The organism is Roseicyclus mahoneyensis, from assembly GCF_003148775.1.
Lineage (GTDB): Bacteria > Pseudomonadota > Alphaproteobacteria > Rhodobacterales > Rhodobacteraceae > Roseicyclus > Roseicyclus mahoneyensis.
In genome coordinates this window covers 1-55,659 of the sequence record NZ_QGGW01000001.1, presented here as the reverse complement: position 1 = coordinate 55,659, position 55,659 = coordinate 1, and the positions used below count along the sequence as shown (strand labels likewise).

Sequence of the window (55,659 nt, the reverse complement as noted above, 5' to 3'; positions counted from 1 at the left end):
CCCGCATCACCGTCTGACGCCTGCCGCCTCCATCGTCGTGACCACCCGCGATCAACCGGAGACCGACCGCATGTGGGATGCCCTGACGGCCGACGGGGGTGCGCCCGGCCGCTGCGGATGGCTGACGGACCGCTGGGGCGTATCCTGGCAAATCGTTCCCGAAGCGCTGCCGCGCCTGCTGGGCGCGCCGGAACGCGCCGCGGCCGGACGTGCGCAGGCGGCCATGATGGAGATGAACAAGATCGACATCGCAGCCCTCGTGGCAGCATTCGACACGCCATGACGAAGAAGGCCGCCATGACCCGTTCCTGTGTCCTCTCCATGGTCGTCAGTGTCGACGGCTTCATCAACGGCGCGGGCGGCGAGTTCATTGCGCCTGACTGGTCCGCGGATCTCGATGCCTGGACGGCCGGCCATGCGGCGCGGTTCGACACGATGCTGTTCGGTCGGGCCGCGTGGGAGAGCCTCGCCGCCTACTGGCCTGCCGCCGAGACGGACCCCGCAACACCGCCGGCCGCCCGAGACCTCGCCCGCTTTATGAACGGAACGCGCAAGATCGTGTTCAGCCGGACGCTGGAAAGCGCGGAGAGATGGGCGAACTCGGACATCGCGGATGCCGATGTCGCCACCGTCCTCGCGCGCGAGAAGGCGAAGCCCGGCAAGGACATGGTCATCTTCGCCGGCGCGCGTTTTGCCCAGACGGCGCTGGCGGCCGGCGTCGTCGACGAGTTGTCGCTTCTCGTGATCCCCGATCTTTTCGGCCACGGGACGCGCCTCTTCGAAGGCCACGCACTTCGACGCAAGCTCGAGCTTGTCGAATCCCGCCCGATGGATACGGGCGCGCTGCTGACCCGCTACAATGTGAGGGAGCCCAACGGACAATGACGGTCGCAGCCCGCATTGCCTTTCGCCGGGCCACACTCGCGGACCTCGAACTGCTGCGCTGCTGGCAAAGTGAGCCCCATGTGCGGGCCTGGTGGGATGACGAAGACCCGTATGATGATGCGCATGTCGCCGACCCGCGCCTGAACCGATGGATCGTCTCGTTCGACACTCGGCCCTTCGCCTACATGCAGGACTACGCCGTCCACGGTTGGGGCGATCATCCCTTCGACCATCTGCCCCCGGGATCCAAGGGTATCGATCAGTTCATCGGACCGCCAGACATGATCGGCAAGGGGCATGGGCGCACCTTCATTGGCCAACGCGTTCAGGCGATGTTCGATCAAGGCGTCCCCGTGGTCGCGACCGACCCACATCCCGACAACCTCAGAGCCATCGCCGCCTACGAACGGGGCGGGTTCCGGATTGCAGGTCCCGCGCGCGAGACGGACTGGGGGCGCATCCTGCCCATGGAGATAAGACCGTCAACCGGGGTCGGGCCGTCATCATGATGCGGCTCGCCAAGCCTGACGATATCCCCTTCGTGCAGAAGGTCCTCGATGCGCCGGAAAATCTGGACAAGCTGGCGGCCTACACGGATGCGCAACTTGCTGCGGCACTGGGGGATGCGACTCAACGCCTTTGGATCTGGGAGAGCTGGGGAACCCCGGCAGCGTTTCTCTGGGTCACAGGCGTCGGCCAGCTTGGACGCGGCCCGAAGATCGAGGAATTCGGGGCCGAGGTCCCGGGCCGAGGGATCGGCACTCGGCTCTTTTCGGCAGCACTGTCAGAGTTGCGGGCGCAGTGCCTGCACAAGGGCCTCTGGCTCACCGTCGCGTCCGACAACGCGCAGGCGATCCGGTTCTACGAACGGCTGGGCTTCCGGGCGACCGACCTGCGTCCCGCAGTCTGGCATCGGCGCGCAGGACCCGTTGCCGATGCGCTGATCATGGCGTTTGATGCCGATGCCGGACCGGCGGAGACTGAGGCAGACGGCGGCCTCGGGCATCCAGCACAAGACAACGGCGGTGGCTGATCCCACGCCCCGGAAAAGGAGCATCACGATGAAAGGCACCTGTCACTGTGGCGCGGTCGAGTGGCAGCTCGACGGCGATGCGGGCTCGATCACCGCCTGCAACTGCACGGTCTGCCGTCGTTACGGGGCACTCTGGGCCTATGACTGGGAGGGCGAGCGGATCAGGCTTTCCGGCACCACGTCCGTCTATACCCGCAAGGAACTGCCGAACCCGTTCCTCGAGTTTCACTTCTGCCCCGCCTGCGCCTGCGTGGTGGCCTGGCGCGCCCTGCGGCCCGACGAGAACGGGCGCAAGCGCATGGGGGTCAATGTCCGCCTTGCCTCGCCCGAGGAGGTCGCGGACCTCCTGATCGACCATTTCGACGGGCTCGATACCTTCGACGACCTGCCGCAGGATGGCCGCCGTGTGCGAGACCTGTGGTTCTGAAGCGATGCGGTTTGCTGCGAAACGGGAGATCCGATGCGCTACGTGATCGCCATCGATGCGGCCCTCCGGCTCTTTCGTGAACGGGCCATGGTTCCCGACGACACGAAGCTCGTCGCCCCCACCCTGCTCCGTTCCCAGGCTGTCGCGCATCTTTATGCGGCTGCGCGCCGGGGCGAGATCGACCGTGCCGAGGCCAGGGCGCAGCTTGATCACATGCGGGCGCTCAACATCCGCCTGCTCGGGGACAGGGTGCTGCAGAACTTCGCGTGGAACTTCGCTGAACGGCTAGGCTGGGACGACACGTTTACTGCTGAGTATGTGGCGCTGACGAAACTGCAAGCCGATGCTTTCGTGACGCTGGACCCGGATCTCGCGCGGGCCGCCGCCACGCTCGTCCCTGTCGCGTCGTACGATGAAATGACGGGCGGGCGGTCCTCTCAACCCTCGCCATAAGGCGTGCCGTCCTTGTGAACAAAGCGGCCATCGGAATTGGCGCTCATCATGTCGACGTCAGAGCAGGTGGTGAGGTCGTCGGGATGGCGTGATCCGATCTCGAGGTAGATGGCGTCGTGGTCCGAACGGTTGATCATGTGGTGGCCGTTGCCCGTTCCCTTCGGAAAGGCTGCGCAGTCGCCCGCCCGCAAAAGCGTCTCCCCGCCATCCTCGATCAGCACCACCTCGCCCTCGAGCAGGTAGACGAATTCATCCTCGTGTGAATGCCAGTGGCGCTGGCTCGACCAGTTGCCGGGCGGCAGTCGCGTGAGATTGACCCCGAAGGCCGTCAGTTCGCCGGCCTCGCCGAGACGCTGACGCAACCTGTCTGCGCTGATCGCCCGAAACTCGGCGGGATATCCCGTCCCCTTGTGCGTGGGAACGGCGGAAAGGTCGATCCGTGGCATGGCGGGTCCTGCGTCCGTTCCACGCCGAGCTTAACCCCGGGCGGACGTTCCGACAACTGCGCGGACGGGGAAAAGCACTGTAGAAGCGACCGGCACACATGCAAATGATCGCAGCCTGTATCAGATCTCCGGATTGTGTGGCCTGCGTCCGAAGCATTTCTCCGCTACCAGAGCAGCCACCGCGTCATCGGTGATCGGGCTCCCTGCGCGCTTCATGCCGTCGAAATGCTGCCGGGTGAAATGGTCGACGGCGTTACGGCACTTCTCGAAGCAGAAGCTGACGGGGCGATCATACTTCCCGCGCAGCCTCGATCGAGGCGCGGGCGGCGGCGAAGGCCTCGTCCTGGTCGATGAAGGCTTCGCGCGGCGTTTCCATGCGGGCACGGGTTTCCTGCGCGAGGGCCTGCAGGGCCACGTTGCGCTCGTCCTCGTCCTGGATCATCTTTTCCAGCGCGGCGGCGACGGCGGCACTCTGCGTCGCGAAGACGCCCTGCCCCACCATTTCCGAAAGAAATTTGTGATGGCGGTCGGTGAAGCTGAGGGTGGTCTTGACGTTCATCCGCGCCTCCGTGGCATGACCAGGTCATATACTGGATCAGGGCGATCCTCTCAATCGGCTGCGTCCGGCCCTCGCCGACTTTCACTTCTCGCCAAGGCCCCGCCTCAGCTCGGGCGGGGCGCAGCTCAGCCTGTTCTGACGAGGAATTTTGCGCCTGCCTCCTGGCGGGCGCAGCACCCTTCGGGTTTGCGTTAGCTCACGATTCTTCATCTTGAGTAAACAAATGGAGGTAAATATAAACTTGCAAATCGGTTTGATATTGTGTCATCATCTCTACCATGAGTGAAGAAAAAGGCTCCAAGCTAAACCATCTGCAGATGGCCTTGCCGCAAGGGTTGATCGTCGATTCCGTATGGATGGAGAAGAACGGTTTCCAACCATCGCTCAGAAATCGCTACGTCTCAAGCGGCTGGCTGGAGCAGCCAGCAAGGGGGGTCTACCGCCGCCCCAAGGGCAAGATGACGGACGCGCCGCTCAGGTGGCAGCAGGTGGTCCTCTCCCTCCAGCTCCTTCTTGAGTACCCCCTGATCGTCGGCGGCATGACAGCACTCGACCTTCACGGCTTCGCCCACTACCTCAGCCCGGACCTCAGGACGGTTCATCTCTATGGCCGCGTCAGGCCGCCTGGCTGGCTGAACAAGCTCGACCTCCCGCAACACTTCGTGGTGCACAACAGCGACACGCTGTTTGCCGAGGACCCGATCGCCTTCGGGCTCGGAAGCCTTGCCTACGATGTCCGGAAGGACACTGCACGGAACCACAGCAAGCTGAGCAGCGGCAGTCTCGAGGAATTGTCGTGGGGCCAGTGGGAATGGCCCCTGACCTTGTCATCGCCGGAGCGCGCCTATCTGGAGTTTCTGGACGAACTCCCCGGCAATGCCTCGTTCCACCACGCCGACATGATCATGCAGGGCGCGGTGAACTTCAGACCCGGTCGTCTGAAGAAGCTTCTCAGCGACTGCAAGAGCATCAAGGTGAAACGGCTCTTCTTCTTCTTTGCCGACCGCCATCGCCATGCATGGCGCAAGCAGCTCGATCCCGACACGTTCGACCTCGGCAGCGGCAAGCGGATGCTGGTCAGGGGCGGACGTCTGGACCCCGTCTATCAGATCACCGTTCCGGGGGACCTTGATGCCGAGCAGTGAACAATACCGGCAACAGGTTCGCCTCCTCATGCGGCTTCTGCCCTTGGTCGCAGAAGAGCCCTCCTTCGCCCTCAAGGGCGGCACCGCGATCAACCTGTTTGTGCGGAACCTGCCACGGCTGTCGGTCGACATCGACCTCGTCTATCTGCCGGTCAATGGCCGCAGCGAAGCGCTGGCCGATATCGATACAGCCATGAAGCGGATCGAGGCGCGGATCATGGCCGCTCTGCCCGCTGCGATCATCGGCCAGACTGTGCGGGAGGGGGCAGTCCTGCGACTTGCGGTGCGCACCGAGCGCACGCAGGTCAAGATCGAGGTCTCGCCTGTCCTGCGCGGCGTTGTGCAGGAGCCCGCCCTCCGCTCCGTAAGCCCTGCCGTCGAGGAACATTACGGTTTCGCTGAAATCCGCCTCGTGTCCTTCGCCGATCTCTATGCCGGGAAGCTGGTTGCGGCGCTGGACCGGCAACACCCGCGCGACCTGTTTGATGTCCGCGACCTCCTCGCAAACGAAGGTCTGACGCCTGCACTTCGCGAGGCCTTTCTCGTCTACCTCATCAGCCATGACCGACCGATGGCGGAAGTCCTGTCCTGCCGGTTCAAGGATATCAGGGCGACTTTCACTGACAACTTCGATGGCATGACCGAGACGCCCGTCACGCTCGCCGAGCTGGAAAGCACGCGGGAAGAACTGGTGCGCTCGCTGGTTCGGGACATGCCCCAGGAGCACAAGGACTTCCTGCTCGGGTTCGAGGCGGGCAGTCCGGACTGGAGCCTTCTCAGCGCTCCCCATGCTGCCGAGCTTCCTGCCGTCCGGTGGCGGCAGATCAACCTCGACAAGCTCGATGCAGCAGCACGCGACCGGCTCGTTGTGTCCCTGCGCGAGGCGATGTCCGGCTAGCCAGGGGCAGGCCCCGCCGGGGCGACGAGGCGGGCGAGGCATAGCGCAAGTCCAGCTCCGCCTCGATGGGGGCAAGGGCAGCCCGCAGGGCGCCGCGGTCGTGCGCGCGCAGGTTCTGCTGGCAGACCGGCCTGTGCAGAACCTTAGACAACTGTTCGAACAGAGCCTTTCTGAACGCCGGCCAGATCCTGCCCGCCCCCTGCCTGCCGCCGGTCTGCGCAGTGCGCTATTCTCTGTTACCCCCACCCCGCCGCGCCTTGGCGAACCCGCGATCCGTGGCGATGAACCGCTCGAGCATCGGCGCGATTAGCCGCGCGGGCGGGATCGGTGGCTGCCCCGCGTCGCGGCCGAGGATTTCGCCATAGGCGATCAGGTCACGGTGGATGGCCGCGGTGAGGTCCACCGTGAGTTTCACCGGCTTGTCGTCGGCGATTGGTCCGAGCTTCAGCTTGGCCATCTCAACCTCCCTGCGGGGCGATCACCAGATCGCGGGTGACGAGCACGCGCACCGGAAAACCGGGGCGAATGGTCAGGGTCGGCGGCACCTCGAGCTCGCGCTCGACGATACGTTGACCGGCCTCGGTGATGGTGCCCACGGCGCCGTCGCGGATAGCGCGGGCAAGGCGATCTTCCTCGTCCACCGCCAGTTCCGCGCCGATGGCGAGCAGCGTGGAGAGGCCCGCGGCGCGCAGGACATTGGCCCATTGATGATCGACGCGGTCCTCGAGCCCGGCATAACCGGCGGTATCGGCGCCCGGCTGGCGTTCGAGCACGAGCGAACGGCCATCGGGGAAGATGAGCCGCGTCCAGACCAGCAGCACGCGGCGCTGGCCGAAGGTGACGCCCGCGTCGTATTCGCCGATCAGCCGCGTGCCTTGCGGGATCAGAAGCAGGCTGCCGGTCGGGCTGTCATAGACATTCTGTGTCACCTGCGCGGTGATCTGGCCCGGCAGGTCCGAGCGGATGCCGGTGATCAGCGCGGCGGGGATCACCGATCCCGCCTGCAGGAGCCAGGGCGAGGCCGGGGTCTCGACGCGGTCGGGCGCCACGGCACGGCGGTCGGCGCCGGCGTTCAGGAAGGCGCGGCGCGGATCGGTTTCCGGCGTGGGTGCCGGGGCGATCAGGCCGGAGGGCATCATCCCCGACACGGCAGTAGCAGCGCGGCTCTGGAAGAAAAGCCCGCTCATCCGCGCGGCCTCCAGCTCGGCGAGGCGCGCCTGTTCCTCGGGGTCCATGGCGGGCGGGGTCAGTGGCGGGGGCGCGACCGGCAGGCCCCGGCGCTGCGCATCGAGCATCGCGCCGCCCAGATCGCCGGGCAGCGGCGGGCCGAGGCGCGGGATCGCGTCATAGCTCGTGGGCAGGCCGCGCAGCCCGTCAGCGGGCTGGCGGCGGTCGGTGGAGATCAGCTCGGCCGGTGCGCCGGTGCGGTCCGGGGCCTGCAGGGCGTAGATCAGCGCGCCGCCGATGCCGAGGCCTGCGACCACGCCCAGCCCGGCGATGACCTTGCGCGACAGGCGCGTGACCCGGGGCGGATCGGCGCGCAGGCGCATCGCAGTGGCGGTATCGCTGGGGGCATCGCTCTCGGTCATGACCGGTCCTCCGATGCGGTGGTGACCCGGGCAGCCGCGGCCTCGGGCGCGAGGCGCAGGATGCGCACGACGTCCTGCCGGGGTCCGCGCCCAAGGCGCAGCTCGGCCGCGCCGAAGAGCCGGTCGACGATCAGGACATTGCCATGGATGCGGCTGTTGACGATCTCGGGCGCGCCATCGGGGCCGAGGACGAAGAGCGGCGGCATCTCGCCTTGGGCGATGCCCGGTGGGAAGACGACATAAACCCGGCGGCCATCGTCGAAGACCGAGACGGGCCGCCAGGGCGGGCTGTCGCCCTGCAGCCCGTAGCGGTGGTTGCGCGCGGCGGGCGGCGGGATCACCGGGGCGGCGGGCGCGATGCGGGCGGTCTGGGGCGTGCGCGGATAGGCCCAGGCGACGGCGGGCATCCAGGTCTCTTCGCTGGCGATGAGCTCGATCAGATAGCTGCGCCGGTCGGTCGAGATCACCAGGTTCGTGCGGATGTCGGGCCGCGTGGGCTTGACCAGCACCTGCACGCGGGCCGCGCGGCCCGCGCCGCTTTCGGTGTCGCCGATGATCCAGCGCGCGGTGTCGCCTGCGGCGATGGGGCCGGTGCCCGCCAGCCGCTCGCCGGGTTCCAGCGAAATCGTCGTGATCTGCCCCGGCGCTGCATAGACCTGATAGAGCGCGCCCTCGGACCAGGGATAGATCTGGATCGCGTTGAAGTATCCCTCGCGCCGGGGCTCGACGCGGGCGGCGGCATTGGCGGCGATGACCTGGGCGGCGGGCGTGGGTGCGGCCTCGCCGCCCTGCGCGGGCGTCCAGGCGGGCGGGATGTGCAGCGGGCGTGGCGTATCGTCGGCGGTGGTGGCCGGGGACGATGGTAGTGGCGGCACCGCCTCGTCATAGGCGAAACCCGCCTGTCTGGGGCTGGTGCAGCCGGCAGCGAGGCCGAGGGCGAGACAGGCGGCAGGCAGGGCAAGGGCGATCCGGGTCATTGGCTCATCTCCCGCGACCAGTTGATGGCGTTGACGTAGATGCCGAGCGGATTGGCGCGCAGCCGCTCGGCGGTGCGGGGCGGCTGCAGGACCACGGTCAGGATCGCGGTCCAGCGCTCGGTGCGGGCGAGCTGGCCGTCGGTGTAATGGCGTTCGACCCAGGCCACGCGGAAACTGTCGGGCGAGGCGCGGATGACGCTCGAGACCTCGACCGCAACCTGATCGCGCCCGACGCGGGTGAAGGGGTCGTTGGCGCGGGCATGCTCGTTGAGCGCCTGCGCGCCGCGGTCGGTGGTGAAATCATAGGCGCGCAGCCAGTTCTGGCGCACGACGACCGGATCGGCGGGTAGGCCACGGACCCCTTCGACGAAACGGGCCAGATGCCAGGCGATCTGCGGATCGCTCGGCTGGAAGTTGGCGGCCGCGGCGTCAACCGCGCGCGCCTCGCCATGGCGGTCGATCTCGACGACCCAAGGGACAACAGTGCCGCGCGCGGATTGCCAGACCAGCGCCCCGGCGAAACCGCCCGCGAGGATCAGGCAGCCGAAGGCCATGAGGCGCCAGTTCCTGGCCTGCACGCGGGCGGTGCCCATGCGCTCGTCCCAGACCTGAGCCGCCTTCTGGTACGGGGTCTCGGGGTCGGGGGTCTTGCCGTAATGGGCGGTGGATCGTTTGAAGAGGCTCATCGGCGACGTCCTTCGGAAAGGGAAACGGAAGCCCCGCCACCGGGGCTGTCCCCGGCGCGCAGCGCATGGCCGGCGGCGGCGAGGCCCTGGCGCATCATCTGGTTGCGGCGGATGGCGCGGGCCCAGGCGGGCGGGCTGTCGGGGTTGGCAGCAGCAGATGGGGCGGCGGTGCCCCCGATGCTGCCCATGGAGGATGTGCCGCCGGTGGCAGCGAAGCTGGCCCGCGTCCCGGCGGCATGGCTTGCGCGCGCGCCGGAGGCGATGCGGGCGGCCGCGTTGCGCAGGGGCGAGACGATGGCCGAACCGGTGGCGCTGGCCACGCCCCCCAGACCCGAGGCGACACCGCCCGCGCCCGACTGGCCCATGGCGCCGAGGCGATAGGCGGTCGAGGCAGCACCTGCGGTGGCGATCCCGCCGCGACCCGCGGCAAGGCCACCTGCCCCCAGAGCGCCCGCGCCGCGCGCCGCCAGAAGCGCCCCGCCACCGGCGGCCACCGCGGCGCCGCCGACCGCGACACCGGTACCGACGGCCGCACCCGCGCCCAGTTGCGGGCCGCCCGAGACGAGGCCCGTGGCGATGCCGGGGCCGAAGATGCCGAGGCCGAGGAGCGAAAGTGCTGCCAGCACGATGGCCATCGCCTCGTCGATGGTCGGGGTCGCGCCGCCGAAACCTGCGGTGAACTGGCCGAAAAGGGTCGAGCCGATGCCGATGATCACGGCCAGCACCAACACCTTGATGCCGGAGGAGACGACGTTGCCCAGCACCCGCTCGGCCATGAAGGCGGTCTTGCCAAAAAGGCCGAAGGGGATCAGCACGAAGCCCGCGAGCGTCGTCAGCTTGAACTCGATCAGGGTGACGAAAAGCTGCACCGAGAGGAGGAAGAAGGCCAAGAGCACCAGCGCCCAGGCGAAGAAGAGGCAGGCGATCTGGATGAAGTTCTCGAAGAAGGCGACGAAGCCCATCAGGCTGGAGATCGACTCGAGCAGCGGGCGCCCGGCATCGAGGCCGATCTGGGCGACGCGCCCCGGGCGCAGGAGGTCCGCAGGCGAGAAACCGGTGCCCGACGCCAGCAGCCCCAGCCCCGCGAAACTGTCAAAGACGATCGCGGCGAGGCTGTTCCAGTTGGAGATCAGGAAGGCGAAGATGCCGACGAAGAGCGTCTTCTTCACCAGCCGGGCGATGACATCGTCATCCGCGCCCCAGGCCCAGAAGAGCGCGGCCAACGTCACGTCGATCACGATCAGCGTGGTGGCGATGAAGGCGACCTCGCTGCCCAGAAGGCCGAAGCCGCTGTCGATATAGGCGGTGAAGACCCCGAGGAAGTTGTCGATGACGCCGGTGCCGCCCATGGCCTAGTTGCCCATCGCGGTCGATGAGCGGCCGAGGAAGCGCTCGCGCGTCTCGGCCCAGACGGCGAGGCAACCGGGATCGCGCGCCGCTGCCTCGCCCATGGCCTGGCAACGGCGCTGCTCGGCGTGGAGCGGATCCTCGGTTTGCGCCTGCGCGGGTTCCATGCGCGCGGGTGCATCACGCACCCCGCGCGTCATCTGCACCGCCGCCGCGGTCAGCGCGGCGGCGGCAAGGATGATCGCCGCGATGCCGGCAATGCTGCGCCCGTCCATCGGCCCGGCCCCGTCAGTTGTTGAACATCCGGGCGCTGCCGGGCTGATAGCCCGCGCCCGGGGTCAGGAAGCGCTCGCGCTGGATGCGGCCCTGTTCGGCGGCGGCAGCGCGTTCGGCCTCCGCCAGCGCAGCAGCCAGGCCATTGGCGGCGGTCACCGCGACCAGATCGGCGATCTGCTGGGATTGCAGCGCGAGAAGCTGGTTGCCCGCCTGCGCCGCCTGCAGCGCGCCGACCGCGTTCTGGCTCGCACCCACCAGCGCCGCCATTTCCGCGCGCTGGCCGTCGAGATTGCCCACGACCCCGGCCTGCACGCGCATCGCGTCCTGCAGACCGCCCACCGTGTTCTCCCACCGCGCGCGGGCATCGGCCAGAAGCTGGGCCTCGGGGGCGGCCATGGCGGTGCCGCCGTATTGCTCCTGAAACATCCGGTCGATGGCCTGCACATCGAAGGCGATGTTCTGTGCCTCGGCCAGAAGCTGGCGGGTGCGTTCGACATTCTGCTGCAGGGCGGCGAGCGAGGAATGCGGCAGGCTCGCGAGGTTGCGTGCCTGGTTGATGAGCATCTGCGCCTCGTTCTGCAGCTGGGTGATCTGGTTGTTGATCTGCTCCATGGCGCGGGCGGCCGAGAGGATGTTCTCGGCATGGTTGCGCGGGTCGTAGACGATGCGGCCGAAGCCGCCGAAGAAGGCCTGCGCGGGGCTGGGAGCGAGGATCGTCACGCCCATGGGCGCGGCCAGGGCCAGCGTGAGGGTCGAGGCGCTGGCGAGATGGGTGATGCGGGTCATGCTTGGGTCTCCTCATCGGGTTGGGGGTTGGGATCGGGTGCCGGGTCCGGCGTCGCAGCGCACGCCTGCACGTCCGTCTCGAGGTTCGGCAGTTCCGGGATCAGATCGGCGGCCCAGCCCGCGCCCCGCGCGCGCAGCCATGCGGTGAGAAAGCCCGCGCGGCCATGCTCGGCCAGGATCGCGGCGATCTGGGCCTGATCGGTCTTGGAGGAGGCCGCGCAAAGCGCGAGGCCGACCTCGGACAGGCCCAACTCGAAGAGCCGGTTGCCGCGGCGCGACTGGCAGTAATAGTCGCGCTTCGGCATGGCGCGGGCGAGGATCTCGATCTGACGGTCGTTCAGCCCGAAGCGGCGGTAGATCGCGGCGATCTGCGGCTCGATGGCGCGTTCATTGGGCAGCAGCAGCCGCGTCGGGCAGCTTTCGATGATCGCTGGCGCGATGGCAGAGGCGTCGATGTCGCTGAGCGATTGGGTCGCGAAGATCACCGAGGCGTTCTTTTTGCGCAACGTCTTCAGCCATTCGCGCAGCTGGCCCGCGAAACCCTCGTCATCGAGCGCGAGCCAGCCCTCGTCGATGATGAGAAGCGTCGGGCGGCCATCGAGGCGGTCGCCGATGCGGTGGAAGAGATAGGAGAGGACAGCGGGGGCAGCGGCGGTGCCGACCAGCCCCTCGATCTCGAAGGCCTGAACCGGGGCCGTGCCCAGATCCTCGATCTCGGCATCCAGGAGCCGCCCATGTGGCCCGCCGAGGCAATAGGGCCGCAGCGCCTGCTTCAGGTCAGTGGATTGCAGCAGAACCGCAAGCCCGGTGATCGTGCGTTCGCCGATGGGGGCCGAGGCGAGCGACGTGAGCGCGGTCCAGAGATGCTCCTTGACCTCGGGCGTGACGGTGACGCCCTCGCGGGCAAGGATCGCGGCGATCCAGCCCGCGGCCCAGGCGCGTTCCGCCCCCTCGTCGATCCTTGCCAGGGGTTGCAGATAGACCTCGGCCTCGGCCCCCTCGGTCAGCGCGCCGCCCAGATCATGCCAGTCCCCGCCCATGGCGAGGATCGCGGCCCGGATCGAGCCCCCGAAATCGAAGGCGAAGACCTGGGCCCCCGGATAGCGGCGGAACTGCAGCGCCATGAGCGCGAGCAGCACGGATTTGCCCGCCCCGGTCGGCCCGATGACCATCGTATGGCCGACATCGCCGACATGCAGCGAGAGACGAAAGGGTGTGGAGCCCTCGGTCCGGCCATAGAGCAGCGGCGGGCCACCCAGATGCGCATCCCGCTCCTCCCCCGCCCAGACGGCTGACAGCGGGATCATATGGGCGAGGTTCAGGGTCGAGATCGGGGGCTGGCGGACATTGGCGTAAGGGTGCCCGGGCAGCGAGCCGAGCCAGGCATCGACGGCATTGACCGTCTCCACCATCGCCGTGAAATCGCGCCCCTGCACGACCTTCTCGATCAGCCGCAACTTCTCGTCTGCGCGGCGAGGGTCCTCGTCCCAGACGATCAGCGTGGCGGTGACATGGGCGAGCCCCGCGACATCGGCGCCGAGCTCCTGTAGCGCCATATCGGCATCACTGGCCTTGTTGGCGGCATCGCTGTCGACCAGCGCCGATTGCTCGTTGGTCATCACCTCCTTGAGGATCGCGGCGATGGATTTGCGCTTGGCGAACCACTGACGACGAATGCGCGCGACCATGCGGGTGGCCTGCACCTTGTCCATCAGGATCGCGCGCGTGGCCCAGCGATAGGGAAAGGCCAGACGGTTCAGTTCATCGAGGATCCCCGGCGTGGTGGCGGTGGGGAACCCCGAGAGCGTCAGGATGCGCAGATGCGCCGCGCCGAGCCGGGGTTCGAGCCCCGCGGTCAGGGGCTGATCGGCCAGCAGCGCGTCGAGATAGGCGGGGGTTTCCGGCACGCGGACGCGCTGCGCGCGGGTCGAGATGGTGGAATGCAGGTAGGTCAGCGTCTCGGAGTCATCCAGCCAGCGGCATTCGGGCATGAACCCGTCGAACAGCGCCAGCACCCGGTCGGTGCGGTCGATGAAGCCGCGCAGCACCTCGCCCGCGTCGATGCCCCGGGTCTCGCGGCCCTCGTAAAGCCAGGTCTCGGCCCGCGCGGCCTCCTCGGGAGGCGGCAAGTAGAGGAAGGTCAGGAAATAGGCCGACTGGAAATGCGCACCCTCATCCGCAAATCCGGCGCGGCGTTCGGCATCCAGCAGCGCCGAGGCCGGATCGGGAAAGCGGCTGTCGGGATAGTCGGCGGCGGGCAGGCGCTGCGCCTCGACGAAGATCGCCCAGCCTGAGCCCAGTCGGCGAAAGGCGCTGTTGATCCGGCCTGCCACGGCGACCAGCTCGGCGGCGACCGCGCTATCGAGGTCCGGGCCCCGGAAGCGCGCGGTGCGCTGCAGGCTGCCATCCTTGTTCAGCACCACCCCGGGCGCGACCAGCGCCGCCCAGGGCAGGTAATCAGCAAGGCGGGCGGCTTTGCGGCGATACTCGGCAAGGTGCATCATGGCGGTGCCCTCAGACGTCCAGATGGCCGGGTAGCCGCAGGTGCCGCCGTCCGACCTCGACAAAGAGCGGATCGCGCCTGGCGGCCCAGACGGCCAGCAGATGCCCGATCAGCCAGATCGCGAGGCCCGCAGCCCAGAGCTGCAGCCCGAGCCCGATGGCACCCGCAAGCGTGCCGTTCAGGATCGCGAAGGCGCGCGGGGCACCTGCGAGCAGGATCGGCTCGGTCAGCGCGCGGTGGACCGTGACGGTGAAGCCGGGGACGGCATCAAGCTGCTCGAAATCGCCGGCCATCAGAACACCGCCCCGCCGCCGAAGCTGAAGAAGCTCAGGAAGAAGGAACTCGCCGCGAAGGCGATGGAGATGCCGAAGACGATCTGGATCAGCCGCCGGAAGCCGCCTGACGTGTCGCCGAAGGCCAGCGTCAGCCCGGTCACGATGATGATGATCACCGCGATGATCTTGGCGACCGGACCCTCGATCGATTGCAGGATCGCCTCGAGCGGCGCCTCCCAGGGCATGGACGAGCCCGCCGCGCGAGCGGGCGTGGCGAGCATCAGGCTGACGCAGGCGAAAGTGGCAGCATGGGCGGCTTGCCTGCGCAGGTGATCGAGGGTTCGGGTCATGGGGTGTCTCCTGATGGTTCGGGGGCCGCAGGCGGGGCAGCGGCCGGGGTGAGGTGATAATCGCCCGCGGGGCCGAGGCCGGTGACGCGGGCCAGTTCGGTGAGGCGGCGCGCCGCCCCGCGCCCTGACAGGACGGCGATCAGATCGATGGTCTCGGCGATCAGGGCGCGCGGCACGGTGACCACGGCCTCCTGGATCAGCTGCTCCATCCGGCGCAGGGCACCGAGCGCAGAGCCTGCATGGATCGTCCCGATCCCGCCCGGATGGCCGGTACCCCAGGCCTTCAGCAGGTCCAGCGCCTCGGCCCCGCGCACCTCGCCGATGGGGATGCGGTCGGGGCGCAGGCGCAGCGAGGACCGGACGAGATCGGACAGAGTTGCCACCCCGTCCTTGGTACGCAGCGCGACGAGGTTCGGGGCGGCGCATTGCAGCTCGCGCGTGTCCTCGATGATCACGACGCGGTCGGCGGTCTGCGCGACCTCGGCCAGCAGCGCATTGGTCAGCGTGGTCTTTCCGGTCGAGGTGCCCCCCGCGACGAGGATATTGGCGCGCGCGGCGACCCCGTCGCGCAGGGCGCTGGCCTGCGCCTCGGTCATGATCCCGGCGGCGATGTATTCGGACAGCCGGAACACCGCGACGGCGGGCTTTCGGATCGCGAAGCAGGGTGCCGTGACAACGGGCGGCAGCAGCCCCTCGAAGCGCTCGCCCGTGCCGGGCAGTTCGGCTGAGACCCGGGGCCGCGCGGCATGGACCTCGGCCCCGACATGATGGGCCACCAGCCGCACGATCCGCTCGCCATCCTCGGGCGAGAGCGTGGCGCCGCTGTCGGACAGCCCCTCGGTGGCGCGGTCGATCCAGAGCCGCCCGTCGGGGTTGAGCATGACCTCAAGGGTCATGGGGTCTTCGAGAGCCCGCGCGATGACGGGGCCGAGCGCGGTGCGCAGCATCCGCGCCCCCCGCTCGCCCGCCTGCGGCCTCCGTTCAACCTCTGCCATGCTGTCCCCGCTCCTGTTCTGGCCTGCCGAGGGGCAGCCCTGGATCGGGGTCCATCAAGAAAGCCGGAAACGGGCGGCGCTCAACAGCGCTTCAAAGGGCGTAGGGCTCTGGCGTGCAAAGACAGGCGAAAGGGTTGGGGTGCTTCATGGCGCATGCAGGACCAGACCCGCGCGCGCACAGGGAATTGCCTTTTGGCAGAAAACGTCTATATTGATGCCAAAGGAGACGCCCATGCAGTTCGCCACCGTCCAGCCGATCACCGCCCGCCCCGACCATCCCGTGATCACGGATGCCGAGGCCGCAGCGCTGGCGCGGGCCACGGTCAACCTGTTCCGCGCCTGGGGTCTTAGCGATGCCGAGGCGCGCACGCTGCTGGGCGACATGGCGCCGCGCACATGGGCGCGGTGGAAGACCGGCGACATCGGGCGCATCGACCGTGATCTGCGGGCGCGCATGGCGATCCTGATGGGGATTCACAAGGCGCTGCGCACCATCTTCACCGACCCCGCCCGCGGCTATGCCTGGATCCGCAAGCCCAGCGAGGCTTTCGATGGGCGCAGCGCGCTGGACATCATGATGCGCGGCGAGATCACCGACCTGATCGACCTGCGCGCCTATCTCGATGCCGAGCGGGGGGCCTGGTGACGGTGCCCACTGTTCGCGTAACCTGGCCCCGCACCGTCCGCATCATCCGCTCGATCCACCCGCCCATCGACCTCTTCGAGGACATCGCCGATCCGGCGGATTGGGAAGCGCTGGCCTCGGCCGAGTCCAAGTTCAACCCGCGCATCCGCGACAGCATCGGTGACCTCTCCAAGGTGCCGATCGGGCGCCGTGTGACCGGGTCGGGTGCGAGCTGGGTCATGGCACCCTTCGTCCACTGCTCGCCCCTGCGGCCAGGGCGGTTCTCGGACGGCAGCTTCGGCCTCTACTACGCGGGCGACCGCACCGAGGTGGCCATCGCCGAAACCATCCACCACCACGCCCGTTTCATGCGCGCCACGAAGGAGGCCCCCGGCTGGACCTCGCTGTTCCGCGAGCTGATCGGCACCATCGATGCCGATCTCGACGACGCCAACGGCCGCGCCGATCTGCTCCATCCCGACGACTATCGCCCCTCGCAGATCTTCGGCGCCGAGCGCCGCGCCGCCGGATCGAACGGAATCACATGGCCCAGCGTCCGTTACCCGGGCGGTCACTGCATCGCCGTCTTCTGGCCCGACGTGATCCCGATCCCGACGCAGGGCGGGCACTTCGCCTACCACTGGGACGGCTCCGCGGTGGATTACGTCAAACGGCTGGATGATGGGGAGGTGTGGCGGGTGCAGTAGTCGGCACGCATTTTGCTTATCCGGGTCGTGGCAACGCCCGGCGATCGTCACAGGCTTGATAGCAATGCAATCAAAGCTTACCTTGGGCTAAACCTCGGAGGATCCCATGGCCAGTATCACGATCCGCAACCTCGACGACGAGGTGAAGCGCCGCCTCCGTGTGCGGGCGGCCGAACATGGCCGGTCGATGGAGGAGGAGGCGCGCGAAATCCTGCGCCAGGTCGTAGCGCTGCCCACCGTCCCGAAGAACCTAGGTCGGGCGATCCATGAGCGGTTCGCCGCAATCGATGGGGTCAATCTGGAAATCCCGCCCCGCAGCCCGATGCGCGCCCCACCGGATTTCGACTGACCGATGATCCTGCTTGATACCAACGTCATCTCCGAACTGATGCGCGCCAATCCGGCGCAGGAAGTGTTGGATTGGTTCGGTCGTCAGGACGCCACTGCCCTGTTCATCTCGGCCGTGACCGAAGCCGAACTGCGCACCGGGGTCGCCATCATGCCAGGGGGGCAGCGGCGCGACCGGCTTCAGGCCGCGCTTGACGGTATGATCGCTGAGGACTTCGCCGACCGCGTGCTCCCCTTCAACAGCCCGGCCGCCCGCACCTATGCCGAAATCGCCGCAATGCGCCGCACCGCCGGACGACCGATCACCGAGGCTGACTGCCAGATCGCGGCGATCGCGAAGGCGGCGGGGGCACCTGTGGCAACCCGCAACGTCAAGGACTTCGACGGCTGCGGGGTCGATGTGATCAATCCGTGGGATATGGAATGAACACCCCAGAAGGTGGAGATCAAAGGCCAGATCACTTGATCACTTTATCGATGAAACCCAATGTGTTGGCGTTCTCGAGCAGTGTACGAACCTTGCTTCGGTCGAGACCATTCGGAACATCGGCATCGATTTCAAGCTTAAGCGACACTTCACTGCCCGGCAGGATCGTTAACTGCTCAATGATCGCTTCGACGATTTGGCGCATTTCATGCGCCGGACGGTCTGCAGAAATCATGACGGTACCGATAAAGCGGGTCGGTTCCCGCTCTGGCTGAACGACAGTTACCGTCTGCTGAAGTCCAGTTTGTTCAGCTGCCTGTTTGATTGCAGTCTGATCTGGATCGACTGGGTTCTCAGCAACTGCGGTCGTTTCTTTGGATTGCCTCTCAGCAACTTCGGGCTTCACAATGAGGCTGTCTGAATCGATGACGACTGCTGCGTTGGCGCCGTTTTGTAGAACCAGGCCGATGTATCGGCCGCTCTTTTCGTCCCACCGCTCTGCATAAGCAAAAGGACCTGGCACCATTGCGCCGACTGATGCCCGCACGGCCTTAATCAGGACGTTTCGATCCTTCACTCGGGGAAGGTAGATGTAGCGGTTCAGGTACTCCCAGAGATCTCTGAGCGAGAGATGATTCTTGCCGTTCCAGATGTACTTTTGAAGCTCCCGGTCAAGGCGGGCTGGACCGAGCTCTGGCAGCAACCCTTCGTCGCTGGCGAGCTTCTTGCTGGCGCGGGACAAAAGACCGTCTTGCGCCGGAACCTTTGATGCGATCCATTCCACATCCGCCTGGGCGCCATCCTGCATGGGATAGAGCAGGTAGCACCAGGTTTCTTTTAGCCGTGTCTTAACTGTCTCGGCTGCCTCGGCGACTTTCGCCTTGGCAAGGGCACTGTCGCGCTGGGTCAGGTTCAGCCGATCCGTGTCCTTGACGATCCCTGCCCAAGCGAGGGACGACCGCATGGCCTCCTTCAGCCCATCAAGCTGGCGCGACTCCGCCGCAAGGAATACGAGCATGTTCCGATAGACCCGCGGTGTAGAGCCGCGCTGAAGCAGGATATCCTTGGCTTCTGCCATAGCATCGGAATTCTCGCGACCGGTGTGCGGGTGGGCCACGCCAAGCACGACGGCACGAACGCCACCGGCTTCGTCGGGGACATCTGCGGAACTGCTTGGCGAGACTTGCACGGTGTCGAAATGACCGCGGTCGCCCAAGCCGTTGATGTAGGTCGCCAGCGCCTTGTCGATTTCCAAAAGGACCAGCGGCTCTTCGATCTGTCCGGCCCGATCGGCCGCAAGCCGATTGAGGCTCGCGGACATCGAATACCAGTAGCGGCCGAGATCGCCATGCATGAACCTGGCATTATTCGCGAGGCGGCGCAGGGCATCGCCGAAGATGGCAGGACGTTCACCGGGCTGCACTACACCCAGATTGATCTGGCGATCATCGAGGCCCTTGTTATCTTGCCCATGGGTCGGTGCAGTTCCCATGAAGATCGCCCGGGCCACGCGGCGGGTAGCCGAATAGCGGTTGAGGTTTGGGGCCGACTGGTCGATCCGATAGGGTGTGGAGTTCGGTCCATCGACATCGCCTGCGATGATCGACTGCCATGACACGTCGAGGTAATGCAGCAACTCCGGTTCTACTCGCGCCGAGCTGATGGAAACGCTGCCCGGCATGATTATCACCGAGGGATCGTTGTTCATCCACAGCTCGTGGATCACCTGTGCCATCAACCGCAGCACGCCGCGGGTGCGCTGGAATTTTTCCAGAGAACCCCAGCTGGTGTAGAGCTGATCGAACAGTTCTGGATGAATCGGATACGCCTTTTCAAGCTTCCGCCGATAATCCTCGCCCTCGCAGTTCTGCGGGAATTCGTTCGGGCTGTCGCGATACATCTTCGCGAACTGCTTCAGTGTGTTGTCGCGGTGGTGGAACTTGTCGCCTGGGATTTCCTTGAACAGGCGCCGACGGACGATCTCGTAGCTTTCCTCCTGGTCAGCCGGTCGCCAGCCGGTTTCGACCCGGCTGAAGGTCTGCTTCAGGCGAGACAGGGCCTCCTGGCCGCCCTCGCCGCCAACTTCGATCTGCGACGCGGGCAGAGACGCAACCAGCAGCGTTCCCGGGCTGGCCTTCACAGCTTCGGTCAGCGACTGAACAAACGACAGGTTCGAGTCGAACGACCCCGACGGCAGCCCCTCGACCTTGTAGATCTGGCGCAGGTAAGCGACCCATTCGTCGATCAGGATCAGCGACGGGGCACATTGCCGGAATAGTTCTTCCAGCAGGTTTGACCCCGGCGCGATGCCATTGGCGTCATTTTCAGCCACCAGCGCATAGCCTGCTTCACCGCCAAGCTGGAACGCCAGTTCCCCCCAGGTCGTGCGGATCGGACGGCCGTAGTCCTTCTGCCGCTTGGCCGCATCCGAGGGCCCATAGGACGTGCCCACCAACACTGCCCGGTTCACCTTGCCCGGCACGGTCAGCCCTTCGCGCGACAGCAGCTGGTCGAGCCCCGGCAAATCCTCGACCGGCGTGCCGCCCGCCATGTGGTAGAGCGCCAGCATCGAGTGGGTCTTGCCGCCGCCGAAGTTGGTCTGCAGCTCCACCACTGGATCGCCGCCGGTGCCCGACAGCCGCTTCGCCGCGCCGATCAGCAGGGTCGACAGACCCGAGGTCAAATAGGTGCGCGAGAAGAACTCGGTTGGGTTGCGATATTCCGACGGCGCGCTGCCGTTGTGGACCTTGGCAAGGTCGGCCGCGAACTCGGCCTGCTGGAACTCACCCGTCGCCACGTCACGATGCGGCTCCACCACCTCGCGCCAGGGCAACAGCCCCGCCACAGTCTCGACGGAGATGTCGGACCGCTGGCTCTTCTTCCGCTCCTCGTTGCGCTGCAATTCCGTGAACTTGGTGCGCAGGATCGTGTCGCGCATCTTGCCCAGCTGGTCGGCCACGTCCGAGGCGCTGATCGCCTCCATCAACCGCCGCATGCTGTCGAGCGAACGTTCGGCATCGTCATAGGTGAAGGTGCCGTTATGCGAGAGCTTGTTGCGCACATCAACCAGCTCGTTGACGATCGATCGCTCGGCACGCCCCAGAACCGCCTTGAAGGCATCCATCCAGAACCGGTCCATCGCGTTCAGGAGCGCAGACTGGTCCCACACGATTTTGCCATTCGAGTCCGGACGCAGCCCGGGCAGCTTCTCCACCACCTGGACTTGCCAATGGCCCTGCAACGAGGCCTCGAGCCGCCGTTCGACAAAGGGGATCAGCGCCTCGGGCAGCAGCTCCATACCCTCGAACACATATTGGCGCGTGCTTTTTGCCATGGTGCTACCCCCTAAACCTCAAATCTCATCTGGCCGCTCTTGTTCGACAGCGGCGCGGTGGCGGCTTCGCGGGTCAGGTCGGTCCAGTCCGCGATCAGCGCGTTGTAGGCGGTCGCCTCCTTCGCCTCGCCCCGCTTTTCGCAGATGCTATACAGCACATAGGCCAGGTCGCGGACATCGCCGGCCTTGGCGCCGTACTTCTTCAACATCACCGCCGCCTCATAGCCGATCCCGTATTTCTCGTGCAACCGCACCAGATGCTGGCAGCATTCCCAGATGGTCAGGTGGGTGTCGGCATCCGGCTCCCACTCGGCATCCATCTCGTCGCGCTTCAGGATGCGCACCTTTCCGGCCGCGCTTTCTACGATCCCGGCATGCTTCACGCTTTCGACCGAGATGCCGCGGGCGGTGGCGATGTTGTTCGCCGTGCCATAGTCGCCCGCCTTCAGCCCGTTCTGTTCGAACCAGGTGATGGCAAAACGGGTATCGGCGTCGAACTCGCCCTGGATACCGCCGAGGTATTCGTCGAGCTCGCGGTTGATCAGCTGCAGCGCGGCCTTCACGCTCATCGGGCTGTCGTCGGATTCCAGCACCGCCTTGTAGCGCGAGAAGACGCCCATGCCGGGGCCGATGGCCGATTGCGGCATGTCGGCCGGGGCGATGTTGGCGGCCTGAAGCTCCCCGATGGCCGGGGGCAGTTCGCGTTTCAGGGCGCGGATGAACTCGGCCCGGGTGATGACCTCGGCCGAGGCTTCCTTTTTGCGGCAGACGAGAACGACCGAGTTGGCGAGGGCGTTGGTGCCAGATGCGATCAGTCGATTTGCAAGCTCTGTACGCATCGGCCAAGTGCCTACTACCGCAAAGCCAGCCTCAATTACGGCCTGCAAGAAAGTCGCCCACCCAGTCGAACTGATGCCTTCATCCGCAATTTCGCTCTGCTTGAACGCATAGTAGATGGTCGCGGGAAACCCATCTGGCGAAAGAGCCACCATTCGAGAAATGGCCTGAGTCATACCGTTGAGAAAGTATGCTTCGGCCTCATCCTTGCCGCCGTGCCGATAGGGGGCAGCAATCAGCTCATCGGCCTTTGGCGTAGCAATCAAGCCAAATATCTCTGGGAAAACTTCGCCGCAAATTCGCTTGAGCCAAACATAGAAGAAGTCAGAAAGATCGGCATAGCCAATGTTGTCATAGTATGGAGGATCTGTCGAAATTACGCACTGGCGACCGGGGTCGATATGGCGAGCATCAATTTGGGTGATGGTTCCCTTATTGGCTGCATTGCTGATGACACCTTTTGACGTATAGTCAAGCGAGTTCCCAAAGCTACCCGACTGTGTCGAGAACGGGTTGGTCTCTGTGAAATCCCACGACATCGGAATTGCTTGGCGCGAGAAAGTGTTGCGTGTTTTTGTTCCCCAGGTTGGCCCACCAGCGTCCCAAGTGCAGATTGTGCTCATTCGGTCAGCCTGGCTACTGACAACGAATGCAAGATACACGGCAAGAGCATCAGCATAGGCTGCTGCACCAACGCCACCATCGCGCAGTCGCGCCCCATCATCCGTCTCGAAGTTGGCTTGTGCGTCTTGCAGCGCCAGAACTCGTGCTTCTTGGACGAGATCGCCGAACGTGTTTAACGCGACAAGTTGGCGATCCAAGAATAGGTCGTCGTATGTGTCTAATCCATAATTCGAAACATTAACGCGAGTCTTTCCGTGCAATTTCGTCTCTGGGCGCCAATCAGGAATGGCAGAACCTGCTATTTCGCCATGTGACCGATCAGGATCAAGAAAGATTCGCCCCCGCGGACCTTCAGCGATGATTGAGAGCATCACCGCCCTCATTTCCCCGTTCTGACCAGCCTTCCGAATATAGTCGTAAGAAATTGGCGCCCCAGAGAACGGACAGATAAACCCGTGTCTCTTGCCGGCGGCTGTCCCCGACTTCGCACGATCGATCTCGTCCTTCGTGCCTTTAAGGCGGATGCGATAGGTAATCGCTTTCGCTGCCTTATCAACAAGTGGCTCAACCCAAGCCTCTTGGCCCTTCTTGGCGCTGAGCAGGAAAGTGGACGCCAATGGCACCTGCACATCCGCAAAGGCCGGGTCCGGGCTCGGCACCGTCCGTGCCCAGATCCAGGCGATCACCGTCGCTTTGCAGCCCCCATACTCCTTCGGCAGGTCCACCTGCGGGTAAAGATGCCCGATGCGCTCCCACGCCTTTTCACGCATCCATTCGCCGTAGTATTTCACATCCTCGGCCAGCCCTTCGGCGTTGCGGTAGAACGACCGCTCCTTGATGCCGGGGTGGATGGGGGGCATGTCCTTGAATTTCGGCGGAATCTCGATCATCGCTTTGCCGATCATCACCGCCACCGGGTTCAGGTCGGACCCATAGGCAGGCAGGCCCAGCCGCTGCGCCTCGAGCGGGATCGAACCGCCGCCCGAGAACGGGTCGTAGACCGGCGGCAGCACCCCACCGCAAGACCGCCGGATTTCCGCCCGCGCGCGTTCCAGCACCTCTTCGTTGGTCGAGTTCTCCCACTTCACCAGGTCTTCGATGATGGCAAACAACCGCTGCCGCTCGCGCTCCTGATCCTCATGGGTGGGGAACTGGTCGGGATGGCTGGAGGGATCGTCGACCAGCTGCGCAAACAGCACCGCCCGACACGCCGCCAACGGCCGCCGCGCCCACCACAGATGCAGGGTGGAGGGGTGCCCATGCCGGATCGACTTCTCCCGCGCCGAGGCGGCGTTGATGGCCTCAAGCGGGATGGCGACTTCGATCAGTTTCTTCTTGTAGGGTTGGGTCATGTTCACCTGTTGGCCGGAAATTGACCGGCACTCCGTTCATTCTGCATTCTTGTTTTCGTTGGTCGGATCGGCAGTACTTGCTTCAGCAAGTTTTTTCAGCTCCCCATCTATCTCCTTAGCCCTTCCCTCGAGAACGAGGCGCAATAGGCGGCAGCGCATTTTCGGATCGGCAACTTCCCTTGCCACTCGATCAATGAGCCCAAGCTCTGCTCTGCAACGCTCAGACAGGTTCCTGGCCCGCAAGTCCCGGCAGATGTCGTCGTCTGCGACGTTCATCGCCTCGACCAGATCAAAGACGTTGCATGACAGTCCCCGCATGAAGAAACCGTCCGTCATCGCCTTGCGCGGGAAGCGCGCAATTGCAAACAGGAAGGTCGCGGCTTGGCCCCAGGGGGAAGCATGCTCGTCCTCGTCGGCCGAGAACGAAATGCGCGTCCAGGAGAGCGTTGGCAACAGACTGCCACCTTTCGTCCGCTCCAGACGTCTCTTTGCCTCGCTTAGCGTCGCTTCAAGAATGCCACTGATATCTGCGTCCGGAACGCCAAGGGCCGATGCCATTTCCTTCAAGCTCTTCGTCAGGTCAGATTTGCGGGATTCGACGAAGGCATTGATGTCGGGCAGTGTGCCACCCCCCATCGCCTTCAGCAGAGCGGCACGTCCCGCCGCGTCGGCATTCTGCAGTTCGGTGGACAATAGCGCCCGCGCCGTGTCAGGCACCCAACCTAACCCGTCCGCCAAGCTGAAGCTTAACCGGTTTAGGATCGTCCTGACCATACTGCGGTGCTTCTCGATCTCTTTTAGATCAGCTTCCTTTATGACCGACGCCCGCATGCTGACCTTACGGGACACGTCCCCTCGGGACATGTCAGATCGGTCGCCAAAAGCTGCCGGATCAACCGGGACGTCCACGGGAGGAATTCGACTGGTTTTGTCAATGCTGACAAGCTGCCCGCCTTCGTACAAGTTGGCGACCCACATGGCGATTGGGTCCATCTTTGCGAATCCGAGCTCGGCAATGGGATCTTCGACAGGCTGACCATCCTCGCCGATGAGGGTGACTTCTCCCGTCTCCGGATCGACGTGGGCGCGCAGATCGGGCGTTGCCTGGACGCCCCTCGCAAGGGCTCTGTTATAGTCTGCCCAAAGTGCAGCTGCCTCACGCGAACCTTCGGGCAGCGATAGTGCAGGAAGCTCCGCCGCTCCTGGTGCGTTCAGATCTGCCGACTGCGACCATCGCCAGAGGAAGCGGCGGTGAAAAGCCTCCACCGTGATAGCATCGGCACGAAGTACCCCGCCCTCGCCCATTTCTGCGAGATTTGTCCCGAGGTCATTCATCTTGCCGAGGATCAGGCAAGCATCTTTCGGCTTCGCCCCTGAAACACAGAGAATTGTCAAGCCATGGTCAAGGACGCTGTTGGATGTCTGCACCCTTATTTGCAACCGCTCGCGAAAGCGTTCTTGAAGTGCGAGTAGTCGATGAAGGTCTGAACTGGTTGTCGGGCAAGCCGGCCAAACCGCAATGACGAGACGGAGGGATAAAGCATCTTCGTTCGAAAGGCATTCCTCGAGGAAGTCGATCCCTGAGTCGTGGAGCCCGGAAACAACACCGAATAGGCCCCTCGCTCCAGCAATAGCGTGGCGGAATACAGGTAGCACAGGTTCCAGTAGTTCGTTCAGGAGGTGCCTGGCATCAGGCCAGATATACTGCCCGCTAAGTTCAAGCACAGCATGCTCGGAAGATCTGTCGCCCTTTGTGGCCATCAATTTGGCACCTCTGCCCGCTCCAGCAGGCGCTTTAAATTGAACTGGATCGCTGTATGTTCGAACGAGGGTTCGTGGTCCGAGAGCGCCCCCCTGACATACCGTGGCTCCTGCGCGTAGCCACTCTCGATCTGGACAATAGCCAGGATGTACTTTTCAGGTTCGTGCAGCGAGGTGATGATCTCCTGACGGGTCAGCATGACGGTGTCGGCGCCGTCGATACGACCCTTGACCTCGATGAACCGCAAATGTCCGGAGCGGGGATCAAAGGAAGCGATGTCGAAGCCCACCTTCTGCGCCGACACATCGAGCGGCTCATTGCCCAGCGCCCGCTCCGCCTTGATGACCGCCTCCATAGCCTTCAATTCGCTGATCCGCCGGGCCTCCGGGTCTTCGGCAAATGCGCCGGGCTTGGCCCCAGTTGCGGCGGCAGCCTTTGCCAGCAGCAACCCCTTCGGCACGACGACCATGCCACCCCGCACCCGCGGCGGCTGGGCGGAGATGAAGCGCTCCTTCTCCAGCAGTTCCATCCGGCGTTTCAGCCGGTCGGCCAGGTCTTCGGCCCTGCGCTCTGCATTCTGCCAGTTCAGGCGGGTCTTCTTCCCGGCCTTTTCATCCTCGCGCAGCTCGGCGGCCCGGTTGTCCCAGAAGTTGATCTCCTTCTTGAGACGGGCCTTCACCTCCTGCTCGACCTTGGCGACCTCAGGCAGGCGTCTTGCCTTCACTTCGGCCACATGGCTCTGGGCGAGATCGACGGTAGCGAAGCGGATCGCAGCCTTCTCCAGATCGTTTCGCAACCAGTCCTGGTGCAGCTTGTCTGCAGCCAATTCGATTTCCTCGACCGTTGCAGGTCGAAGGTTCAGGTGCGGGGCGATCCCCGCATTTGTGGCTTTCCCTGCCTTGTCGATCGAGGCGAACTGCAGCTTCTCCGAGATGACGTGGGGCTTACCGGTACTGGTCGGGCGACCGTCCTGGATGCTGTGTTCCAGAAGGAAGATGGCCGACAGGTCCTGGCCATGGTCGGTTTCATCGACCATGACGGCACCCTGCTTCATCAGGTGATCGTGCTGTTCACGCACGATGCTGATGACAGCTTCCAGCAGAGGGTGCCCCGGGCAGACGAAGGTCGCCACCGGCTGCTGGTTGACCTTGCCCTTCTCGAAGCAGATGCGTTCGTACTTCTTCTGGACCGGAGAGCCCGTCCCGATTTGCCGGTCACGTTCGCGGATGCTGACCGGAACATGGGTGATCTCCCAACGCCCATCTTCCCGCGGCTTGATCTGACCACCGAGGCGCTTGAACGCCTCGACGAAGAAGCTCTGGATATGGTGCGGCTGCAGGCGCTGAGCCTCGGCGCGTTCCATGTCGATGCGGATTTCCTGCACTTTGGCAGCTGGCATCGTATCGTTGGTCAGCGCGCGACGCGCCAGAAGGTCCAAGAGATGCTGCTGATCGACGGCCCCATCGACAGCCTGGAACAGCCTGGCCTTCACATCGGGTTGCTCACCGTACTGGATCGCCTCGAACAAGAGATCCTTTAGCGCCGTGCCGTCGAACAGCTCGCCAAGGACGTCGTAGACCCGCCCGCCTAGCGCCTCGCGCGCCGCCTCCAGCTTTTCCAGGAGCCGAGCGTAGACCTCGCCCTCGCGCGTATCCGCCGCGACGAGGTTCCAGAGGTGGCACACCTCGGTCTGGCCGATCCGGTGGATACGGCCGAACCGCTGCTCGATCTTGTTCGGGTTCCAGGGGAGGTCGTAGTTCACCATCAGGTGGCCACGCTGGAGGTTCACACCTTCACCAGCCGCGTCGTTGGCAATCAGCACCAGCATGTCCCGGTCCTGCATGAACCGTTCGACGATCTTCCTCCGATCCTCGCGGGACACTCCGCCATGGATCACCTCGACCGCATCGGCACGGCCTAGGCGCGACCTCACGCGATCATGCAGGTAGTAGAGGGTGTCCTTCGGCTCGGTGAAGATGATGAGCTTGCGACGGTTGCCGTGGGAATCGACCATCAGCTCATCATCGAGGATGCGGTTGAGCTGCGACCACTTGGTGTCCTGGCCGGAGCTGAGAACGCCTAGGGCCATGCGTTCGAGACTTTGGAGGGTTTCCACCTCGAGCGCCAACTGATCGACCGTTTCTGCAGTGGTCGCGGTGGTAGAAATCCGATCCTCGATGTCGTCGATTTCGTCCTGGCCAAATTCCTCGATGTTCTGCAGCAGGTCATCTGGCATGTCAGAGAGATCGAAACCGGAGCGTTTGCCACGAACCATTAGCCGCGCCTCAGCCAGCTCTGTTTCCAAGCGTTCGCGGCGTCGCTTCAAAGACTGATAGATCGCTGCAGGTGACGAAGCCAAGCGACGCTGCAAAATCTGAAGGGCAAACCCCACGTTGTTCCGCTTCTTGCCGTCATCGGCAGCGAAGCGCTGGACGCGGTTCATTTCATTGCGGACGTACTCGGTCACTGCAGCATAAAGCCCCGCTTCCTCAGACGAGAGCTCGTACTTGACCGTGTAGGCCCGGCGCTCTGGGAACAGCGGGCGCCCATCGAAACGCAGCAGTTCCTCTTTCGTCAGGCGCCGCATCATGTCAGCCGTATCGGCATAATGGACGCCGTCACGGAACCGGCCCTCGAACCGGTCACCATCCAGCAGCGCCATGAACAGTTGAAAGTCCTGCTCATGCCCATTGTGCGGGGTCGCCGACATCAAGAGCAGATGACGACACGCCTCGCCAAGCTTCTGACCGACACGATACCGCTTGGTGTACTTGGCTTCACCGCCGAAGTAGGTCGCGGACATGCGGTGCGCTTCGTCACAGATGATCAGATCCCACTCCGCCGCCTGTGCCAGCTTGTCCTGCAGCTCCTCGTTCCTTGCCAGGACGTCCAGCCGAGCTATCAACCGGCTGCGGTCGCTAAATGGATTTCCCGATCGGGAGTTCTCGATCATGTCCCGGGTGAGGATATCGAATTCTAATCCGAATTTCTCTCCGAGCTCGTCCTGCCACTGCTCGACGAGACTGCCGGGCGCAACAACAAGGCAGCGCTCAAGATCGCTTCGAGCGATCAACTCCTTGATCAACAGGCCCGCCATGATGGTCTTTCCGGCCCCTGGGTCATCCGCCAACAAGAAGCGCAGCGGCTGACGCGGCAGCATCTCGCCGTAGACGGCGGAAATCTGGTGAGGAAGCGGATCGACCAAGCTGGTGTGAATAGCGAGATAAGGGTCGAAGTAGTGCGCCAACTTGATCCGATTAGCCTCCGTCACCAGTCGGAGCAAGTCGCCATCCGCATCGAACGACCATGCGCGTCCACGAGTCTCGAGTTCAATTCGGGCCTGGTCGTCGCGATAAAGAGTGGTTTCAACAACACCACCTCCTGGCACGCGATAGACTAGGTTGATCGCCTGATCCCCGATCCATTCGACGGAAACAACCTCGACGGGTTGACCTGGCACAATGCCCCTCAGGTGGGCACCGTTCTTGATCTCCTCGAGTCCTGTCATCTCGTCTCCGGTCATTCACTCCGCCTACATGCTCTAGCACACCCCCCCCTTGAGGGGCATCGCAAAATCACCTGAAAGCTCAGCAATTACGGCATTGTACGACTGACCCGTTTGTTTCTTGTTGATCCATCAATTCGTCGTTTGATCCCCCACCACTTCCTCCACGAGCCCGCGCCCCTGCTGCACGCGCTTGCCCAGGGCGTCGACGAAGCCTTCGAACCGCTCGCGGCCCTTGGCCTGGGCGGTGGCCTGGTCCTCTGGTGGGATCGGGGGTGTGACGGTCAGCCAGAAGCGCACGAAGAGGGCCAAGGTCTCGGTGGTGATGCGCTGGTCGCGTTCCAGCCGGGCGATCTGGCGGGAGAGGCGGTCGAGCCTTCGAGTCAGGGCGGCTTCCTGCATGTCGGCGTGATCGGGCGACAGGAAGGATTCCACCGCCGCTTCGACCACGGCCGAGCGGGTCACGCGCTTGCGGTCGGCGAGGTCGTTGATCCGGCCGATCATCTCGACGGGCAGCGAGAGGTTCAGGCGGTCGCGCATGGGACCCTCACAGCGGGATGCCGTCGTTCTGGTCGAGCGAGGCCTGGCGGGCGACCTGCGCCATCTGCCGCCCCAGCGCATGGCGCTGGCGCACGGCGTCCTCGGGGCTGTCGTCGAGCATCATCTCGAATTCGCGCGTCGGGGCCTTGGTGGTCTCGGAGGTGACGGCGACATGATCCGGCAGGTCGGGCTCGCGGCGCAGGCCGGCATTGGCCGCGTCGGGTTCGGCCGCGGCCCGGGCAGCAGCCTTGGGCGGCACCGGGGGCGGCAGGGTCGTCCAGATATCCGCATCGGGCGCGACATCGGACGCAGGCTCGGGCGGCGGCAGGACCCGCTCCACGAAGCGCGGGTCCTTGAAATACCGCGCCTTCTTCGCCCGGATCGGCGGCAGGCCCACGACCATGACGATCTCGTCGTCGGGCGGTAGCTGCATGATCTCGCCCGGGGTCAGCAACTGCCGCGCGGTCTCGGAGCGCGACACCATCAGATGGCCGAGCCAGGGCGCCAGCCGGTGCCCGGCATAGTTGCGCATGGCCTTCATCTCGGTCGCCGTTCCCAGCGCATCCGAGACCCGTTTGGCCGTGCGCTCATCATTCGTGGCGAAGCTCACCCGCACATGGCAATTGTCGAGGATCGCGTTGTTCTGGCCATAAGCCTTCTCGATCTGGTTAAGCGACTGCGCGATCAGGAAGCTCTTGATCCCGTAACCCGCCATGAACGCCAGCGCGCTCTCGAAGAAATCCAGCCGCCCCAGCGCCGGGAATTCATCCAGCATCATCAGCACCCGGTGGCGCCGCCCCTTGTCCTGCAGATCCTCGGTCAGGCGGCGGCCGATCTGGTTCAGCACCAGCCGGATCAGCGGCTTGGTGCGCGAGATGTCCGAGGGCGGCACCACCAGATAGAGCGTCGAGGGTTGCGCGCCGCCTATCAGGTCGCTGATCCGCCAGTCGCAACGCCGGGTCACATGGGCGACGACCGGGTCGCGGTAGAGCCCGAGAAAGGACATGGCCGTCGACAGCACGCCCGAGCGTTCATTGTCGGACTTGTTCAGAAGCTCCCGCGCGGTCGAGGCGATCACCGGATGCGGCCCGGCCTCGCCAAGATGGCGGGTGGCCATCATCGCCTCGAGCGTCGTCTCGATCGGACGGCGCGGGTCGGACAGGAAAGCCGCGACGCCCGCCAGCGTCTTGTCAGGCTCGGCATAGAGCACATGCAGGATCGCGCCCACCAGCAGCGAATGCGAGGTCTTTTCCCAATGGTTCCGCTTTTCAAGCGAGCCTTCGGGATCGACCAGCACATCGGCCACGTTCTGGACATCGCGCACCTCCCATTCGCCGCGTCGCACCTCCAGCAGCGGGTTGTAGGCGGCCGAGGTCATGCTGGTCGGATCGAAGCGCAGCACCCGTCCATGGCGCGCGCGGAACCCGGCGGTCAGGTCCCAGTTCTCGCCCTTGATGTCATGAACGATGGCCGATCCGGGCCAGGTCAGCAGCGTCGGCACCACCAGCCCCACACCCTTGCCCGATCGGGTCGGCGCGAAGCAGAGCACATGCTCGGGCCCATCATGGCGCAGGTAATCGCGGTCAAGCCGCCCCAGCACCACACCATCGGCGCCCAGCAGCCCCGCACCGGCCACCTCGGCCCGGGTCGCCCAGCGGGCCGAGCCATAGGTGTCGAGGTCAACCGCCTCGCGCGCGCGGATCACCGACATGGTGATGGCCACGGCGATCGAGATGAACCCGCCCGAGGCCGCGATGGCCGCCCCTTCCCAGAAGATGCGGCGGGCATAGGCGTCGAAAAAGTACCACCACCAGAAGAAGGCGGGCGGCGGATAGACCGGCATACCCCACAGGTCGAACCAGGCCGGGCCCAGCTGCGCCTGAAACCCCAGCCGCCAGGCCACCCACTGCGTCGCGCCCCATGTCGTGACGAGCACGATGAGGGCCACGGCCAGGATCTGGCCCCAGAGGATTTTCGTGGCGGTCATGGTGGGGTATGGTTCGTGTGCCGGGCGACCGGTCAAGCGGCACCTGCTGGTAGTCGCAGGATCGGCGGTTGTGGCGTGCGGATCGGATTATTTGTAAGCCAAGTCAGCGCAATATTTCAGATCGGCTCTTCGCAGCAAAGCAAATCAAACTCTGCCATTGGTTAAACTGATCCGCATAGTAGGGTAACTTAACGCTCTTGACCAAGATCAGTAATTGGCTCTGATATAGGATTCGAACTGCATTTTTGAACTGCCCCTCGCCGCAGGCCAAGATGGACCCAAAGATCCGCTATTCGGAAAAAATCTTAGGGGGGAAACTGGTCTGGTTTTGTCGGAAGACCTTGATATCCAGGACCGGAGGGAGGGTCTTGTAAAGAAATGCTCGGCATGTCATCGATCCGGGAAGCTGGCGCAGCCGACGGGAGGTATGGTGGAAGTTCTGGATGGTGCCATTTAGAATACCCCCCCTTCAACTTGAAATCAGAGCCCCACTTAACGAATGCAGTCGCGACCTTTGAGTACTTTATTCCGATGACTTGCGATCTCATCTTCGCAATGCTTGCGGCATCTTCCGGATCGAAACCCAGTGTGGCTTGATGGTCCGTAGTTCGTGTCTTCCCGCCGAAGGACGGGGCGAGCTGTGCGCTCATTGCAATTCGTGCAATTTCAAGGCCCCCTTTATCGAAAAAGTAAATCTGTGAAGTCAGGTTTGCAGCATCGAGCTGGTGACCGTTTGAAAAATGGACATTGAAAACGATTTCACCTGATCGCCGCACCGTTACGGTTGCGGTCACGCCCTGCTTGGTGCCTGGAAGGAACTGCATGTGACGCCATGTCCGATCAGTCATGCCTTCACCCCTTCAAAAAACGCTCCTATATTTCTTGCCCTTTGGCGTCAGAAATATGCAATTTCCAATAAGATCACACCGATTGAGCCTCTCAGCCTTTCCTGCAGTGATCGAAATACGTAATAGCCTAGTTGGATGAACCCGAATTGAGGGCGCAACCAACTAGAGAGATACGAAAATATTCACCGTCCAAACCCTAAATTCTGAGCATGAAGTGTAGTCCAGTATCAGCCCACGATCAAGACTTGTCTTGTTTCGGAGAACGTCTGCCAATGAGAAAACAAGGGTTGGCTGCATGAAAGCAACCGAGTAGGAAAAGGTCTTGATGGCCGCCGCCTCACAACCCCAGCCCCCGCCTCCGCCCGAGGCTCCAGTCGATCCCGCCGCCCTCGCGGGCCATGCCGCTGACATGCTGCCCCAGCCGCGGCTCGAGATCGCGCAACCAGGGGACGAGCTGGAAGCTGCGGCTGCCGTCCGGGCCGATGCCTTCGATCATCGCGTAGCGGCCAGAGGACAGGCGCAGCTGCCGGCGGTAGGTGCCGGTGACATGCTCGCCGGCGCCCGCGGGCCGGTGCGGCAGGCCGGTTTCGGCTGACAGCCGCTCGCCCACCGCGTCGACCTCGCGCTGGCGCAGGATGGCCAGCAGGTTGCGCTGCAAGATGATCCGCTGCCCCTGCCGCTCGGCCAGTCCCTCGCGCGCCAGATGCTCGGCCCGGGCATCGAGCGCCTCGCACACCTCGGCCCCGAAGCCGCCCATGGCAAGCGGGAGAGACGCGCGTTCCACTAGCCGGTGGTCGAGCCAGGTCGCCCCGGGCGCGGTGATCTGGCCCTGCAGGACAAGGTCGGATCGGTTGGCCAGCACCAGCGTCGGCCGCACCTCCTCCGCCCCGCCGATGCGGCGCACCTCGACGATCCCGCCCGGGGGCGGCGCGTGGTCGAAGGCGTCGAGGCCCCGGAACCGGACATGATGCGCACGCCCGTCGGTCCCGTCGATCACGGCATAGGCGGTGCCGGTCTGTTCGTCATGCAGCCCCGTCGCCACCAGGCGCCCGATGATCGGATCGCCCGGCCCGCCCCGGTCGATGTGCAGATCGCTGAAACCCCGGTCCTGCCCGCGCGCGGCCAGGTCGCGGTGCATGGTCTTGATGATGTCGCCGCACTCGCCCAGATCGCGCAGGGTGCGCTCGACCCCGTCATCCAGCAGCCATTCGCCGGTGCGCGCCTCGGCGGCGAAGCCCAGCCTGCGCAGATGCTGCAGGCGGCCGATCATCAGGCGGCGTAGCTGCGGGTCCTCCGGCCCGCGCTTGTCAGGGCGCAGGTCGATCAGGCCCAGTTCATCGGCATGGTGGCGGAGTTCCCGGTCAAGGCGGGTCCAGCGCTCGGCCGTGACTTCCCGTTCCAGCGCGTGGCGGATCTCATGCTCGGGCTTCGGCCCCAGTTCCAGCGCGACCAGATCTTCGGCCCGCGACCGCAACCCGCTGCCGATATAGTCCCGCGCGATGACCAGATCGCGGCCGCTATCGTCCACGCCCCGGACGATCAGATGCACATGCGGGTTGTCGGTGTTCCAGTGATCGACGGCGACCCAGTCGAGCCGTGTGCCGAGATCGGCCTCCATCCGGGTGACGAGATCGCGGGTGAAGCCGCGCAGGTCTTCCATCTGGGCGGCATCCTCGGGCGAGATGATGAAGCGGAAATGATGCCGGTCGTCGGCGCATCGGGCGGCGAAGCCTGCGCCATCGGCCTGATCGGTTTTGGCGTCGAAGAAGCGCCCGCGCTCCCCATCGCGGCTGACGCCGTCGCGCTGCAGATAGCTCAGGTGGGTGCGCAGGGGCGCGGCGCGAAAGGCCTGACCGCGATGGCGCACGATGCGGGCGGCAACGATGACGCGGCGGGTGGGCGTGAAGAGACGCGCGCGGCCGAAACGGTTCTGCCCGCGCCCGAAGCCTGCGCGCGCCGGGGCGGGCTTGCGGCCCGGCGGGCTGACATGGCCGGATTTCTGGGCGGCGCGCAGCACCTTGGCGACAAAGCCTTTGGTCCGCGGCGCGCGGGCATCGCGGGGCTTGCCGGGCCGGATGCGGAACTCGCTGTCGCGCTCGGTCACCTGACGCACCTAGGGTGCGATGACGCGACGCTGTGCATGCTGGACCGTTGAAATTTGTAGGGAATTTCGGAAACCCTGCACCCGACCGACCGGCCTGCACGCGAATCCGCCAGTCCCGTCAGGGACTTGCGGTATTCGTGGCAGGGCCTTTTATCTTGCCCTCCTCCCTTCCCGCTTCTCGTTCCGGCCCACCCTGCCGCCGCTTGCCCGCCATGGCCCACCAGCGCACGCCAGCCCGCGATACGGTTCATGGGGCGGCCTCCGCGCCCGCGCGCGGCACGAAGAGCGCCGATGCAGGGACCGGGCTGAGGGTTTCGCGGCTCGGCGCGGGCGCATCCGGATCGCCCTCGGCCTGCGGAGGCTCTGCAGCCAGGATGCCGACGAAGAGCCCGGCCTCACGCCAATCGGGGGCGGAAGATCGCCGGATCGGGGGTGCGCTGCCGTCCAATCGGGGGACCAGCATCGCGACATAGGCGCGGGTCTCGGCCGGCAGGGGGCGGCCTGTCTGCAGATAATCGTCATAGCGCCCGGGCCCCGCATTATAGGCCGCCAGCATTGCACCGGTATTGCCGTAGCGATCCAGCATCGCGCGCAGATATGCGGTGCCTGCGAGGATGTTCTCGCGCGGTTCGAACGGGTTGTCGCCCAGCCCGTGCTGCTGGCGCAGCGCGGCCCATGTGCCGGGCATGACCTGCATCAGCCCCATGGCGCCGGCGTGACTGACCGCACGCGGATTGCCCGCGCTTTCGACCGCGATCACGGCGCGGATCCAGGGCTCGGGGATGGCGAAACGCGCGGCAGCCTCGGCGATGGCGGCGGCAAGGGGATCGTGGGCCATGATGGTCGCGGACGGCGGGGTTTCCGCCAGTGCGGGAGCCGAAGGTAGCCCGGTGACGGGCAGGCCGGAAAGGAGTGAGAGCGCAAGCGCGGTGGCGCGCGAGGGTAATGATCGCGGCATGGCTCAGTCCCGCCCGTCGCGTTTCGGCGGGCGGCTCCATTGCAGCGACCAGACCGAACTGTCGCCGTTGCGAAACAGGTTCGCGCGGATGGGCTGGGCGAGCATCGGGTCCTCGATCAGGACCGAAAGGTACTCGCCCGCCTTCTCGCCGCTGCGCGTCCAGGCTGCGCCGATCTCGCGGGCCAGATCACCGTCGCCATGGAACAGGCGGTGATCTGGCGCGTTCTCTGCCTCGCCCGGATCGATGGGCACAAGGGTCACATCGAGATCGAGGGTCAGCGTGCGGATATGCCCGGCAAAGCCGGATTTGTTGCGGGTGAATTCGCCAATCTGTGGCATGGGCGGGGTCCTTTCGGTTGGGGTTGCTGTCTGGGGAACGGGCGGGTCACGGCACGGGACTGGACGGGGCCAGCGGCGCGGGATCAGCAGCCAAGGTCCAAATCGGCTGCAGCCGCGCGGTGAGTGCGCCGAGGGGCAGCGGGCCGAAATACCGCCCGTCGAAACTGTCCGGGACGGCAGGGTTCATCAGGAACACCTCGCCCACGTCCAGCCGGTGGCAGCCCTGCCAATGCGGTAGGTCGCGGCCAAGGCGGTCGCGCGCCTGTGCAAGGCCAAGCACCTGACCATTGATGCGGATCGCCGCCCCGTCGCGGCAGACCTCAGCGCCCGGCAAGGCCACCACATGTTTCAGAAGCGGCACGCCGTGCCGCAGGTATCCGCGCGCGGCAAGGAAGCGCGCGAGCCTCTCGGGCGGCCTGACCGCGACCAGATCGCCGATGGCGACACGGTCGACGGGCTGCAGCCAGTAGAGCCCGACCGGCACGCTCGGGGTGCTGTTCCACAGGATGCGTGGCGACCATTGCCCCAGTACCGGAGCCGCCACCAGCGCCACGGCCAGCCCGCCCGCCACAAGGGGTGCAGACCGCCGGATCATCGCCCGAGCGCCTTGCGCTTCAGCCAGGCCCGGTGCTGCATCCGCGTATAGGGATGGGCGGGATGGCCTGCACTCAGCCGATTGTGGAGATGGCGCCAGTAATCCGGCGCCACCTGGCCCGCCTCGATGCCGAGTGCCTCGATTGCATCGATGGCCTGCAGCACTCGGGCGACCCTGGGCCATCCATGGGTGGCCAGCAGCAGCTCCGCCCCGGGGCGCAGATAGGGCAGCGTCTGGCTTGCCTCCCCGGGGCTCACGGCGCGCAGGACCTCGAAGCGCGACAGGACTGTGCCATAGTCATTCGCGGCCCAGCGATTCACCGCAAAGACGGTGCCGGGGGCGAAGCCAAGCACGCGGCGGCGCTGGTCGAGGCGCAGCTCGGAAGCCGGCTTGCCGAAGCGGAGCCATTGCTCGATGCGTCCCTTTTCGAAGATCAGCTCGACCTGCGTCAGGGGCGCATCGGGGCCGGGATGCGCGGGCGACCGGCTCATGGTTCACCCTCCCGCAAGGGGTCGAATGGGGGCGCCTGCATGGCCGTGCCGTTGACTGTTTCGGGGCCAGATTGAGGGTCTGAGACGGGGTTTTCCCCAGCGCGCAGGCCGCTACAGGAGTTAGATTCTTGGTTAGATTCTAAGTTAAGGGGCCGAATTTCGATTGCAGGCGTTGAGGTTAGGCCCGGTTTGCGTTTGCGATAGCACGTGCCCTGCGTTTGCGATGGCACGATACCGGGCGTTGGCGATAGCACGAGCCCATTCACAGCTTGTCCACAGGGCGCGAAGGTCAGCAGCATTTGCCCGGCCCCGCCGTGTTCCAGCGCAAGCCGATACCCCGGCAGGGGCTGACGGCGAATCACATCTCGCAGCTGATGAACAAAATAGCGGAAGGGCGACAGGCTGCCGGATTTGACATGCAGATGCCGGAATTCGAAGCGCCACCCCTCTCGCTGCCGCCCTCCGTGCTTGCGCACCAGCCGGTATAGCCAGCGCTCCAGCCCGCCCGTCAGGTCGAAATAGGCGCGATCGATCGTCAGGATCAGCGCATCATCCAGCACCGCGCGGTAGAACCAGTCGGGCAGGATCATCTCGATCCCGTCCGTGCGGCCCGCGCTGTCGCTACGCCCCTGCCATTCGTTGATCCAGGAGAAGCGGTGGCGCCGCCCGGCCTGCGGTTGGCGCAGCGTGGTGCAGATCGTGGTCGATTGCAGCCGGTCGAGCGCCGCCCGCAGGCGCTGGTAATCGCGCACCGAGGTGCCTCGGCCGATGAAGGTCAGGATCTCGTAGGGCGTGGCGGCCATCAGCCGCGAGGTCCGCAGCCCCGCATCGCGCGCCTCGACGATCTGGCTCGCGGCCCAGATCAGGATATCGGCATCCCAGATCGTGGCCATGCCGTGGTCGGGCACCGCCTCGACCCGGATCTCGACCCCGCCCATGGCGAACTCGATCGGGCGGATGCGCGGGCTCTTTGAAAGCGAAAAGAACGGATAGGCCATCAGGTCCTGCGCATCGCGCGGGGCGAGATCACCGGGCAGGCTCCGAAACAGCTCGAGCTGGGCGCGTTCGGAGGGGCGGCGGGGCATCGGAAACGCGCTGCCCGGTCAGCGGCGCAGCCGTCCCGCAGACGGGACCGCGGTCAGCACCCGTCGCGCGGGCAGCACCTGCCCGCCGCGTGGATCGGAGGTCGAGGTGACGGCGCCGCGCCGCACCCAGGCCTCGAGATCCTCGATGGAATAGACGACGCGCCCGCCCAGCTTGTGATAGGCGGGGCCCGTGCCATAGGTGCGGTGCTTCTCGAGCGTCCGGGCCGATAGGCTCAGAAACTGCGCGGCTTCCTTGGTGCGCAGGTAGCGGGGCGGCAAGGGGATGTGATCGGCGCGCATGCGGGGGCCTCCTGAAACCGGATCGAGACCGTCGGATATCGACGGCTGTCACGGGTCAGGATGGCGAAGCGCGCAGGGCGGGATGGAGTGCGAAGATGGGCAGGCGGAAATCGCACACCGGGTCAGGTGGTAACGAGGTTTCAATGGTTGCGGGGTGGAGGATGCGGCAGGTATGCTCGATCCGAGTTCAGACGGTGTGGGCGGAAAGCGGACTGTGAAATTGCAGCATCGCTACGCTAAATTGTGGTGAAAGCAGCCTTTCGTCGGGACTCCGGTCGTATCTGTAGTGCTTTTCGTTGTGTATCGAGGGTTTTAGCGCTGCAAATGTCCTTTAGGCGCGGGTTCTACGGCGAAGGCTCCGGTTTCTCGATGGCATCGGGACTGGGGCGGAGTTCTGCGTCATGTGCTTGTCAAGAACAGCCTGTATACAGGCTTGCTACGACCCACGCCGCGCGTAATCCATCGAGAGGTCCCTGTGACAGAAAACACCAAGCCCCTTTCCGGCGAAACCGCAAGGATGGATGATGCGGATCCGATCACGGGCCTTCGACCGCTAGCCTTGCCTGCTCCGGTTTCGGGCGAGCTCTGGCTTACCGGCCTGCCGAACAACGACCTGCGTCTTCGGCGCCATCTGTTCGAGGCCGCGGAAAAGGGTGTCACGCAGTTCGTGATCCTGACCGAGGATCACGAGATCCGCGACCTTGCCCCTGACTATGCCCGGCTCCTGTCGTCCGATGGTTTGAATTTTTCCGTTATGCGCTTGCCGATCCGGGATTTTGGCGTCCCGGAGAGCGTGCCCGCCTTTCGTCTCGCAACATACAGGATCGCGGATGCCTTGCAGAGCGGGGAACGGATCGTGATGCATTGCCGGGGCGGCATCGGGCGTACGGGCTTGGTGGCCGAAGCGGTTCTGATCGAACTGGGGGTGCCCCCTGCAGAGGCTCGAGGCCTTGTCGCGGCCGCAGGATCGAGATGCGAGACTGCCGAACAGGTCGCCTTTTTGCGCAAGGCTTATGCCGATGTTGAGGATTGAGGGCCTGACGCGCCGCTTCGGCACTGTGACGGCATTGCACGATGTCTCACTCACCGTCGAGGAGGGAGAATTCATCGGGGTCATCGGACGCTCCGGCGCGGGCAAATCCACGTTGCTCCGCCTGATCAACCGGCTGATCGAGCCCAGTTCGGGCCGTATCTTTTTCGGGGACGAAGATGTGCTGGCCAAGCGCGGCCGGGCCTTGCAGGACTGGCGCCGTCGCGCGGCGATGATCTTTCAGCAATTCGCGCTGATCGACCGGCTGAGCGTGCTGGACAATGTGCTGGTCGGCCGTGTCGCCACGGTGCCGCGCTGGCGCAGCTGGACGCTTGCCTGGCCGCTCGCCGACCGCGCGCTTGCGATCGAGGCGCTGGACCGGCTGGACATGACCGATCACGCGCTGAAACGGGCCGATCAGCTGTCCGGGGGGCAACAGCAGCGCGTGGCGATTGCCCGGGCTTTGGTGCAGGCGCCCCGACTGATCCTCGCCGATGAGCCCGTCGCCTCGCTGGATCCGCGCAGCACGCGGGCGGTGATGGACTCGCTGGCGCGGATCAACCGCGAGGATGGGCTGACGGTGTTGTGCAACCTGCACCATATCGACCTGGCGCGCGACTATTGCCGCCGGATCATCGGCATCCATGCCGGCCGCGTGGTCTTCGACGGGCCGGTCGAGGCGCTGGACGCGGCGGCAATCGCGCTGATCTACGGGCAGGACGGCGAGGAATGACCGGGCCGGTCACGCCCAAACCAAGCGCCGACATCGTGACCATCGTCGAGGCGCAGCGCCGCGACCTGCAGCGCGACAAGCGCAGGCAGACGCTGCTGTTTCTGGGCGTGCTCGTCGTTTTGGTGGCTGTGTCGGGGCATCTGGGCGAGGTCTCGTGGCAGAAATTCGTGAACGGCATTCCACGGTTCGGCAGCTACATCTCCCGCACGCTGCCCCCGGTGTCGCCCGAGACGCTCTGGGCGGATCTGGGCCGTTGGATGTGGGCGGGCGGCCGCTGGGTGGGGCTGTTGTTCGACACCGTGCTGATCGCCTTCGTCGCCACCACGCTGGGGGTTGTGGCGGGTTTCTTTCTGTCCTTTCCCGCCGCGCGCAACCTTGCGGGCGGCGTGGTCCACTACCAGTTGGCCCGCCGGTTTCTCGAACTGATGCGCACCGTGCCGGAACTGGTCTTTGCCATGCTCTTTGTCTTCGCCTTCGGTCTTGGGGCGTTGGCGGGGGTTCTGGCCATCGCGCTGCATACCATGGGGGTTTTGGGCAAGCTCTTTTCCGAGATCAACGAGACCATCTCTGACAAATCCCTCGAAGGCGTGGTCGCCGCCGGTGCATCGCGTGATCAGGTGATCCGTCTGGGCGTGGTGCCGCAGGTGCTGCCAGCCTTCATCAGCTACACGCTGCTACGCTTCGAGATCAATGTCCGGTCAGCCTCGGTCATCGGCTTTGTCGGCGCGGGCGGGATCGGGCAGGAGCTGATGTTCGTGATCAACCAGTTCATCTACCGCGACATCAGCGCGATCCTTTTGCTTCTGATCATCACCGTCGCGCTGGTCGATATCGTGTCGGAAAAGATCCGGCACCGCATCCTCGACGGGGAGCAGAGGCGATGACCACCGCCGCCGACCGGATCGCCCGAGTGAGCCGCACATATCCGGCGCTGCTCTATCCCGACCCGCGCAAGCTCTGGGGTCGTCGTGCCGCGTGGGTCGCGTTCGTGCTCGCCTTTCTCTGGGCGTCGTATCACCTGGGCCTGTCGCCGATGCGGTTCTGGACGGGCTTCACCGATCTGTGGATCATCGCCCGCCAGATGGTTCCGCCAACCCACAACGGGTTCTGGTTAGATTATCTGGCCGCCCTGCTGGAAACGCTGGCCATCGCCTTTCTCGGCACGATCCTCGCCAGCCTCATCTCCATCCCCCTCGGTTTTCTGGGGGCGCGCAACGTGGTGCCGAGCTTCGCCATCCACTTCGGCCTGCGCCGGGTGCTGGATGTGGTGCGGGGGGTCGATACGCTGATCTGGGCGCTGATCTTTGTCTCGGTCGTGGGTCTGGGGCCCTTTGCGGGCATTCTTGCCATCGCGCTGAACGATACCGGCGTTCTGGCCAAGATCTACGCCGAGGCGGTGGAAAACGCCGATCGCAAGGCCGGTGAAGGTGTGCGCTCGGCGGGCGGCAGCGGCGCGGATGTGGCGCGGCTGGCGATCTGGCCACAGGTCTTTCCGGTCTTCTTGTCCAACAGCCTCTATTTCTTTGAGGCCAACACCCGTTCGGCCACGATCCTGGGTGTGGTGGGTGCCGGCGGCATCGGGTTCTTCCTCGCGGACCGCATCCGGGTGAATGCCTGGAGCGATGTGGCCTTCATCATCTTGCTGATCCTGCCGACCGTGGCCGCCATCGACTATCTGTCGCGCTGGCTCCGGAAAAAGGCCATCGGTCGCCACGACGCGCCCGGCGCCCGGATGTGACACCGGGGGCGGCCCCCGACGAAAAAGGCCCCGCTGCATCAGCGGGGCCTTTCCCTGTCTCAGGCGGTGATCAGTTGCGTTGGGCCAGCATGGCCTCGCGCATGGCGATGCTGTCGAGGAACGCCTCGTGACCCACGGGCACGATCTGCGTCCAGGACCCGCCAGAGCTGACGATGTCGAAACGCTCGGGATCGGCCTCGTGGAAGCTTGTCAGCGCCTCCAGCAGATCAGCCTTCAGATCCTCGGGCATGGAGGCGCGGACCGACCATGCGTCGGAAGGGATCAGCGGGCTTTCCCAGATCACCCGCACGGCGTCGGCAGGGATCTCCCCGCGTTCAGTCATGCGCTGAACGGCACCATTGTCCTCGGTATAGTGCCAGGTCGCGGCGGCGTCATAGGTGCCGCGCACGACGGCCAGAATGCCGTTGTCATGGCTGCCCGAAAAACCGGTTTCCGAGAAATGCCCTTCGCCCAGGCCCATCTGGCCCAAGTAGAAGTTGGGGACCAGATAGCCCGAGGCCGAATTGGGATCGGCAAAGGCCAGCGTCTGACCGGCCAGATCCTCGAGCGATTGTGCCGTGCTGTCGGCCGCAACGATGACCACAGCGTAATAGCCGCGGTCGCCAGTGGCTGACACTGCATGGCCCAGCGGCTCGAGATCGCCAGCCAGAACGTCATAGGCCGAGGCATAGGCGGCGGCGCCGAACATAGACATGTCGGCTTCGCCCGCCTCCATCGCCTGGATGATGCCGCTGTAGGCGCTGGCCATCCGCAAGGTGACCGGCACGCCCAGCGTCTCGCTTAGGTATTCTGCGAAGGGGCCGTAGCGGCGCTGGCCTTCCTCGGCATTCTCGATCGGCGGAATGCCGATGGTCAGGCTTTCGCGGGTCTGGCGCCAATCCGCTGCGGCAGGCAGGGACAGGGCAAGCGTCAGCGCGGCGGCGCTGGTCGATAGCAGGAAACGGCGGTTCATGGGACTTCTCCATCTCAGGTGCAGGCGATCTACCTGTATACAGGTGGCTAGCACCCTGAGACGACAACCCAATGACAGCGGTTGCCTCAATTGCCGGACAAGGACAGCTTGCCGAGGTCGCGCATCGCAAGGGCCATCATTTGCAGCGCGGCACGGGCATCGGTCTGCACCAGCAGGGTACGGCACAAACCATCGAGGATGCCGCCCTGTGCGATCTTGTGACGCGCCCCGTCTTGCTGAAGCAGGCGGCGCAGCGCGCGCCAGTGCAAGCTGGCGGCGGCATCGGCCATGATCGGTTCGGGGTTGAGCCGCCGGGCAAAGGCAATGAGCCATGAATTAAGCGCAAAGATCGCCGCAGCCTCCATCGGCTGTGCGGGCGCGACCGGGGCGACGAGCGTTTCCAGTTGCGCCAGCAAGTCGCACGCCACGGCGTCGAACGGTGCGGCGGCCGTCTGCGCGGCAAGTTCCAGCGTGCCCGCCAGCGTCAGGAAATCCTGCGCCGCGCCATCGGGATCGAGCGGCGGCACCACCGTCCCGATCCCTGTCCGCGTCTCGACCTGATGCTCGTAGGCCAGCCGCTGAAGGACTTGGCGAACCGGCGTGCGGCTGACGCCAAATTCCTCGGCGAGGCTGTTTTCATAGAGGATGTGGGTATTTGCCGCGTCCATCAGACAGATCCGCAGTCGCAACGCCTGAGCGATGTCATCCAGCCGCGACATCGGCGTGCGATATGGGACGGGATCAGTCAAGCTCAGTCCCCGGAACCCTGCGCTTTCATCTTTGCCCGCCCAGATATACTCCGGTCGGGTGGGTGCAACAATATCCCAACGCCTGAGGGGCCGTGAACAACGAAGCTGATCCAGTCTGGACTGATATCCGCTGCGTCCTGCCGATCGGGAACGGACGGCTGGTGCTGTCCGCTTGGCCGGGTCTGCGCATCACGCCTGCGGGGGACGCATGGATCGACCCCGAGGCCAGCGCCACGACGCTCGCCGATCTCAGCGATCTGGGCGTGAGCGTTCTGGTTGGCTTGTGCGAACAGACCGATCTCCCCCCGCAGGCCATCGCGCAGCTGCGGCACAGGACCCGACAGGGTTCGGTGCGACTCTTGCATGCGCCGATCCGGGACTATCACCCCCCGGATGACCACTTTTTGCGTCATTGGCGCGTGCTATCCGCTTTCCTGCATGGCCAGATCGAAACCGGTGCCGCGATTTCCATTACCTGCTCCTATGGCGCAGGCCGCAGTGGTACAGTTGCTGCCTTGCTTCTCGCCGAACATGGCTTGCCCATGACCGCTGCGATTCGTCAGGTTCGCGCGGAGTTCCACGAAGCCATCGAAAGCGCGGTTCAGGAGGGATGGCTGCTGAAACAATTCCCTGCCGAAAAGTCGAATATACGCCCGTAGTCCAGTCACCGGATCAGGCTGGTCGGAGGCAATAGCCATGTGCTAAGCGCCGCTGCGTCTACCGTTCTGCCGCTATGTGGATATCCGGCACATGCTGCGCCGTGACATGACGTAGTGGCCGTTTCGTCCGTCTCTGCGAAACGGGCCGAGTGGCGGCTAAGGGCCTACTACGCCATGAGGTCGTCCAGCGTGACGTCGAGGGCTCCCGCGAGCGCACGCAATGTTGCTACCGAACCCTGTTTCCGGCCGGTCTCGATCTCGGCGACAGTGACGCGGTTGACCCCGGCCCTTTCGGCCAGTGTGGCTTGGGTCAGGCCGCGCAGGTCCCTGTAGACGCGCAACGGGCTTTCCCCATCGAGCAACCGGTTTGCGTAAACAGCAGGGATCAGTTCCTCCGCCCCTGCCGCCAAGGCAGCCATTGCTCGGTCATAGCTCTGCAGATCGGCCAGATCCTCGGCCGCGGCCCGCAGGCGATCGTATTCCTCGCGCGGGATCGTCACCATCTCGTTCATGTCAGTACCTTTCAGTCATAGACGCCACCACATGGGCCAATATCGAGAACCGCCAGGACATTGCCTTGGTCATCCATGATCACGCGCCAGTCCCCAACCTGCAGTCGGATCCCCTCTCGCCCCTTTAGGGATTTCACGTTGTTGCTCTGTGAGACCGGGTTCCGGGCATAGGCCTCGATCTTTGATCGGATCAGCGTGGCGGTGTTGGCGGGCATCCGGCGCAGGGCCCGGATCGCGGCCTTCGTGTAGCTGATCTGCTTCATGGTGTAGCTATAAGCTACGCGCACCGCTGCGTCAAGCGCGATGTCGCCCTAGGCTACAAACGCGGCCAGCTCGCACCGGCCGCGTTTGCCTCAGAGGTCGATCCCCTCCGAGAGTGACAAGGCGTCCTCGATATCGACACCAAGGTAGCGCACCGTACTGTCCATCTTCGTATGTCCCAACAACAGCTGGACCGCCCGCAGGTTGCCGATCTTCTTGTAGATCTGCGCGACCTTGGTCCGTCGCATGGAATGCGTGCCGTAGGCGCTCGGCTCCAACCCGAGCGACGTCACCCAACCTCGGACGATCCGCGCATACTGCCGCGTCGACAGGTGGAGGCTGCCGTGGATCCGGCTGGGCCATAGAAACTCGAGGCCAATCATTTCGGGGTCGGATATCCATCGATCGAGCGACAACCGGGTGGTCTCGGTGATCTCGAACCGGACCGGCTTGCCGGTCTTGCTCTGGATCATCGAGGTCCGCTCCTTGACGCGCCCGGCTGCAAAGACATCGCGCACCCTCAGGCTGACGAGATCGCAACCGCGCAGTTTGCTGTCGACGGCCATATTGAACAGCGCGAGGTCCCGCGCGTTGCCTGCCATTTCGAGGCGGACGCGGATTGACCAGACATGCCTCGGCATAAGCGGGCGCTTCTGGCCGATGATGCGGCCCTTGTTCCAAGGAACTCGGACAGGGCGTAGGACGGGAAGAAGATCGATGGACATAGAACCACCTCCTGTCCACCGTGCCCACCCTTCTTCGGTCATGCCGACGGTGGCAGAATATCATAACTCGGGGCGCGTTGTCCTCGCACCGGGCGGAAAGTGGACTTGCGGCATTGCGGCAAGGCTGCGGCGACATCCAGACGTAACGGCCATTTGATCGTTGCGCCGAGAGTGCCAACTGGCGGGTTGCCACATGGCGCGAGGAGCCGATTCTCACGGTCGATGGCCCGCCTGATGCCGAAGCTGCATTCGGCTGCCGAAGCATGCACAAGACAGGTTCACGCGATCACGTTTGTATCGCGTGCCAGAAAACGTCGCCAACTGCCGAGGGTGCTGATGTCTTCAGCATGACGCTTGCCGCTTGCTTCGCAAAGGAAGCCCTTCACCTTCGATCCATCCTCAAGCTCGACGGTGCCGATGACCAGCGGCGCAGGAATACCAGCGATGAAATCGCCCACGGCGTCCTTCGGGATCGTCCAAACCTCTACCGCGATGGAGCTGCCGAGTTCATTTTCACAACGGAAAAGGCCGGGACGGGCCGGAGGTCCGCCTGGCAGGGCATAAAGCGCGTAGCAGGGAGCCGTCCGTGTGGCCTTCAGAAACCGTCCTCCGCGCGACGTCAATTCATGGTTGAGCGGCAAGCCCGACATATGGGCGCCGCAGACAACAAGAGCCATGTCGCCCCCGGAAAGCGGGGCAGGCTCCGGGTTCGGGAGATCGGGAGTCTGGACTCCTGTAGCACCAAGCATGGGTCGGCGTACCTCCGTCAGACGCTGACCTTGCGCCGCAATCGCACCATCTTGGCCTGCGTGCGCTATAAGCGTCACGCCTCCGGGCCGACCGTCGCTGCGGGCTCCGGTCGGCACGGCCACTGCGCAAAGGTCCAGCAGGTTGACGAAATTGGTATAGGTTCCAAGGTTGGAATTGGGTGTGACCGGATCGGCCTCAAGCTCGGCGCAGGTCGCGAAGGTCGGGATCGTCGGCACACACAGCATGTCGGCAGCGTCGAGGATCGGGGCGCAGGCGCGGCGCAACTCCGCCAAACGGTAGAAACCGTTGAACGCGTCGACCGCGCTCTGGGTCTCGGCCTTGGCGATGATGGCCCGAGTGACGGGATGGACGGCGTCGGGTCGGTTGCGCATCATGTCTTCGATCGCGGCATAGCGCTCGGCGATCCATGCGCCGTCATAGAGCATCCGCGCTACGTCGTAGAACGGCGTGAAATCGACCCGGTCGACCCGCGCACCGCCCTCGGCCAGCGTCGTCAGCGTCGCCTCGAAATCCGCCGCCTGCACGTCGTCACCGAAGAAGACCAAGCTTGACGCATCCGGAGCGGTGATGCGCGGCGCGGGTGCCGGGGTCGGCATCGCGGCGGATGGCAGGGGACGGGAATAGGCGTCGGCGGGATCGAAAGCCGAAGCCGCCCGGAACACGTCATACGCGTCGGCGACGGTCAAGGCGAAGATCGAGATCGTATCGAGCGTCCGGCAGGCGGGCACGACGCCGCTGGCCGACAGGGCGCCGAGGCTGGGCTTCATCCCCACGATCCCGTTCAGCGCGGCGGGCACGCGGCCCGAGCCCGCGGTGTCCGTTCCGAGCGCGAAGGGCACGATCCCGTGTGCCACGACAACCGCCGACCCCGATGACGAACCGCCCGGCACGATCTCCGCGTCGAGCGCGTTGCGTGGCACACCGTAGGGCGAGCGCACGCCGACAAGCCCTGTGGCGAACTGGTCGAGGTTGGTCTTGCCGATGGGAACGGCGCCCGCAGCGCGCAACCGGGCGACGACGAAGGCATCGCGGTCCGCATGATAGGAAAAATCCGGGCAGGCGGCGGTCGTGGGCATGCCAGCCACGTCGATATTGTCCTTCACCGCGAAGGGGATGCCCCAAAGCGGGCGGTCGGGATCGAAGGAACCGAGCACGGCGGCCGCGGCGGCGAGGTCTTGCGCGCTGGCGAGGTGAATGAAGATCGCCGGATCGCGCACGGCCTCTAGGCGGGCAAGAACCTCTTCCATGACGTCCGCGGGCGTCACGCCTGCGGCATAGGCTTCGCGCAGGGCGGCAAGGGTGAAGGGCAGGTCGGAGAGCGGCGTGGTCATGGGCTTGGTCTCTTATTCGGCAGCGGATTTCGCAGCGGTGTCGGTCTCGTTGGTCTTGGTGGTCGGGGGTTTGGGTGCCGCGGCAAGCAAGGTCCGGGTATAGGGATGGCTTGGGGTGTCCATCACCTGCGCGGTCGGCCCCTGCTCGACGATCTCGCCGCCCTGCATGACGATGACGTGGTCGCACAGCAGGCGCACCACGTTCAGGTCGTGACTGACGAACAGATAGGTCATGCCCAGCCGCGCGCGCAGATCCGCGAGCAGGTTCAGGACCACCGCCTGGATGGAGACATCCAGCGCTGCCGTCGGCTCGTCAAGGATCAGAAATTTCGGATCAAGCGCGATCGCCCTTGCGATGCCCACCCGCGCCTTCTGCCCACCCGAAAGCTGGTGCGGGAAACGGTCCAGCAAGGGAAGGGGGAGGCCGCATAGCGTCGCTAGCTCCTCGATCCGGGTTTGCAATGCCGCCCCACGCAAGGCGCTCATCCGCAAGATCGGGTCGGCGATGGTCTGGCGGGCGGAATGGCGGGGGTTGAGGCTGTCGGTGGCGTCCTGGAACACCATCTGGATCTGGCTGCGCCGCTTGTCACGGACGAAACGGTCGGCGGGAATATCCGCGATGTCGAACCCGTCGAACAGGATATCGCCCGATGTCCGGTCGAGCAGGCGCACCAGCATCGACGAGGTCGTGGATTTTCCACAGCCGCTCTCGCCCACCAGCCCGACGGATTGTCCTTCGCGGATAGTAAATGAGATGCCCTTGACCGCGTGGACCGGCCCGGATTTGCCCGGATAGGTCTTGACCAGATCGCGCACCTGCACCAGCGCGCGGTCGCCCGGTGCGTGATCGGCCAAGGGTGTGCGCGCCTCGATGGGCAGCAGGTCGCGCAAGGACGCGCCAGGGCGCGGTGTGGCATCGACCAGCTTGCGGGTATAGGGATCTTGCGGATCGGCGAAAAGGGCGGCAGCGGGGCCGGTTTCGACGATCCGGCCGTCCTTCATCACGGCCAGACGGTCGCAGTATTCGGCGGCCAGCCCGAGGTCATGGGTGATCAGGATCGACGACATGCCGCGTTCGCGCGTCAGGTCGCGCACGAGATCCATCACCGCCTTTTGCGTCGTGATGTCGAGACCCGTGGTCGGCTCGTCCGCGATCAGGAGACGCGGGCCGCAGGCAAGCGCGATGGCGAAGACCACCCGCTGGCACATGCCGCCGGACAATTCGAAGGGATAGGCGTCGTAGCGCGCTGCGGCGTCGCGGATGCGCACGGCCTCCAGCGCCGCGATGGCCTTGGCGCGGGCGTCGGCGCGCGTCGCGCGGCCGTGGCGTTTCAGCACGTCCTCCAGCTGGTGGCCGACTTTGCAGATCGGGTTCAGCGCGGCGCGCGGGTTCTGGAAGATCATGCTGATCTCGCGGCCCCGGATGGCCTGCATGTCGCGCTCGGCCGCCTGCGCGAGGTCGCGCCCGTCGAAGACCGCGCTGCCTGCCTTGATCGTGCCGCCTGCGTCCAGGATACGCATCAGCGCGTAGGAGGTGACGGATTTCCCCGACCCGCTTTCGCCGACGATGCCCAGCGTCTCGCCCTGTGCCACATCGAAGGAGATGCCGCGCACGGCCTGCACCTCGCCGCGCCTTGTGCGGAAGGAGACCGCGAAATCGGAAATGCTGAGCATGGTTCAGGTTCTCCGGCGCGGATCGACGATGTCGCGCAGACCATCGCCCATCAGGTTGAAGGTGAAGACCGCCAGCATCAGCCACAGCCCCGGAAACAGCGCGACCCACCAATGGCCGGAGATTATGAAATTGGCGCCTTCCGCGACCATGATCCCCCATTCCGGCGTCGGCGGGCGCACGCCCAGCCCGATGAAGGACAGCCCCGCCGCGTTCAGGATCGCCCAGCCCATATTGAGCGAGACCTGCACCATCATCGGCGGCAGGGCGTTGGGAAAGATATGGAAGGCCAGCGTGCGGAAATGCGAATTGCCCGACAGCCGCGCGGCGAGTGCGAAACCGGCTTCGCGGCGGATGTTCACCTCGGCGCGAACAAGGCGCGCGTAGAAGGGAATGTTGATCAGCGCCGTGGCGTAGATGATGTTTTCGACCGTGTTGCCAAGCGCGGCCACGATGCCCATCGCCAGCACGAAGAGAGGAAAGGCCATGATCGTGTCGAGCACCCGGTTGAGCACCGCGTCGATCCAGCCACCCCAATAGCCCGCGACAGCCCCCAGAACCGACCCGATCACGAAGGATATGGCGACGGCCAGAACCGAGATCGTCAGGTCGAGCCGCGTCGCCACGACCACCCGCGAAAACACGTCGCGGCCAAGGTTGTCCGTGCCGAACCAGTGGGTCCAGTTGGGGGGTTGCAGGGCGTTCGCGGCATTGGTGGCCAAGGGATCATGCGGCACGAGGTATGCGCCGAAAAAGGCCTGCAGCAGGAAAAAGGCGAACATCCCGAAGGACAGGAGCGTCACTGGGTTTTCGCGCAGCACATGGATCAGATGCGCCCCTGCGCCATCGGGCTTGCGGGTGGGGATGCCGGTTGCGTCGGTCATTTTGTATCGAACCCGATGCGCGGATCGATCAGCGCGTAGCTGAGGTCGATGATGAGGTTGAGCGTGACGAACAAGATGGCCATGGCCAGCACGAAACCCTGCACCGCGGCATAATCGGACGCGACCAGCGCCTCGACCGCGTATGATCCGATGCCGGGCCAGGCAAAGACCTTTTCCACCAGCACGTTGGCGCCCAGCACGAAGGAAAACACCATCCCCAGAGTGGTGACGACCGGCAACAGCGCATTTCGGAAACCGTAGCCGAACACGACCTTGCCCCGCGACAGACCCGCCGCACGGGCGGTGCGAATATAGTCCGATGACAAGGCCTGCAGCATCGCCGCCCGCGTCATTCGGGCGATGGGGGCCAGCGTGAAGAGCGCCAGCGTGATGGTGGGCAGCGCCAATTGGCGCAAGGCGGCAGCAAAAGTTTCCAGATCTCCCGCTAGCAGGCTGTCGATCAGATAGAACCCGGTGACGCGCGGCGGCTCGAAATAGAGAAAATCCAGACGGCCCAGCGGCGCGGGCGCCAAGCCCAGCAGATAGTAGAACACGTAGACCAGCAAGATGCCGGTGAAGAAGGTGGGCAGCGACACGCCCGCCGTCACCAGAACCCGGCACAGGTGGTCGATCCACGACCCCTGCCGCACCGCCGCCAGGACACCCAGCGGAATGGCGATGAGGCAAGACAAGATCAGCGCCGACAGCGTGAGTTCCAGCGAGGCGGGCAACCGCATGGCAAGATCTGTCAGCACCGGTTGCCCCGTGCTGAGAGACCGGCCGAGATCGCCCCGCGCCAGATCGCCGACATAAAGCACGAATTGCGTCATCAGCGGCTTGTCCAGGCCAAGCGCCTCGCGCACCTGCTGGATCGACGCCTCGTCCGCCATGGCCCCCGCAAAATAGACCGCCGGATCGCCGGGCAGCGCGCGGGTCAGGATGAAGCTGATCACGACAACCCCGATAAGCACCGGCACCGTCTGGGCCAGCCTTATCCCGATCGCGCGCGCGCGCCCGACCATGGTTCAGACGCCCGTCATGCGGCGCGGGTCGAGCTGGCGGTGAAACCAGAACTCGTAGCCCGCGGCCCCGTTGACCGCCACGTTCAAGGCCGGCTGATAAAGCGGGATGCGCGGCAGATCCTCGATCACGATCTGGAACATGCGCTGCACCAGCGGCGCCCATTCGGGATCATCCATCGGCATGTGCAGCGTGCGTTCGGTCAGCTCATGCACCTCCTCGTTGTCGTAGTTGGAGGAGTTGAACAGCCGGTCGCGCTGGTAGGCCCAGAAGAAGTAGTAATCGGGTGTGTTCAGCCAGCCGCCGAAGTTCTCAAGGTGGAAATCAAGCGATTTCTCGACCAGGGCGACTGTGCGCCAGTTGGCGCCGGGAATGCGTTCGACGGTCGTGGTGATGCCGAGCTGCCCGAGGCTTTCCTGGATCAGAAGGGCCGCAGGCTCCATCCAGCTTGCCAGATCAAGGCTGATCGACATCTGCACCGGGAAGCCGCTGGCAAAGCTCGATGCCTCCAGATGCGCGCGCGCCCTGTCCATGTCGGTCACATAGGGAAAGGGGCGCGGCCATGCGGTATCGGTGATCTCGGCCGGCCCGCCCCACATCGGCGCGCCGCGCCCGTAGGCGGCGGTCTGAAAGATCGCCTCGTAGGGGATGGCATGGGCAATCGCCTTTCGCACCTCGGGGTCCTGAAAGGGTTCGAACCGGGTGTTGAGGCAGGCGCAGTGGATGCAGTTCTCGATCGGGGTCGAAAAGACATCGACGGTGCCGACCAGTTCCGCGGCGTCGCGGTCGGGAATGTCGAAGGACACCTGCACATCGCCCCGTTCTATGAGCGCGCGGCGGGTGGAATTGTGGGGCACCTCGCGCATGATGACGCGCCGGATCTCGGGCATGGGCCCGCCGACCCAGGCATCGTTGCGCTCATAGACAAGCTGCTGGCCCTGATCCCAGCGCGTCACGCTGTAGGCGCCCGATCCGGCGGTGGTGGTGTGCAGGTATTCCATCGCCCAAGGGTCGGCCTCGGTCGCATTTGCGAGAGCGACGGTGGAATTGATGATGAAGGGCACCGGCACGGCCAGATTTGGCAGCGACAGCTTGGACGGATAGTCGAGCCGCACCACAAAGGTGCGCGCGTCCACCGCTTCGAACTGGTCGGGCCGAAAGAAGCCGCCCGCCTGCATCTGCGTCGTCGGGAACCCGCCGACGGTGACGGCGCGATCGAATGACCATTTCACATCCTCTGCCGTGACGGAGCTGCCATCGGTAAAGGTGGCATCCGCCTTGAGAGTGAAGGTCAGGGTGAGACCATCGTCGGATATGGTCCAGCTTTCAGCCAGTTCCGGCACAATCGTGTCGTAATCATACGACATTTCGCCGGTCGGCAATTGTCGCGAGCCGAAGCCCACAAGCCGGTCGTAGCAGTTGATGGCGACCTGATAGCTGGCGCGGTTCGTCCCGGTGCGATGCAGGTCGAGGCTGTTGATGGTCTGGCCCGAGGCGACGACCATCGTTTCCAGCCCTTGCGCGTCTGCGCGCTTGGCCCAGGCAAAAGGTGTCATGGCGGCACCGCCCATCGCGGCGGTCAGTTTCAGGAAGTGCCTGCGGTTCGTGTTCATCGGCGGCAGCCCTTTGTGGTTTGGCAAAAGTTTCTGCTTGGAAGACTGGCAGAATCAGGACAGTTCGAAAAATGCTATGATTTCACCGATACGGTGCATTGAATGCACCGCCTGGAGGCCGAGCAGGTGCAACACCTCGAGACATTCCGCCTGATCGAGGCGATCGCACGCGCCGGATCGATCCGAAAGGCGGCGGAGGATTCCAACATCACCGCTTCGGCGCTGAACCGCCGTCTGGGCCGGTTCGAGCATGAGTTCGGATCGCAGATATTTGAGCGCCTACCGCGCGGCGTACGCCTGAACCCGGCCGGAGAGCTGGTGTTGCAACACTACCGCGCGCAACGCTCTGACCTCGCGCGGGTGAAGAGCCAGGTCGCGGACCTGGCAGGGGTGCGTCGCGGTCATGTCACCATCGCCTGCTCACAGGCGCTCTTGCCGTTCTTCCTGCCGGAGCAGATCGCGGCCTACCGCAACGTGCATCCCGGCGTAACCTTTGCCGTCAACGTGCGTGACCGCGAACAGGCCGAAGCGGAGCTCGTCAGCTTCCGCAGTGATCTGGCGCTGGTCTTCGAGCCCCGCGTCCTGGTGGATTTCGAGGTGCTGCACGCCATCCCGCAACCGGTTTGCGCCCTCTTTGCACGGGATCATCCGCTGGCTGGCCGGTCCGAGTTGCGACTGCGCGATTGCCTCGATCATCCCCATATAGCGCCCGCGCAAAAGTATGGTGTGCGCGGCCTTCTCGATATGGCGGCCAAACGGGTCGGCCGGTCCGTGACACCCGTGGTCGAAACGGAATCCTTCGAGTTGATCCGCTACTACGTGAGGCAGGAACGCGCGGTCGGCTTTCAGATCCCCATCGGCCTTTCGAGTGAGTTGGATACGGACATGGTATTCCGGCCGATCTCGGATCGGGACATGCCGCCGGGAAACCTGCTTTTGGGGCAGATGCGCGGGCGCGTCTTGTCCGTCGCCACGTCTCGCTTTGCAGATCAGGTCGCGCTTGCACTTGTGAAAATGTCTGACGCCTGAATCCGCATTTGCCTCGAATGGAAGCAATCTGGTTGAGCGGATAACACGGAACATGCACGATACATTGGATTGAACTATGTGCGGCTCAAACCGGGAGCAATATCAGGAATGTGCATGAACGACCGATCTGATGGCTCCGCACTGACGCAGACTATTGAGACGACCTGAAAATCGGGAAACGTCCGCATGCGCCTTTGCGCGATCCTGGATACACGAATTTTTCGCATTTCCTTTTCTCGATTTAAGTCAAGCATCACCTTCAATGAACGGCAGTCATTTCCACTCTCCTGGCCCCATGTCGGATTAGATGCTGCCAACTTGCGGGATGTCAGCTCCAGAGAGTGCTGCGATGCGGCAATTGGTGCAATCCAACGTCCGCTTTGGGCCGATCCCCGTTTGCCATCGGCCGAAGTGCCTGGAGCAAGCTCTCGACGGACACCCCGCCGTCTAAGTCAAACGGGCCGTATCGGCCTCGCGTCACCTGCAGCGATGGCCAGCCCGTCTGCCACAGCCGTGAAAACTTCGCTGAAGGAGTGAACGGCCTGCGGGAACTGGTTTTTCATGGTCTGCGAGACCAACTGTCACATCCTCCGACATAGTCCACTTTTCTCGACGCACGGTCCAAGGCGCTCCGACTTTTGCCAAGATTTTGCCTGTTCTGCAGGAAGCGCTGCGCGGCGGGATCGTCTATCAGCACTCGGGCTTTGACCGCAGTGCAATAGCTGCTGCTTGTGGGCATTGCAGCATGCCGGTCCCCCAGTGGGCTTGGCGCGACAGCGTTCACGTCGCCCGCGCCGCCTGGCCCGAACTGCGGGGCAACGGCGGCCATGGCCTCGCACGTCTCAAGAAGCACCTTGGTCTTACGTTCGAGCATCATGACGCCGGCGAAGATGCCCGTGCCGCGGCAGAGGTGGTCTTGCGGGCCGAGGGTGTTCAGCCTGGAGCAGCTCAGGGGTTGGTGCAGGCGAATGGGAATCCGAATTCGGATGCCGAGGATTTCGACGTGATCGACGATAGCGAAGACATGGCGATAGCGGTGCGCGAAGTTGGCGCGGCACCGATGCCTTCAACACATGCACCGCCACAGCATGTCTCGCGCTACCTCGGAATGGTCGAAATCACGCAGGGCAATATCGACCACAACCACATCTACCTCAGAAGCTTCTTCGAAAAGTTCCCGGCCGACGCGATCGGCGGATCGAACCGTGCCTCCGCCGCCCTGCGCGAGATTGCCGTCGATTGGGGCGGTGACGCCATCGTCATGACCGATCTGGACGGCGCAAAGCGGTTCTTCCGCAAGCGCGGCTGGATCCGCGAGTTTTTCGAGCGGACCGGCGCTAAGGCAGGTGAATCCGTGCTGGTCGAGCAGACTGGCCCGTATAGTTATCGGGTGTCGATGAGCAGGGGTGCAAGGTGAGATTGAGCTACTCCCCAACTCTTGGACAGATTCCGAGGGTGATTTAAGCTACTGCCTGGACCTGCTGATCGGTTTGGGTTGCGTTGAAGTAGACCACGGCGGGCGGCTGTCCGCCATGGGCGGCATGGGGCCGCTGGTGGTTGT

56 protein-coding genes (1 of these 56 only partly in view) are annotated in these 55,659 nt (G+C 64.8%); 19 read left to right on the top strand and 37 right to left on the bottom strand.

The window, feature by feature from the left end:
• The 6 genes in view from C7455_RS00275 to C7455_RS00250 are tightly spaced (at most 33 nt apart) and all read left to right on the top strand, a layout consistent with a single transcriptional unit that may run on beyond the window.
• On the top strand, positions 1–283 hold the 3' portion of the coding sequence (locus C7455_RS00275; protein WP_109663951.1) for a VOC family protein. Its footprint begins 176 nt before the window's first position; the window shows 283 of its 459 coding nt (coding positions 177–459); the start codon falls outside the window, past its left edge; the stop codon is at positions 281–283.
• Positions 280–885 carry a dihydrofolate reductase family protein gene (locus tag C7455_RS00270; RefSeq protein ID WP_109663948.1) on the top strand — a complete coding sequence of 202 codons (606 nt, stop codon included), beginning with the start codon at positions 280–282 and terminating at the stop codon, positions 883–885. The genes C7455_RS00275 and C7455_RS00270 overlap by 4 nt, the downstream gene beginning before the upstream one ends.
• The gene (locus tag C7455_RS00265; protein WP_109663945.1) at positions 882–1,394 is read left to right on the top strand and encodes a GNAT family N-acetyltransferase; all 513 of its coding nucleotides are present in this window, start codon (positions 882–884) and stop codon (positions 1,392–1,394) included. The genes C7455_RS00270 and C7455_RS00265 overlap by 4 nt, the downstream gene beginning before the upstream one ends.
• Positions 1,391–1,918 carry a GNAT family N-acetyltransferase gene (locus C7455_RS00260; protein ID WP_109663943.1) on the top strand — a complete coding sequence of 176 codons (528 nt, stop codon included), beginning with the start codon at positions 1,391–1,393 and terminating at the stop codon, positions 1,916–1,918. Before C7455_RS00265 ends, C7455_RS00260 begins: the two co-directional genes overlap by 4 nt.
• Positions 1,919–1,946: 28 nt before the next feature.
• Entirely contained in the window at positions 1,947–2,345 is a 399-nt protein-coding gene (locus tag C7455_RS00255; RefSeq protein WP_109663940.1) for a GFA family protein, read from the top strand.
• A gap of 33 nt (positions 2,346–2,378) precedes the next feature.
• On the top strand, positions 2,379–2,798 hold the full coding sequence (locus C7455_RS00250) for a type II toxin-antitoxin system VapC family toxin (RefSeq protein WP_109663937.1): 420 nt from the start codon (positions 2,379–2,381) through the stop codon (positions 2,796–2,798).
• Here the strand turns inward: C7455_RS00250 and C7455_RS00245 are convergent.
• Positions 2,783–3,244, bottom strand: a complete 462-nt coding sequence (locus tag C7455_RS00245; RefSeq protein WP_109663934.1) for a cupin domain-containing protein — start codon at positions 3,242–3,244, stop codon at positions 2,783–2,785. The genes C7455_RS00250 and C7455_RS00245 overlap by 16 nt on opposite strands.
• Before the next feature lie 289 nt (positions 3,245–3,533).
• On the bottom strand, positions 3,534–3,803 hold the full coding sequence (locus tag C7455_RS00240; RefSeq protein ID WP_109663931.1) for a hypothetical protein: 270 nt from the start codon (positions 3,801–3,803) through the stop codon (positions 3,534–3,536).
• Positions 3,804–4,081: 278 nt separating this feature from the next.
• On the opposite strand from C7455_RS00240, the gene C7455_RS00235 reads away from it, so the two are divergent.
• Positions 4,082–4,948, top strand: a complete 867-nt coding sequence (locus tag C7455_RS00235; protein ID WP_109663928.1) for a type IV toxin-antitoxin system AbiEi family antitoxin domain-containing protein — start codon at positions 4,082–4,084, stop codon at positions 4,946–4,948.
• Between the two features lie 28 nt (positions 4,949–4,976).
• Entirely contained in the window at positions 4,977–5,846 is an 870-nt protein-coding gene (locus tag C7455_RS00230; RefSeq protein ID WP_245904170.1) for a nucleotidyl transferase AbiEii/AbiGii toxin family protein, read from the top strand.
• Positions 5,847–6,072: 226 nt separating this feature from the next.
• On the opposite strand, the gene C7455_RS00225 is transcribed toward C7455_RS00230, so the two are convergent.
• Genes C7455_RS00225 through trbB form a run of 11 tightly spaced genes read right to left on the bottom strand, consistent with a single transcriptional unit; the run spans position 6,073 to position 15,582 of the window.
• On the bottom strand, positions 6,073–6,303 hold the full coding sequence (locus tag C7455_RS00225) for a DUF2274 domain-containing protein (protein WP_109663923.1): 231 nt from the start codon (positions 6,301–6,303) through the stop codon (positions 6,073–6,075).
• Position 6,304: 1 nt separating this feature from the next.
• Positions 6,305–7,435, bottom strand: coding sequence for a TraB/TrbI/VirB10 family type IV secretion system protein (locus tag C7455_RS00220; RefSeq protein WP_109663920.1), 1,131 nt, complete (start codon positions 7,433–7,435; stop codon positions 6,305–6,307).
• Positions 7,432–8,412, bottom strand: a complete 981-nt coding sequence (gene trbG / locus C7455_RS00215; protein WP_109663917.1) for a P-type conjugative transfer protein TrbG — start codon at positions 8,410–8,412, stop codon at positions 7,432–7,434. Before trbG ends, C7455_RS00220 begins: the two co-directional genes overlap by 4 nt.
• Complete coding sequence (trbF, locus tag C7455_RS00210) at positions 8,409–9,098, bottom strand: conjugal transfer protein TrbF (RefSeq protein ID WP_109663914.1); 690 nt, start codon at positions 9,096–9,098, stop codon at positions 8,409–8,411. Before trbF ends, trbG begins: the two co-directional genes overlap by 4 nt.
• Positions 9,095–10,447 (bottom strand): P-type conjugative transfer protein TrbL, encoded by a 1,353-nt coding sequence (trbL, locus tag C7455_RS00205; protein ID WP_109663911.1) that lies wholly within the window; start codon positions 10,445–10,447, stop codon positions 9,095–9,097. Before trbL ends, trbF begins: the two co-directional genes overlap by 4 nt.
• A gap of 3 nt (positions 10,448–10,450) precedes the next feature.
• A complete protein-coding gene (gene trbK-alt, locus C7455_RS00200) occupies positions 10,451–10,720 on the bottom strand; it encodes a putative entry exclusion protein TrbK-alt (RefSeq protein WP_109663909.1) in 270 nt (89 codons plus the stop codon).
• A 13-nt stretch (positions 10,721–10,733) separates the two neighbouring features.
• Positions 10,734–11,507 (bottom strand): P-type conjugative transfer protein TrbJ, encoded by a 774-nt coding sequence (gene trbJ / locus C7455_RS00195; RefSeq protein WP_109663906.1) that lies wholly within the window; start codon positions 11,505–11,507, stop codon positions 10,734–10,736.
• The gene (trbE, locus tag C7455_RS00190; RefSeq protein ID WP_109663903.1) at positions 11,504–14,011 is read right to left on the bottom strand and encodes a conjugal transfer protein TrbE; all 2,508 of its coding nucleotides are present in this window, start codon (positions 14,009–14,011) and stop codon (positions 11,504–11,506) included. The genes trbJ and trbE overlap by 4 nt, the downstream gene beginning before the upstream one ends.
• 10 nt (positions 14,012–14,021) lie before the next feature.
• Complete coding sequence (locus C7455_RS00185) at positions 14,022–14,303, bottom strand: VirB3 family type IV secretion system protein (protein WP_109663900.1); 282 nt, start codon at positions 14,301–14,303, stop codon at positions 14,022–14,024.
• Complete coding sequence (locus C7455_RS00180) at positions 14,303–14,635, bottom strand: TrbC/VirB2 family type IV secretion system protein (RefSeq protein ID WP_109663897.1); 333 nt, start codon at positions 14,633–14,635, stop codon at positions 14,303–14,305. The genes C7455_RS00185 and C7455_RS00180 overlap by 1 nt, the downstream gene beginning before the upstream one ends.
• Complete coding sequence (trbB, locus tag C7455_RS00175; RefSeq protein ID WP_211315436.1) at positions 14,632–15,582, bottom strand: P-type conjugative transfer ATPase TrbB; 951 nt, start codon at positions 15,580–15,582, stop codon at positions 14,632–14,634. Before trbB ends, C7455_RS00180 begins: the two co-directional genes overlap by 4 nt.
• A gap of 280 nt (positions 15,583–15,862) precedes the next feature.
• Between trbB and C7455_RS00170 the strand changes: the two genes are divergently transcribed.
• The 4 genes from C7455_RS00170 (at position 15,863) to C7455_RS00155 (ending at position 17,737) form a co-directional block, all read left to right on the top strand.
• On the top strand, positions 15,863–16,276 hold the full coding sequence (locus C7455_RS00170; RefSeq protein WP_109666007.1) for an MbcA/ParS/Xre antitoxin family protein: 414 nt from the start codon (positions 15,863–15,865) through the stop codon (positions 16,274–16,276).
• A complete protein-coding gene (locus C7455_RS00165; protein WP_425450616.1) occupies positions 16,273–16,962 on the top strand; it encodes an RES family NAD+ phosphorylase in 690 nt (229 codons plus the stop codon). The genes C7455_RS00170 and C7455_RS00165 overlap by 4 nt, the downstream gene beginning before the upstream one ends.
• Positions 16,963–17,068: 106 nt before the next feature.
• Positions 17,069–17,311, top strand: a complete 243-nt coding sequence (locus C7455_RS00160; RefSeq protein WP_109663889.1) for a FitA-like ribbon-helix-helix domain-containing protein — start codon at positions 17,069–17,071, stop codon at positions 17,309–17,311.
• A 3-nt stretch (positions 17,312–17,314) separates the two neighbouring features.
• Complete coding sequence (locus tag C7455_RS00155) at positions 17,315–17,737, top strand: type II toxin-antitoxin system VapC family toxin (protein WP_109663887.1); 423 nt, start codon at positions 17,315–17,317, stop codon at positions 17,735–17,737.
• 31 nt (positions 17,738–17,768) lie between these two features.
• On the opposite strand, the gene C7455_RS00150 is transcribed toward C7455_RS00155, so the two are convergent.
• The 14 genes from C7455_RS00150 to C7455_RS00090 form a co-directional block, all read right to left on the bottom strand.
• Entirely contained in the window at positions 17,769–21,071 is a 3,303-nt protein-coding gene (locus C7455_RS00150; protein WP_109663884.1) for a DUF499 domain-containing protein, read from the bottom strand.
• Between the two features lie 11 nt (positions 21,072–21,082).
• A complete protein-coding gene (locus tag C7455_RS00145; protein WP_109663880.1) occupies positions 21,083–23,884 on the bottom strand; it encodes a DUF1156 domain-containing protein in 2,802 nt (933 codons plus the stop codon).
• A gap of 36 nt (positions 23,885–23,920) precedes the next feature.
• A complete protein-coding gene (locus tag C7455_RS00140; RefSeq protein ID WP_109663878.1) occupies positions 23,921–25,645 on the bottom strand; it encodes a hypothetical protein in 1,725 nt (574 codons plus the stop codon).
• Positions 25,645–29,169: a helicase-related protein gene (locus C7455_RS00135; RefSeq protein ID WP_245904169.1), complete on the bottom strand. Its 3,525-nt coding sequence runs from the start codon at positions 29,167–29,169 to the stop codon at positions 25,645–25,647. The genes C7455_RS00140 and C7455_RS00135 overlap by 1 nt, the downstream gene beginning before the upstream one ends.
• Positions 29,170–29,283: 114 nt before the next feature.
• Positions 29,284–29,691, bottom strand: a complete 408-nt coding sequence (locus tag C7455_RS00130) for a ribbon-helix-helix domain-containing protein (protein WP_109663875.1) — start codon at positions 29,689–29,691, stop codon at positions 29,284–29,286.
• A gap of 7 nt (positions 29,692–29,698) precedes the next feature.
• Positions 29,699–31,678, bottom strand: a complete 1,980-nt coding sequence (locus C7455_RS00125) for a conjugal transfer protein TraG (RefSeq protein ID WP_109663872.1) — start codon at positions 31,676–31,678, stop codon at positions 29,699–29,701.
• A gap of 305 nt (positions 31,679–31,983) precedes the next feature.
• Positions 31,984–32,526 carry a hypothetical protein gene (locus tag C7455_RS19780; protein WP_146199888.1) on the bottom strand — a complete coding sequence of 181 codons (543 nt, stop codon included), beginning with the start codon at positions 32,524–32,526 and terminating at the stop codon, positions 31,984–31,986.
• A gap of 337 nt (positions 32,527–32,863) precedes the next feature.
• Positions 32,864–34,630, bottom strand: a complete 1,767-nt coding sequence (locus tag C7455_RS00120) for a relaxase/mobilization nuclease domain-containing protein (protein WP_109663870.1) — start codon at positions 34,628–34,630, stop codon at positions 32,864–32,866.
• A 247-nt stretch (positions 34,631–34,877) separates the two neighbouring features.
• Positions 34,878–35,468, bottom strand: a complete 591-nt coding sequence (locus tag C7455_RS00115; protein ID WP_425450615.1) for a lytic transglycosylase domain-containing protein — start codon at positions 35,466–35,468, stop codon at positions 34,878–34,880.
• A 123-nt stretch (positions 35,469–35,591) separates the two neighbouring features.
• Positions 35,592–35,927, bottom strand: coding sequence for a DUF736 domain-containing protein (locus C7455_RS00110; RefSeq protein ID WP_109663864.1), 336 nt, complete (start codon positions 35,925–35,927; stop codon positions 35,592–35,594).
• A 46-nt stretch (positions 35,928–35,973) separates the two neighbouring features.
• Positions 35,974–36,522 carry a S26 family signal peptidase gene (locus C7455_RS00105; protein ID WP_109663861.1) on the bottom strand — a complete coding sequence of 183 codons (549 nt, stop codon included), beginning with the start codon at positions 36,520–36,522 and terminating at the stop codon, positions 35,974–35,976.
• A complete protein-coding gene (locus tag C7455_RS00100; protein ID WP_109663859.1) occupies positions 36,519–37,013 on the bottom strand; it encodes a DUF2840 domain-containing protein in 495 nt (164 codons plus the stop codon). Before C7455_RS00100 ends, C7455_RS00105 begins: the two co-directional genes overlap by 4 nt.
• Entirely contained in the window at positions 37,010–38,098 is a 1,089-nt protein-coding gene (locus tag C7455_RS00095; protein WP_109663856.1) for a replication initiator protein A, read from the bottom strand. Before C7455_RS00095 ends, C7455_RS00100 begins: the two co-directional genes overlap by 4 nt.
• An 18-nt stretch (positions 38,099–38,116) precedes the next feature.
• The gene (locus tag C7455_RS00090) at positions 38,117–38,398 is read right to left on the bottom strand and encodes a helix-turn-helix transcriptional regulator (RefSeq protein WP_109663853.1); all 282 of its coding nucleotides are present in this window, start codon (positions 38,396–38,398) and stop codon (positions 38,117–38,119) included.
• Between the two features lie 517 nt (positions 38,399–38,915).
• Between C7455_RS00090 and C7455_RS00085 the strand changes: the two genes are divergently transcribed.
• From C7455_RS00085 to phnE (C7455_RS00070), 4 genes are read left to right on the top strand one after another with little or no spacing between them, the layout of a single operon-like run.
• On the top strand, positions 38,916–39,431 hold the full coding sequence (locus tag C7455_RS00085; protein WP_109663850.1) for a protein-tyrosine phosphatase family protein: 516 nt from the start codon (positions 38,916–38,918) through the stop codon (positions 39,429–39,431).
• Positions 39,418–40,161, top strand: coding sequence for a phosphonate ABC transporter ATP-binding protein (gene phnC, locus C7455_RS00080; protein WP_109666003.1), 744 nt, complete (start codon positions 39,418–39,420; stop codon positions 40,159–40,161). Before C7455_RS00085 ends, phnC begins: the two co-directional genes overlap by 14 nt.
• Entirely contained in the window at positions 40,158–41,045 is an 888-nt protein-coding gene (gene phnE / locus C7455_RS00075; RefSeq protein ID WP_109663846.1) for a phosphonate ABC transporter, permease protein PhnE, read from the top strand. The genes phnC and phnE (C7455_RS00075) overlap by 4 nt, the downstream gene beginning before the upstream one ends.
• Positions 41,042–41,899, top strand: coding sequence for a phosphonate ABC transporter, permease protein PhnE (phnE, locus tag C7455_RS00070; RefSeq protein ID WP_109663843.1), 858 nt, complete (start codon positions 41,042–41,044; stop codon positions 41,897–41,899). Before phnE (C7455_RS00075) ends, phnE (C7455_RS00070) begins: the two co-directional genes overlap by 4 nt.
• Positions 41,900–41,969: 70 nt before the next feature.
• Here the strand turns inward: phnE (C7455_RS00070) and phnD are convergent, their stop codons facing one another.
• Positions 41,970–42,872, bottom strand: a complete 903-nt coding sequence (phnD, locus tag C7455_RS00065; RefSeq protein WP_170118956.1) for a phosphate/phosphite/phosphonate ABC transporter substrate-binding protein — start codon at positions 42,870–42,872, stop codon at positions 41,970–41,972.
• A gap of 86 nt (positions 42,873–42,958) precedes the next feature.
• Positions 42,959–43,591 carry a GntR family transcriptional regulator gene (locus C7455_RS00060; RefSeq protein WP_109663837.1) on the bottom strand — a complete coding sequence of 211 codons (633 nt, stop codon included), beginning with the start codon at positions 43,589–43,591 and terminating at the stop codon, positions 42,959–42,961.
• 122 nt (positions 43,592–43,713) lie between these two features.
• Here C7455_RS00060 and C7455_RS00055 point away from each other — a divergent pair, with 122 nt between their 5' ends.
• The gene (locus C7455_RS00055; protein WP_109663834.1) at positions 43,714–44,280 is read left to right on the top strand and encodes a phosphatase domain-containing protein; all 567 of its coding nucleotides are present in this window, start codon (positions 43,714–43,716) and stop codon (positions 44,278–44,280) included.
• Positions 44,281–44,447: 167 nt separating this feature from the next.
• Here the strand turns inward: C7455_RS00055 and C7455_RS00050 are convergent, their stop codons facing one another.
• The 8 genes from C7455_RS00050 to C7455_RS00015 form a co-directional block, all read right to left on the bottom strand.
• Positions 44,448–44,792, bottom strand: coding sequence for a helix-turn-helix transcriptional regulator (locus C7455_RS00050; RefSeq protein WP_109663831.1), 345 nt, complete (start codon positions 44,790–44,792; stop codon positions 44,448–44,450).
• An 11-nt stretch (positions 44,793–44,803) separates the two neighbouring features.
• Entirely contained in the window at positions 44,804–45,079 is a 276-nt protein-coding gene (locus C7455_RS00045; protein WP_245904167.1) for a type II toxin-antitoxin system RelE family toxin, read from the bottom strand.
• A gap of 66 nt (positions 45,080–45,145) precedes the next feature.
• Positions 45,146–45,778: a tyrosine-type recombinase/integrase gene (locus C7455_RS00040; RefSeq protein WP_109663825.1), complete on the bottom strand. Its 633-nt coding sequence runs from the start codon at positions 45,776–45,778 to the stop codon at positions 45,146–45,148.
• 278 nt (positions 45,779–46,056) lie between these two features.
• Positions 46,057–47,880: an allophanate hydrolase gene (gene atzF / locus C7455_RS00035; RefSeq protein ID WP_109663822.1), complete on the bottom strand. Its 1,824-nt coding sequence runs from the start codon at positions 47,878–47,880 to the stop codon at positions 46,057–46,059.
• A 12-nt stretch (positions 47,881–47,892) separates the two neighbouring features.
• Entirely contained in the window at positions 47,893–49,554 is a 1,662-nt protein-coding gene (locus C7455_RS00030; protein WP_109663819.1) for a dipeptide ABC transporter ATP-binding protein, read from the bottom strand.
• A 3-nt stretch (positions 49,555–49,557) separates the two neighbouring features.
• Positions 49,558–50,436: an ABC transporter permease gene (locus C7455_RS00025; protein WP_109663816.1), complete on the bottom strand. Its 879-nt coding sequence runs from the start codon at positions 50,434–50,436 to the stop codon at positions 49,558–49,560.
• Entirely contained in the window at positions 50,433–51,458 is a 1,026-nt protein-coding gene (locus tag C7455_RS00020; RefSeq protein WP_109663813.1) for an ABC transporter permease, read from the bottom strand. The genes C7455_RS00025 and C7455_RS00020 overlap by 4 nt, the downstream gene beginning before the upstream one ends.
• Before the next feature lie 3 nt (positions 51,459–51,461).
• Entirely contained in the window at positions 51,462–53,069 is a 1,608-nt protein-coding gene (locus C7455_RS00015) for an ABC transporter substrate-binding protein (RefSeq protein WP_109663812.1), read from the bottom strand.
• Positions 53,070–53,171: 102 nt separating this feature from the next.
• Between C7455_RS00015 and C7455_RS00010 the strand changes: the two genes are divergently transcribed.
• Positions 53,172–54,098: a LysR family transcriptional regulator gene (locus C7455_RS00010; protein WP_245904166.1), complete on the top strand. Its 927-nt coding sequence runs from the start codon at positions 53,172–53,174 to the stop codon at positions 54,096–54,098.
• Between the two features lie 595 nt (positions 54,099–54,693).
• Positions 54,694–55,515 carry an exonuclease domain-containing protein gene (locus tag C7455_RS00005; protein ID WP_109663811.1) on the top strand — a complete coding sequence of 274 codons (822 nt, stop codon included), beginning with the start codon at positions 54,694–54,696 and terminating at the stop codon, positions 55,513–55,515.
• Positions 55,516–55,659 lie beyond the last annotated feature (144 nt).

Coding starts and splice junctions, on each gene's coding strand:
- C7455_RS00270 (WP_109663948.1), top strand. CDS start 280: ATGACGAAGAAGGCCGCCATGACCCGTTCCTGTGTCCTCTCCATGGTC.
- C7455_RS00265 (WP_109663945.1), top strand. CDS start 882: ATGACGGTCGCAGCCCGCATTGCCTTTCGCCGGGCCACACTCGCGGAC.
- C7455_RS00260 (WP_109663943.1), top strand. CDS start 1,391: ATGATGCGGCTCGCCAAGCCTGACGATATCCCCTTCGTGCAGAAGGTC.
- C7455_RS00255 (WP_109663940.1), top strand. CDS start 1,947: ATGAAAGGCACCTGTCACTGTGGCGCGGTCGAGTGGCAGCTCGACGGC.
- C7455_RS00250 (WP_109663937.1), top strand. CDS start 2,379: ATGCGCTACGTGATCGCCATCGATGCGGCCCTCCGGCTCTTTCGTGAA.
- C7455_RS00245 (WP_109663934.1), bottom strand. CDS start 3,244: ATGCCACGGATCGACCTTTCCGCCGTTCCCACGCACAAGGGGACGGGA.
- C7455_RS00240 (WP_109663931.1), bottom strand. CDS start 3,803: ATGAACGTCAAGACCACCCTCAGCTTCACCGACCGCCATCACAAATTT.
- C7455_RS00235 (WP_109663928.1), top strand. CDS start 4,082: ATGAGTGAAGAAAAAGGCTCCAAGCTAAACCATCTGCAGATGGCCTTG.
- C7455_RS00230 (WP_245904170.1), top strand. CDS start 4,977: ATGCGGCTTCTGCCCTTGGTCGCAGAAGAGCCCTCCTTCGCCCTCAAG.
- C7455_RS00225 (WP_109663923.1), bottom strand. CDS start 6,303: ATGGCCAAGCTGAAGCTCGGACCAATCGCCGACGACAAGCCGGTGAAA.
- C7455_RS00220 (WP_109663920.1), bottom strand. CDS start 7,435: ATGACCGAGAGCGATGCCCCCAGCGATACCGCCACTGCGATGCGCCTG.
- trbG (WP_109663917.1), bottom strand. CDS start 8,412: ATGACCCGGATCGCCCTTGCCCTGCCTGCCGCCTGTCTCGCCCTCGGC.
- trbF (WP_109663914.1), bottom strand. CDS start 9,098: ATGAGCCTCTTCAAACGATCCACCGCCCATTACGGCAAGACCCCCGAC.
- trbL (WP_109663911.1), bottom strand. CDS start 10,447: ATGGGCGGCACCGGCGTCATCGACAACTTCCTCGGGGTCTTCACCGCC.
- trbK-alt (WP_109663909.1), bottom strand. CDS start 10,720: ATGGACGGGCGCAGCATTGCCGGCATCGCGGCGATCATCCTTGCCGCC.
- trbJ (WP_109663906.1), bottom strand. CDS start 11,507: ATGACCCGCATCACCCATCTCGCCAGCGCCTCGACCCTCACGCTGGCC.
- trbE (WP_109663903.1), bottom strand. CDS start 14,011: ATGATGCACCTTGCCGAGTATCGCCGCAAAGCCGCCCGCCTTGCTGAT.
- C7455_RS00185 (WP_109663900.1), bottom strand. CDS start 14,303: ATGGCCGGCGATTTCGAGCAGCTTGATGCCGTCCCCGGCTTCACCGTC.
- C7455_RS00180 (WP_109663897.1), bottom strand. CDS start 14,635: ATGACCCGAACCCTCGATCACCTGCGCAGGCAAGCCGCCCATGCTGCC.
- trbB (WP_211315436.1), bottom strand. CDS start 15,582: ATGCTGCGCACCGCGCTCGGCCCCGTCATCGCGCGGGCTCTCGAAGAC.
- C7455_RS00170 (WP_109666007.1), top strand. CDS start 15,863: ATGCAGTTCGCCACCGTCCAGCCGATCACCGCCCGCCCCGACCATCCC.
- C7455_RS00160 (WP_109663889.1), top strand. CDS start 17,069: ATGGCCAGTATCACGATCCGCAACCTCGACGACGAGGTGAAGCGCCGC.
- C7455_RS00155 (WP_109663887.1), top strand. CDS start 17,315: ATGATCCTGCTTGATACCAACGTCATCTCCGAACTGATGCGCGCCAAT.
- C7455_RS00150 (WP_109663884.1), bottom strand. CDS start 21,071: ATGGCAAAAAGCACGCGCCAATATGTGTTCGAGGGTATGGAGCTGCTG.
- C7455_RS00145 (WP_109663880.1), bottom strand. CDS start 23,884: ATGACCCAACCCTACAAGAAGAAACTGATCGAAGTCGCCATCCCGCTT.
- C7455_RS00140 (WP_109663878.1), bottom strand. CDS start 25,645: ATGGCCACAAAGGGCGACAGATCTTCCGAGCATGCTGTGCTTGAACTT.
- C7455_RS00135 (WP_245904169.1), bottom strand. CDS start 29,169: ATGACCGGAGACGAGATGACAGGACTCGAGGAGATCAAGAACGGTGCC.
- C7455_RS00130 (WP_109663875.1), bottom strand. CDS start 29,691: ATGCGCGACCGCCTGAACCTCTCGCTGCCCGTCGAGATGATCGGCCGG.
- C7455_RS00125 (WP_109663872.1), bottom strand. CDS start 31,678: ATGACCGCCACGAAAATCCTCTGGGGCCAGATCCTGGCCGTGGCCCTC.
- C7455_RS19780 (WP_146199888.1), bottom strand. CDS start 32,526: ATGACTGATCGGACATGGCGTCACATGCAGTTCCTTCCAGGCACCAAG.
- C7455_RS00115 (WP_425450615.1), bottom strand. CDS start 35,468: ATGGCCCACGATCCCCTTGCCGCCGCCATCGCCGAGGCTGCCGCGCGT.
- C7455_RS00110 (WP_109663864.1), bottom strand. CDS start 35,927: ATGCCACAGATTGGCGAATTCACCCGCAACAAATCCGGCTTTGCCGGG.
- C7455_RS00105 (WP_109663861.1), bottom strand. CDS start 36,522: ATGATCCGGCGGTCTGCACCCCTTGTGGCGGGCGGGCTGGCCGTGGCG.
- C7455_RS00100 (WP_109663859.1), bottom strand. CDS start 37,013: ATGAGCCGGTCGCCCGCGCATCCCGGCCCCGATGCGCCCCTGACGCAG.
- C7455_RS00095 (WP_109663856.1), bottom strand. CDS start 38,098: ATGCCCCGCCGCCCCTCCGAACGCGCCCAGCTCGAGCTGTTTCGGAGC.
- C7455_RS00090 (WP_109663853.1), bottom strand. CDS start 38,398: ATGCGCGCCGATCACATCCCCTTGCCGCCCCGCTACCTGCGCACCAAG.
- C7455_RS00085 (WP_109663850.1), top strand. CDS start 38,916: ATGGATGATGCGGATCCGATCACGGGCCTTCGACCGCTAGCCTTGCCT.
- phnC (WP_109666003.1), top strand. CDS start 39,418: ATGTTGAGGATTGAGGGCCTGACGCGCCGCTTCGGCACTGTGACGGCA.
- phnE (WP_109663846.1), top strand. CDS start 40,158: ATGACCGGGCCGGTCACGCCCAAACCAAGCGCCGACATCGTGACCATC.
- phnE (WP_109663843.1), top strand. CDS start 41,042: ATGACCACCGCCGCCGACCGGATCGCCCGAGTGAGCCGCACATATCCG.
- phnD (WP_170118956.1), bottom strand. CDS start 42,872: ATGAACCGCCGTTTCCTGCTATCGACCAGCGCCGCCGCGCTGACGCTT.
- C7455_RS00060 (WP_109663837.1), bottom strand. CDS start 43,591: ATGTCGCGGCTGGATGACATCGCTCAGGCGTTGCGACTGCGGATCTGT.
- C7455_RS00050 (WP_109663831.1), bottom strand. CDS start 44,792: ATGAACGAGATGGTGACGATCCCGCGCGAGGAATACGATCGCCTGCGG.
- C7455_RS00040 (WP_109663825.1), bottom strand. CDS start 45,778: ATGTCCATCGATCTTCTTCCCGTCCTACGCCCTGTCCGAGTTCCTTGG.
- atzF (WP_109663822.1), bottom strand. CDS start 47,880: ATGACCACGCCGCTCTCCGACCTGCCCTTCACCCTTGCCGCCCTGCGC.
- C7455_RS00030 (WP_109663819.1), bottom strand. CDS start 49,554: ATGCTCAGCATTTCCGATTTCGCGGTCTCCTTCCGCACAAGGCGCGGC.
- C7455_RS00025 (WP_109663816.1), bottom strand. CDS start 50,436: ATGACCGACGCAACCGGCATCCCCACCCGCAAGCCCGATGGCGCAGGG.
- C7455_RS00020 (WP_109663813.1), bottom strand. CDS start 51,458: ATGGTCGGGCGCGCGCGCGCGATCGGGATAAGGCTGGCCCAGACGGTG.
- C7455_RS00015 (WP_109663812.1), bottom strand. CDS start 53,069: ATGAACACGAACCGCAGGCACTTCCTGAAACTGACCGCCGCGATGGGC.
- C7455_RS00010 (WP_245904166.1), top strand. CDS start 53,172: ATGCACCGCCTGGAGGCCGAGCAGGTGCAACACCTCGAGACATTCCGC.